The organism is Pseudomonas sp. PNPG3 (assembly GCF_023093815.1).
GTDB classification, from domain to species: domain Bacteria; phylum Pseudomonadota; class Gammaproteobacteria; order Pseudomonadales; family Pseudomonadaceae; genus Aquipseudomonas; species Aquipseudomonas asiatica.
In genome coordinates, this window is the sequence record NZ_JALLKV010000007.1 from 1 (window position 1) to 57,187 (window position 57,187).

47 protein-coding genes are annotated in these 57,187 nt (G+C 64.5%); 31 read left to right on the forward strand and 16 right to left on the reverse strand.

Translation table 11 applies throughout. The annotated features are described in order from the left end of the window. Nucleotides 1-114: 114 nt before the first annotated feature. A complete protein-coding gene (locus MJ643_RS06955) occupies nucleotides 115-1,608 on the reverse strand; it encodes a CoA-acylating methylmalonate-semialdehyde dehydrogenase (protein ID WP_023662877.1) in 1,494 nt (497 codons plus the stop codon). 73 nt (nucleotides 1,609-1,681) lie between these two features. Continuing rightward, a complete protein-coding gene (locus MJ643_RS06960; protein WP_013970744.1) occupies nucleotides 1,682-3,028 on the reverse strand; it encodes an aspartate aminotransferase family protein in 1,347 nt (448 codons plus the stop codon). A gap of 118 nt (nucleotides 3,029-3,146) precedes the next feature. Here MJ643_RS06960 and MJ643_RS06965 point away from each other — a divergent pair, with 118 nt between their 5' ends. The 5 genes from MJ643_RS06965 (at nucleotide 3,147) to MJ643_RS06985 (ending at nucleotide 7,501) form a co-directional block, all read left to right on the forward strand. Further along, nucleotides 3,147-4,064, forward strand: coding sequence for a LysR family transcriptional regulator (locus tag MJ643_RS06965; RefSeq protein WP_013970743.1), 918 nt, complete (start codon nucleotides 3,147-3,149; stop codon nucleotides 4,062-4,064). Nucleotides 4,065-4,154: 90 nt separating this feature from the next. After that, nucleotides 4,155-4,817 (forward strand): TetR/AcrR family transcriptional regulator, encoded by a 663-nt coding sequence (locus tag MJ643_RS06970; RefSeq protein WP_003257076.1) that lies wholly within the window; start codon nucleotides 4,155-4,157, stop codon nucleotides 4,815-4,817. A gap of 9 nt (nucleotides 4,818-4,826) precedes the next feature. Then, the gene (locus MJ643_RS06975) at nucleotides 4,827-5,411 is read left to right on the forward strand and encodes a YigZ family protein (protein ID WP_013970742.1); all 585 of its coding nucleotides are present in this window, start codon (nucleotides 4,827-4,829) and stop codon (nucleotides 5,409-5,411) included. 369 nt (nucleotides 5,412-5,780) lie between these two features. Next, the gene (locus MJ643_RS06980) at nucleotides 5,781-6,467 is read left to right on the forward strand and encodes an SDR family oxidoreductase (protein ID WP_013970741.1); all 687 of its coding nucleotides are present in this window, start codon (nucleotides 5,781-5,783) and stop codon (nucleotides 6,465-6,467) included. An 86-nt stretch (nucleotides 6,468-6,553) separates the two neighbouring features. Then, nucleotides 6,554-7,501, forward strand: a complete 948-nt coding sequence (locus tag MJ643_RS06985; protein WP_013970740.1) for an adenosine deaminase — start codon at nucleotides 6,554-6,556, stop codon at nucleotides 7,499-7,501. Nucleotides 7,502-7,532: 31 nt separating this feature from the next. Here the strand turns inward: MJ643_RS06985 and MJ643_RS06990 are convergent, their stop codons facing one another. Next, on the reverse strand, nucleotides 7,533-8,246 hold the full coding sequence (locus MJ643_RS06990; RefSeq protein WP_013970739.1) for a helix-turn-helix transcriptional regulator: 714 nt from the start codon (nucleotides 8,244-8,246) through the stop codon (nucleotides 7,533-7,535). 487 nt (nucleotides 8,247-8,733) lie between these two features. Between MJ643_RS06990 and MJ643_RS06995 the strand changes: the two genes are divergently transcribed. Continuing rightward, nucleotides 8,734-8,931, forward strand: coding sequence for a hypothetical protein (locus MJ643_RS06995; protein WP_075044510.1), 198 nt, complete (start codon nucleotides 8,734-8,736; stop codon nucleotides 8,929-8,931). Here MJ643_RS06995 and MJ643_RS07000 read toward each other — a convergent pair. Further along, the gene (locus MJ643_RS07000) at nucleotides 8,882-10,063 is read right to left on the reverse strand and encodes a multidrug effflux MFS transporter (protein ID WP_024086208.1); all 1,182 of its coding nucleotides are present in this window, start codon (nucleotides 10,061-10,063) and stop codon (nucleotides 8,882-8,884) included. The two genes, MJ643_RS06995 and MJ643_RS07000, sit on opposite strands and share 50 nt — an antisense overlap. Before the next feature lie 193 nt (nucleotides 10,064-10,256). Beyond that, a complete protein-coding gene (locus MJ643_RS07005) occupies nucleotides 10,257-10,454 on the reverse strand; it encodes a cation transporter (RefSeq protein ID WP_003257072.1) in 198 nt (65 codons plus the stop codon). Nucleotides 10,455-10,599: 145 nt separating this feature from the next. Here MJ643_RS07005 and MJ643_RS07010 point away from each other — a divergent pair, with 145 nt between their 5' ends. The 4 genes from MJ643_RS07010 to MJ643_RS07025 all read left to right on the forward strand — a co-directional run bounded on the left by MJ643_RS07010 (nucleotide 10,600) and on the right by MJ643_RS07025 (nucleotide 15,957). Next, the gene (locus MJ643_RS07010; protein WP_047594473.1) at nucleotides 10,600-10,986 is read left to right on the forward strand and encodes a hypothetical protein; all 387 of its coding nucleotides are present in this window, start codon (nucleotides 10,600-10,602) and stop codon (nucleotides 10,984-10,986) included. Between the two features lie 52 nt (nucleotides 10,987-11,038). Beyond that, nucleotides 11,039-13,438: a heavy metal translocating P-type ATPase gene (locus MJ643_RS07015; RefSeq protein ID WP_024086207.1), complete on the forward strand. Its 2,400-nt coding sequence runs from the start codon at nucleotides 11,039-11,041 to the stop codon at nucleotides 13,436-13,438. Continuing rightward, nucleotides 13,435-13,845 (forward strand): Cu(I)-responsive transcriptional regulator, encoded by a 411-nt coding sequence (gene cueR, locus MJ643_RS07020; RefSeq protein ID WP_023663456.1) that lies wholly within the window; start codon nucleotides 13,435-13,437, stop codon nucleotides 13,843-13,845. The genes MJ643_RS07015 and cueR overlap by 4 nt, the downstream gene beginning before the upstream one ends. 168 nt (nucleotides 13,846-14,013) lie before the next feature. Then, nucleotides 14,014-15,957 (forward strand): methyl-accepting chemotaxis protein, encoded by a 1,944-nt coding sequence (locus tag MJ643_RS07025; protein WP_208209722.1) that lies wholly within the window; start codon nucleotides 14,014-14,016, stop codon nucleotides 15,955-15,957. Nucleotides 15,958-16,084: 127 nt separating this feature from the next. Here MJ643_RS07025 and MJ643_RS07030 read toward each other — a convergent pair whose 3' ends face one another. Further along, nucleotides 16,085-16,864, reverse strand: a complete 780-nt coding sequence (locus MJ643_RS07030) for a helix-turn-helix transcriptional regulator (protein ID WP_013970732.1) — start codon at nucleotides 16,862-16,864, stop codon at nucleotides 16,085-16,087. A gap of 39 nt (nucleotides 16,865-16,903) precedes the next feature. Next, nucleotides 16,904-18,181 carry an acetyl-CoA C-acetyltransferase gene (locus tag MJ643_RS07035; RefSeq protein WP_047934131.1) on the reverse strand — a complete coding sequence of 426 codons (1,278 nt, stop codon included), beginning with the start codon at nucleotides 18,179-18,181 and terminating at the stop codon, nucleotides 16,904-16,906. Between the two features lie 118 nt (nucleotides 18,182-18,299). Here MJ643_RS07035 and MJ643_RS07040 point away from each other — a divergent pair, with 118 nt between their 5' ends. The 8 genes from MJ643_RS07040 to MJ643_RS07075 all read left to right on the forward strand — a co-directional run bounded on the left by MJ643_RS07040 (nucleotide 18,300) and on the right by MJ643_RS07075 (nucleotide 24,630). Continuing rightward, nucleotides 18,300-19,652: a 3-oxoacyl-ACP reductase gene (locus MJ643_RS07040; protein WP_024086205.1), complete on the forward strand. Its 1,353-nt coding sequence runs from the start codon at nucleotides 18,300-18,302 to the stop codon at nucleotides 19,650-19,652. Nucleotides 19,653-19,654: 2 nt separating this feature from the next. After that, on the forward strand, nucleotides 19,655-20,506 hold the full coding sequence (locus MJ643_RS07045) for a MaoC/PaaZ C-terminal domain-containing protein (protein ID WP_024086204.1): 852 nt from the start codon (nucleotides 19,655-19,657) through the stop codon (nucleotides 20,504-20,506). A gap of 177 nt (nucleotides 20,507-20,683) precedes the next feature. Then, complete coding sequence (locus tag MJ643_RS07050; protein WP_013970728.1) at nucleotides 20,684-20,989, forward strand: MazG-like family protein; 306 nt, start codon at nucleotides 20,684-20,686, stop codon at nucleotides 20,987-20,989. Next, a complete protein-coding gene (locus MJ643_RS07055; RefSeq protein WP_024086203.1) occupies nucleotides 20,986-21,735 on the forward strand; it encodes a methyltransferase domain-containing protein in 750 nt (249 codons plus the stop codon). The genes MJ643_RS07050 and MJ643_RS07055 overlap by 4 nt, the downstream gene beginning before the upstream one ends. 21 nt (nucleotides 21,736-21,756) lie before the next feature. Next, nucleotides 21,757-22,392, forward strand: a complete 636-nt coding sequence (locus MJ643_RS07060; RefSeq protein WP_208209712.1) for a DUF4136 domain-containing protein — start codon at nucleotides 21,757-21,759, stop codon at nucleotides 22,390-22,392. Nucleotides 22,393-22,411: 19 nt separating this feature from the next. Continuing rightward, nucleotides 22,412-22,981, forward strand: coding sequence for a DUF4136 domain-containing protein (locus MJ643_RS07065; RefSeq protein WP_023661913.1), 570 nt, complete (start codon nucleotides 22,412-22,414; stop codon nucleotides 22,979-22,981). 280 nt (nucleotides 22,982-23,261) lie between these two features. Continuing rightward, nucleotides 23,262-23,732, forward strand: coding sequence for an A24 family peptidase (locus MJ643_RS07070; RefSeq protein WP_013970724.1), 471 nt, complete (start codon nucleotides 23,262-23,264; stop codon nucleotides 23,730-23,732). A 124-nt stretch (nucleotides 23,733-23,856) separates the two neighbouring features. Then, nucleotides 23,857-24,630 (forward strand): response regulator transcription factor, encoded by a 774-nt coding sequence (locus MJ643_RS07075; protein WP_024086200.1) that lies wholly within the window; start codon nucleotides 23,857-23,859, stop codon nucleotides 24,628-24,630. Between the two features lie 50 nt (nucleotides 24,631-24,680). Here the strand turns inward: MJ643_RS07075 and MJ643_RS07080 are convergent, their stop codons facing one another. Both MJ643_RS07080 and pbpC read right to left on the reverse strand, forming a co-directional pair. Further along, the gene (locus MJ643_RS07080; protein ID WP_031324737.1) at nucleotides 24,681-26,345 is read right to left on the reverse strand and encodes a POTRA domain-containing protein; all 1,665 of its coding nucleotides are present in this window, start codon (nucleotides 26,343-26,345) and stop codon (nucleotides 24,681-24,683) included. 127 nt (nucleotides 26,346-26,472) lie between these two features. Beyond that, nucleotides 26,473-28,827, reverse strand: a complete 2,355-nt coding sequence (gene pbpC, locus MJ643_RS07085) for a peptidoglycan glycosyltransferase PbpC (RefSeq protein WP_047934507.1) — start codon at nucleotides 28,825-28,827, stop codon at nucleotides 26,473-26,475. Nucleotides 28,828-28,904: 77 nt separating this feature from the next. Here pbpC and MJ643_RS07090 point away from each other — a divergent pair, with 77 nt between their 5' ends. Further along, nucleotides 28,905-29,198, forward strand: coding sequence for a hypothetical protein (locus MJ643_RS07090; RefSeq protein ID WP_025337571.1), 294 nt, complete (start codon nucleotides 28,905-28,907; stop codon nucleotides 29,196-29,198). A 45-nt stretch (nucleotides 29,199-29,243) separates the two neighbouring features. Here the strand turns inward: MJ643_RS07090 and MJ643_RS07095 are convergent, their stop codons facing one another. Further along, a complete protein-coding gene (locus MJ643_RS07095) occupies nucleotides 29,244-34,145 on the reverse strand; it encodes an alpha-2-macroglobulin (protein WP_208209711.1) in 4,902 nt (1,633 codons plus the stop codon). Between the two features lie 248 nt (nucleotides 34,146-34,393). Between MJ643_RS07095 and MJ643_RS07100 the strand changes: the two genes are divergently transcribed. Next, nucleotides 34,394-35,731, forward strand: coding sequence for an MATE family efflux transporter (locus MJ643_RS07100; RefSeq protein WP_038408617.1), 1,338 nt, complete (start codon nucleotides 34,394-34,396; stop codon nucleotides 35,729-35,731). Between the two features lie 93 nt (nucleotides 35,732-35,824). Here the strand turns inward: MJ643_RS07100 and MJ643_RS07105 are convergent, their stop codons facing one another. From MJ643_RS07105 to MJ643_RS07125, 5 genes are all read right to left on the reverse strand, one after another. Further along, nucleotides 35,825-36,280, reverse strand: coding sequence for a transposase (locus MJ643_RS07105; protein ID WP_023662678.1), 456 nt, complete (start codon nucleotides 36,278-36,280; stop codon nucleotides 35,825-35,827). 150 nt (nucleotides 36,281-36,430) lie between these two features. After that, nucleotides 36,431-38,344: an arginine decarboxylase gene (speA, locus tag MJ643_RS07110; protein WP_013970716.1), complete on the reverse strand. Its 1,914-nt coding sequence runs from the start codon at nucleotides 38,342-38,344 to the stop codon at nucleotides 36,431-36,433. A gap of 151 nt (nucleotides 38,345-38,495) precedes the next feature. After that, nucleotides 38,496-38,867: a translation initiation factor Sui1 gene (locus MJ643_RS07115; protein ID WP_247726715.1), complete on the reverse strand. Its 372-nt coding sequence runs from the start codon at nucleotides 38,865-38,867 to the stop codon at nucleotides 38,496-38,498. 298 nt (nucleotides 38,868-39,165) lie between these two features. Continuing rightward, entirely contained in the window at nucleotides 39,166-39,702 is a 537-nt protein-coding gene (locus MJ643_RS07120) for an NUDIX hydrolase (RefSeq protein ID WP_024086195.1), read from the reverse strand. 2 nt (nucleotides 39,703-39,704) lie between these two features. Beyond that, complete coding sequence (locus MJ643_RS07125; RefSeq protein ID WP_013970713.1) at nucleotides 39,705-40,772, reverse strand: DUF2333 family protein; 1,068 nt, start codon at nucleotides 40,770-40,772, stop codon at nucleotides 39,705-39,707. Nucleotides 40,773-41,020: 248 nt separating this feature from the next. Between MJ643_RS07125 and MJ643_RS07130 the strand changes: the two genes are divergently transcribed. From MJ643_RS07130 to accC, 6 genes are all read left to right on the forward strand, one after another. Further along, nucleotides 41,021-42,379, forward strand: a complete 1,359-nt coding sequence (locus MJ643_RS07130) for a diguanylate cyclase (protein WP_015268816.1) — start codon at nucleotides 41,021-41,023, stop codon at nucleotides 42,377-42,379. Between the two features lie 242 nt (nucleotides 42,380-42,621). Next, nucleotides 42,622-44,583, forward strand: coding sequence for a methyl-accepting chemotaxis protein (locus MJ643_RS07135; protein ID WP_038408615.1), 1,962 nt, complete (start codon nucleotides 42,622-42,624; stop codon nucleotides 44,581-44,583). A 205-nt stretch (nucleotides 44,584-44,788) separates the two neighbouring features. After that, nucleotides 44,789-46,561 carry a protein-disulfide reductase DsbD gene (locus tag MJ643_RS07140; RefSeq protein WP_013970709.1) on the forward strand — a complete coding sequence of 591 codons (1,773 nt, stop codon included), beginning with the start codon at nucleotides 44,789-44,791 and terminating at the stop codon, nucleotides 46,559-46,561. A 179-nt stretch (nucleotides 46,562-46,740) separates the two neighbouring features. Beyond that, nucleotides 46,741-47,196 (forward strand): type II 3-dehydroquinate dehydratase, encoded by a 456-nt coding sequence (gene aroQ / locus MJ643_RS07145; protein WP_003255330.1) that lies wholly within the window; start codon nucleotides 46,741-46,743, stop codon nucleotides 47,194-47,196. Nucleotides 47,197-47,296: 100 nt separating this feature from the next. Then, nucleotides 47,297-47,761 (forward strand): acetyl-CoA carboxylase biotin carboxyl carrier protein, encoded by a 465-nt coding sequence (accB, locus tag MJ643_RS07150; protein ID WP_003257055.1) that lies wholly within the window; start codon nucleotides 47,297-47,299, stop codon nucleotides 47,759-47,761. A 17-nt stretch (nucleotides 47,762-47,778) separates the two neighbouring features. Further along, nucleotides 47,779-49,134: an acetyl-CoA carboxylase biotin carboxylase subunit gene (gene accC, locus MJ643_RS07155; protein ID WP_003257054.1), complete on the forward strand. Its 1,356-nt coding sequence runs from the start codon at nucleotides 47,779-47,781 to the stop codon at nucleotides 49,132-49,134. A gap of 175 nt (nucleotides 49,135-49,309) precedes the next feature. On the opposite strand, the gene MJ643_RS07160 is transcribed toward accC, so the two are convergent. Next, nucleotides 49,310-51,163, reverse strand: coding sequence for a sigma-54-dependent Fis family transcriptional regulator (locus MJ643_RS07160; RefSeq protein ID WP_023662885.1), 1,854 nt, complete (start codon nucleotides 51,161-51,163; stop codon nucleotides 49,310-49,312). A 282-nt stretch (nucleotides 51,164-51,445) separates the two neighbouring features. On the opposite strand from MJ643_RS07160, the gene MJ643_RS07165 reads away from it, so the two are divergent. The 5 genes from MJ643_RS07165 to MJ643_RS07185 are packed head-to-tail and all read left to right on the forward strand — an operon-like array spanning nucleotide 51,446 to nucleotide 56,777. Beyond that, the gene (locus MJ643_RS07165; RefSeq protein WP_013970707.1) at nucleotides 51,446-52,501 is read left to right on the forward strand and encodes an NAD(+)/NADH kinase; all 1,056 of its coding nucleotides are present in this window, start codon (nucleotides 51,446-51,448) and stop codon (nucleotides 52,499-52,501) included. 22 nt (nucleotides 52,502-52,523) lie between these two features. Next, a complete protein-coding gene (locus MJ643_RS07170; protein ID WP_015268810.1) occupies nucleotides 52,524-53,501 on the forward strand; it encodes a thiamine pyrophosphate-dependent dehydrogenase E1 component subunit alpha in 978 nt (325 codons plus the stop codon). 33 nt (nucleotides 53,502-53,534) lie between these two features. Beyond that, nucleotides 53,535-54,557 (forward strand): alpha-ketoacid dehydrogenase subunit beta, encoded by a 1,023-nt coding sequence (locus tag MJ643_RS07175; protein WP_013970705.1) that lies wholly within the window; start codon nucleotides 53,535-53,537, stop codon nucleotides 54,555-54,557. After that, nucleotides 54,554-55,660, forward strand: a complete 1,107-nt coding sequence (locus tag MJ643_RS07180; RefSeq protein ID WP_013970704.1) for an acetoin dehydrogenase dihydrolipoyllysine-residue acetyltransferase subunit — start codon at nucleotides 54,554-54,556, stop codon at nucleotides 55,658-55,660. The genes MJ643_RS07175 and MJ643_RS07180 overlap by 4 nt, the downstream gene beginning before the upstream one ends. 52 nt (nucleotides 55,661-55,712) lie before the next feature. Further along, on the forward strand, nucleotides 55,713-56,777 hold the full coding sequence (locus MJ643_RS07185; RefSeq protein WP_232109057.1) for a 2,3-butanediol dehydrogenase: 1,065 nt from the start codon (nucleotides 55,713-55,715) through the stop codon (nucleotides 56,775-56,777). Nucleotides 56,778-57,187: the final 410 nt, after the last annotated feature.

Consider the following 57,187-nt stretch of genomic DNA (forward strand, 5'->3'; position numbering starts at 1 on the left):
GGGCGCATTATAAGGGGATTCGAGAGGGCGTCAACCTTTAATTTCAAGAAACTTTAATATCGCTGAAAAACAAAGCGGGGAGGCCTGTCGGCCTCCCCGCTTCTGCGTCATCCCTTACAAACTAGGGAACGCAAACTGCGAAGCCTCATGGCTGGCCCGCTGCGGCCAGCGCTGGGTAATCGCCTTGCGACGGGTATAGAAGCGCACACCGTCCGGACCATAGGCATGCAGGTCACCGAACAGCGAGCGCTTCCAGCCACCAAAGCTGTGGTAGGCCACCGGCACCGGCAGCGGTACGTTCACACCGACCATGCCCACTTCGATCTCGTCGCAGAACAGGCGCGCCGCTTCACCGTCACGGGTGAAGATGCAGGTGCCGTTGCCATACTCATGATCGTTGATCAGTTGCATGGCCTGCTCCAGGCTGTTCACACGCACTACGCAAAGCACCGGGCCGAAGATCTCTTCCTTATAGATACGCATCTCCGGGGTCACCTTGTCGAACAGGGTGCCGCCGACGAAGTAGCCATCCTCATTACCAGCCACACGGAAGCCACGGCCATCCACCACCAGCTTGGCGCCAGCAGCAACACCGTCATCAATGTAGCCCACCACCTTGTCACGGGCAGCAGCCGTCACCAGCGGGCCCATGTCCAGGCCGCACGAGGTGCCGGCACCAATCTTCAGGGCCTTGATCTGCGGTTCCAGCTTGGCAATCAGGGCGTCAGCCACCTGGTCACCCACGCATACCGCCACCGAAATGGCCATGCAACGCTCGCCGCACGAACCGTAGGCCGCCCCCATCAGTGCGCTCACGGCATTGTCCAGGTCGGCATCCGGCATCAGCACCGCATGGTTCTTCGCACCACCCAGGGCCTGCACACGCTTGCCGCGCTTGGTGCCTTCAGCGTAGATGTACTCAGCGATCGGAGTCGAACCGACGAAGCTCAGGGCCTTCACTTCCGGCGCTTCGATCAGCGCATCCACCGCTTCCTTGTCGCCGTGCACCACGTTGAGGATGCCCTTCGGCAGGCCGGCTTCCAGCAGCAGCTGGGCGATGAACAGAGTCGAGCTCGGGTCGCGCTCGGAAGGCTTGAGGATGAAGGCGTTACCGCAGGCGATGGCCAGTGGGTACATCCACAGCGGCACCATGGCCGGGAAGTTGAACGGGGTGATACCGGCAACCACGCCCAGTGGCTGGAAGTCGGACCAGGCATCGATGTTCGGGCCAACGTTGCGGCTGTACTCGCCTTTGAGCACTTCCGGCGCGGCGCAGGCGAACTCGACGTTCTCGATGCCACGCTTCAGTTCGCCGGCAGCATCTTCCAGGGTCTTGCCGTGCTCTTCGCTAATCATCTGCGAGATACGCGCTTCGTTCTGCTCCAACAGTTGCTTGAAGCGGAACATCACCTGGGCGCGCTTGGCCGGTGGGGTGTTACGCCAGGCCGGGAAGGCAGCCTTGGCCGAGTCGATCGCTTCCTGCACGGTCGCGCGGCTGGCCAACTCGACTTTGCGCACGGCCTGGCCGGTGGACGGGTTGAAGACATCGGCGGTGCGCTCACCCTTGGTAACCAGTTCGCCGTGGATCAGGTGCTGAACAATGCTCATGCAAAACTCCAGATAAAGAAGGTTGAGGCAGGCGCGCGATGCGTTCACGCGCCAGGCATCAGAATCGGAAAGATCAGTCGATCAGGTTCAGGGTTTCGCCTACTGCGTCGAACAGGCGATCCAGTTCCTGCGGCGTGGTGTTGAAGGTTGGGCCGAACTGCAGGGTGTCGCCACCGAAGCGTACATAGAAGCCTTTCTTCCACAGTTTCATCGCCGCCTCGTACGGACGCACGATGGCATCACCGTCGCGGGCAGCGATCTGGATCGCGCCGGCCAGGCCGTAGTTGCGGATATCGACGATGTTCTTGGTGCCCTTCACGCCATGCAGCAGCTTCTCGAAGTGCGGCGCCAGCTCGGCGGCGGCCTGCACCAGGTTTTCCTTCTGCAGCAGGTCCAGCGCGGCGATACCGGCGGCGCAGGCTACCGGGTGGGCCGAGTAGGTGTAGCCGTGCGGGAATTCCACGGCGTACTCCGGGGTCGGCTGGTTCATGAAGGTCTGGTAGATCTCGCTGCTGGCGATGACCGCGCCCATCGGGATGGCGCCGTTGGTCACCTGCTTGGCGATGCACATAAGGTCCGGGGTCACGCCGAAGGCTTCGGAGCCAGTCATCGCGCCCATGCGGCCGAAGCCGGTAATCACTTCGTCGAAGATCAGCAGGATGTTGTGCTGGGTGCAGATTTCACGCAGGCGCTTCAGGTAACCCTTCGGCGGCGGCAGAACACCAGCCGAACCTGCCAGCGGCTCGACGATCACGGCAGCGATGTTGGAGGCGTCGTGCAGCTCGATCAGCTTGAGCATCTCGTCAGCGAGGGCGATACCACCCTCTTCCGGCATGCCTTTGGAGAAGGCGTTGACCGGCAGCACGGTGTGAGGCAGGTGGTCGACATCCAGCAGCTGACCGAACAGCTTGCGGTTACCGTTGACGCCACCGAGGCTGGTGCCGGCGATGTTCACGCCGTGGTAGCCGCGAGCACGGCCGATGATCTTGGTCTTGGTCGCCTGGCCTTTCAGACGCCAGTAGGCACGCACCATCTTCAGCGCGGTGTCGGCACACTCGGAACCGGAGTTGGTATAGAACACATGGTTCAGGTCGCCCGGGGTAAGTTCGGTGATCTTCTCGGCCAGCTGGAACGACAGCGGGTGGCCGAACTGGAAGGCCGGGGAGTAGTCCAGTGTGCCGATCTGACGAGCCACCGCTTCGGTGATTTCCTTGCGGGTGTGCCCGGCGCCGCAGGTCCACAAACCGGACAGGGCATCGAAGATCTTGCGCCCCTGGTCGTCGAACAGGTAGCTGCCTTCGGCCGCCACGATCAGGCGTGGGTCGCGCTGGAAGTTGCGGTTGGCGGTGTAGGGCATCCAGTGCGCATCCAGCTTGAGCTGGCTGGCGATACCGGCGGGGGCGGTTTCGGGCATGTTCATCGGCGGTTCCTCGGAAGACGATTAGGCAACGATGGATGTTGTTGCAGCTAAATTGGCACGGCGATAAAGTCTGGAAAAGCCAACATTTCTAATCTTCAGACAGGCCTTGACTAAACTAATGAGCCGACGCCCCGATCCACTCGCCCAAGTCAGCGATTTTGACATCCGTCTGCTGAAGATCTATCGCAGTGTCGTAGAGTGTGGCGGTTTCTCGGCCGCCGAAAACGTGCTGGGCATTGGCCGTTCGGCCATCAGCCAGCAAATGAACGACCTTGAGCAACGCCTTGGCCTGCGCCTGTGCCAGCGCGGACGCGCCGGGTTCTCGCTGACCGAGGAAGGCCGCGAGGTCTACCACTCGGCGCTGCAACTGCTCAGCGCTCTGGAAAGCTTTCGCACCGAGGTCAACGGCCTGCACCAGCATTTGCGTGGCGAGCTGAACATTGGCCTGACCGATAACCTTGTGACGCTGCCGCACATGCGCATTACCCATGCCCTGGCCGAGCTCAAGGACCGCGGCCCCGATGTGCGCATCCAGATCCGCATGATCGCACCCAGCCAGGTCGAGCACGGCGTGCTTGATGGCAGCCTGCATGTCGGCGTGGTGCCGCAGACCAGCCCGCTGTCGGGCCTCGAGTACCAGCCGCTGTACAGTGAGCGCTCGCTGCTGTACTGCGCAGTCGGCCACCCGCTGTTCTATGCAGATGACCAGCAGATCGACGACGACCGCCTCAACAGCCAGGAAGCCATCACCCCCACCTTCCGCCTGCCGGCCGAAATCCAGGCGCATTACCAGGCACTGAATTGCACGGCCAGTGCTTCGGACCGCGAAGGCATGGCGTTTCTCATCCTTACCGGGCGCTACATCGGCTACCTACCAGACCACTACGCCACGTTCTGGGTGCAGCAAGGCCGCTTGCGTGCCCTCAAGCCCCGGGAACGCTTCTATGATCTGAGTCTCAGCTGGGTAACGCGCAAGGGCCGGCGGCCGAACCTGGTACTGGAAAGCTTCCTCGAAAGCCTGGCTGCGACACGCTGATGCCAGTCTGTGCCGCAAACGCTTGTCACTTCGGCACAGGCAGGTAATCTTGTCCGACAGCCGCAGCCACTGACCCGTACGGAATCGTCCATGACCCTAGAAGTCCCTGCGCATCGCCTCTCCGCCTCGGGCAAGCCCGCGGGCCGCATCCGCCAGAAGAACGAACAGGCCATTATCCAGGCCGCCGAAGACGAGTTTGCCCGCCATGGTTTCAAGGGCACCAGCATGAACACCATCGCCCTCAAGGCGGGGTTGCCCAAGGCCAATCTGCATTACTACTTCACCAACAAGCTGGGCCTGTACATTGCAGTACTCAGCAACATCATCGAGTTGTGGGACAGCACCTTCAACGCCTTGAGCGTCGACGACGATCCGGGCGAAGCCCTGAGCCAGTACATCCGCACCAAGATGGAGTTCTCCCGGCGCAACCCGCAAGCCTCGCGGATTTTCGCCATGGAAGTGATCAGCGGCGGCACCTGCCTGAGCGAATACTTCAGTGCCGACTACCGCGAATGGTTCCGCGGCCGGGCCGCGGTGTTCCAGGCCTGGATCGAAGCCGGAAAGATGGACCCGGTCGACCCGGTGCACCTGATCTTCTTGCTGTGGGGCAGCACCCAGCACTACGCCGACTTCGCCACCCAGATCTGCCAAGTGACCGGCCGCAGCCGCCTGACCAAGCAGGACATGGAAGACGCGAGCAACAATCTTATCCACATCATTTTGAAGGGCTGCGGCATAAAGCCGGCTGCCTGATCGTCATTTATGCCTTCTACCTTGCTCGACCTCTGCGAGTATCGCGAGGAAATCCGCAAAAGCCGCTTCATCACCATGGCCGGGCCGATCAGCAGTGCCGCCGACGCGATGAGTTTCATCGAACGCCACAGCGACCTGGCCGCCACCCACAACTGCTGGGCCTGGAAGCTTGGCGCCCAGTACCGCAGCAGCGATGACGGCGAACCTGGCGGTACCGCGGGACGGCCAATCCTCGCGGCCATCGAAGCGCAGGACTGCGACCAGGTGGTAGTGCTGGTAATCCGCTGGTACGGCGGCATTCAGCTGGGAACTGGCGGCTTGGCCAGGGCCTACGGCGGCGGCGCCAACAAATGCCTGCAACAGGCACCCAAGCGGCTGCTGGTGCAGCGCAGCGAATTCACCTGCAGTTGCAGTTTCAGCGAACTGGCACTGGTGAAGCTGCGCCTGGCGGAGGTTGACGGCCTGGTCCTGGATGAGCAGTTCACCGCCAATGGCGTGGACCTGTTGATTGCACTCGGTGACGCCCACCTGGCGCCACTGCAGCAGCAGTTGGCCGACTTGAGCCGCGGGCGCATTCTGCTCGAAGCACGTTGAACATTGCCCACAACAACTGTGGGCCGGCCTGTGGATAAGCTTGGGGCATTCGCTTGCAGGCAGCATTAATCAAGGGCTACAGAGGCTTGATCATATTTTGATCACCATTTGATGACAGCCGCAAACCGTTGATGCTCCTGACGTTATCCCCAGGTCCCCAGCCTGCGTACCCCCGCACAGCCATCTGCGCTTGCACACAATAACTGTGGACCAGCTTGTGGATAACCCGTGCGCCAACAAGCCGAAGGCCACGCCGTACAAGGGCCTGACGCAACTGGTGATTTTTCGTACAGCCCACCACGAGGCGCTCGGCACCACAGTGCATTATCCTCAATATCCTTCTTCGAACCGATCACGGAGCGCATCCAAATGGCTAACGCAAAAACCGCACTCATCATCGGCGCCTCGCGCGGGCTGGGACTGGGCCTGGTGCAACGCCTGCAGGAAGACGGCTGGACCATCACCGCCACCGTGCGCAACCCGCAGCAGCCCGGCGCCCTGGCGGACGTGCCCGGCGTGCGCATCGAACAGCTGGAAATGAACGACACGGCCCAGCTCGATGGCCTCAAGCAACGCCTGCAAGACCAAGTCTTCGACCTGGTGTTCATCAACGCCGGGGTCATGGGGCCTCTGCCGCAAGACCTTGAGACGGTGCAGAACAAGGACATCGGCGACCTGTTCATGACCAACGCCGTGGCGCCAATCCGCGTGGCCCGCCGCCTGGTCGGCCAGGTACGCGAAGGCAGCGGCGTACTCGCCTTCATGAGCTCGATCCTGGGCAGCGTGACCATCCCCGACGGCGGCGAAATCTGCCTGTACAAGGCCAGCAAGGCGGCCCTGAACTCGATGATCAACAGCTTCGTCGTCGAGCAACAACGCCCCGACCTTTGCGTACTGGCCATGCACCCGGGCTGGGTGAAAACCGACATGGGCGGTGAAAACGCCGAGATCGACGTGCTGACCAGCACCCGCGGCATGCTTGAACAGATCAAGGCGCAAAGCGGCAACGGCGGCCTGCGCTTCATCAACTACAAGGGCGAACCCTTGGTCTGGTGATTCACCAGGTCGCAGCCTGGCCGTGCGCAATGCCCGGCCAGGCTCTGTAGAATGGCGGCAACCGTACCTGATCGAGATGACCCACCATGTATGACTGGTTGAACGCCCTGCCCAAGGCCGAACTGCACCTGCACCTGGAAGGCTCGCTGGAGCCCGAGCTGCTGTTCGCCCTGGCCGAGCGCAACAAGATCGCCCTGCCCTGGGCCGATGTGGAGACCTTGCGCGGTGCCTATGCCTTCAACAACCTGCAGGAGTTCCTGGACCTGTATTACCAGGGCGCCGACGTGCTGCGCACCGAGCAGGACTTCTACGACCTGACCTGGGCCTACCTGCAACGCTGCAAGGCGCAGAACGTGATCCACACCGAACCGTTCTTCGACCCACAGACCCATACCGACCGCGGCATCCCCTTCGAGGTGGTGCTCAACGGCATCAACCAGGCGTTGAAGGACGGTCGCGAACAACTGGGCATCAGCAGTGGCCTGATCCTCAGCTTCCTGCGCCACCTCAGCGAAGATGAAGCACAGAAAACCCTCGACCAGGCCCTGCCATTCCGCGATGCGTTCATCGCCGTTGGCCTGGACAGCTCGGAAATGGGGCACCCACCGAGCAAGTTCCAGCGAGTGTTCGACCGCGCCCGCAGCGAAGGCCTGGTCGCCGTTGCCCATGCCGGCGAGGAAGGCCCGCCCGAGTACATCTGGGAAGCCCTGGACCTGCTGAAGGTCAAGCGTATCGACCACGGTGTGCGCGCCATCGAGGACGAGCGCCTGATGCAGCGCATCATCGACGAGCAGATCCCGCTCACGGTGTGCCCGCTGTCGAACACCAAGCTGTGCGTGTTCGACCACATGAGCCAACATAACATCCTCGAGATGCTCGAGCGCGGCGTGAAGGTCACGGTCAACTCTGACGACCCGGCCTACTTCGGCGGCTATGTCACCGAAAACTTCCACGCCCTGTACACCCATCTGGGCATGACCGAAGACCAGGCCCGTCGACTGGCCCAGAACAGCCTGGATGCCCGGCTGGCCTGAATGACCTGACGGCGACATATCTGTGGCGCCGTCAACCTACCTGCAACGTCGGCACGCGGGCAATGCGATTGATCTGCTGGATACCCAACGCAGAAATATGCAATGCCCGCGAGTCCTCGGCCTCGCGCATCCAGCCAGATTGCAGGAACAGCCGGAACAAGGCCTGCCCCAGCACGCCGCCCAGGTGCGGCCCCTGGTCGTTCCACTCGGTGCAGCGGCAGATCACGCAGCCACGTTGCTGGTGCGGCGCCAAGGCATCGATGTAGACCCCGACCAAAGCCAACTGCGTCCGCCCCTCTTCGCTTACCATCAACTGCCGACCACTACCCTCCAGCCAGCCGGCCACCACCAGACGGTGATACAGCTCACCGGCCAGTTCCCCCCCCAAGTGATCGCCACAGCGACGCGCCCTGCGTATCGACATGGGCAGCGGTGATACCGGTGCCTTGGCCCGCTCCCCCCTGGCACTCTCCAACTGGACACTGGCCAGGGCCTCCACCGCTGCCCCGACTTGCGGGGTGGCCAGCCGGAAGTAGCGCTTGCGCCCCCGCGCTTCGTGTCGGAGCAAACCGGCCGACGACAACAACGAAAGATGAGCGCAGGCCGATGACGAGGTCAGGCCTGTCATTACCGCGAGCTCGTTGGCCAGCCGCGGCGTGCCATCGATCAATGCCCACAACATGGCACTGCGCTTGGGGTCGGCCATCAGGCTGGCAATCTGGCTGATACTGCTGGCTGCGTTCATGTCCCTGTAACTCCCTGCAAGTTCACTGTGTGGATGCGATGGCCACCCCTGGCAGGGAAGCGCCTCTCGCTGGCACTGGCCTGGTTCGCCAGTATAAGCCGCAAAAAACGCCATTCAGGCAGCGCCGCGCAGTGGTGCCACAGGCAAAATACCACTGGGTATGCCTACCCATGGCAGGCAGCGGAACAGTGCGTGAAAGCTGCCCGGACCGCGTGGGCAAGCAGCCCGGCACACATGGCAGGAGCCCGGGAACGACAGGCGGAAAAAACACCGGATGCAACTTCGGACGCGGCCGACAAGCAATTTCCACAAGTAGCGCAAGCCAAAGCGAAGGTTCCACGTGCTTGCGGGCATTGCACCCCAAGCTGGAAAAAACATGTAGAAAACGTTCTTGCCGACCGTCAGTCAGGACACTGATGCAGGTCATGGCGGGCAGAAAGTGCAGCGCTACACTTCATCCGCTCTCCCCCTTTGGAGGTATGCCGCGATGAAAATTGTCGTCAGTGCGTCGAGCCGAAACCCCGCTTGCCCCTGGCAGGTCCAGCTCGATCAACACGTGGTCAGTTTCCGCAGCGAGGCCGAGGCGCGTGCCTTCGTCGCCACGCTGGAAACCCGTCTGCAGGCACCTCACCCGCTTATGCGGGAGCCTTGGCCGGCAAGCGTCGGGTCAGCAGCGCGACACTGACCACCAGCGCCCCGCACAGGCTGATCACCAGCGCCATCGGTACCGCACTGCCATCATGCAGCAGCCCCACCAGCGCCGCTGCACCGGCGGCGACGCTGAACTGCAGGCAGCCCATCAGCGCCGAGGCACTGCCGGCCCGCGCCCCCTGCCCGCTCATGGCACAGGCAGAGGCGTTGGGGATGATGCAGCCGAGGCTGGAAATGCAGACGAACAGCGGTACCAGCAGTGGCCACAGCTGTGTTGGCCGCATTGCCGCCACGGCCAGCAACACCAGGCCCGCAGCCAGGTACAGCCATACCGCACGCGCCAACAGAAATGCCGGCCCGCGCTTGGCCAGCAAGCGTGCATTCACCTGCGCCACCAGGATGAAGCCGGCGGCATTGGTGCCGAACAACCAGCCGTAATGCTCGGCCGGCACGCCATAGAGCTTGATGAACACGAAAGGCGAACCGGCGATGTAGGCAAACATGCCGGCGATGGCGATACCACCGGTCAGGGCATGGCCGACGAACACCCGGTCAGCGAACAGGCGCAAGTACTGGCGCATGGCGCCAGACAGCGGTTGCCGCGGTATGTGCTCGGGCAGGCTTTCCGGCAGGCCCAGGCTGACCGCCAACAGGCAGCCGGCACTGAACAGGCTCAGGGCGAGGAAGATCGATTGCCAGCCGGCCACGTTCACCAGCACCCCGCCCAGCATCGGTGCCAGGATTGGCGCCAGCCCCATGACCAGCATCAGCTGCGAGAACACCTTGGCCGAGGCCACCGGGTCGCACTTGTCACTGACGATGGCCCGCGAAAGCACCATCCCGGCGCAACCGCCCAACGCCTGGACAAACCGCGCCAGCACCAGGGTATCGAGGTCGGGGGCATAGGCACATGCCAGTGACGCCAGGGTGAACAGGGTCACCCCGAACATCAGCGGCTTGCGTCGGCCAAAGCGGTCAGCCACCGGCCCGTAGGCCAGTTGCCCGATGGACAGGCCAAGGAAGTAGGCGGCCAAGGTGGCCTGGACGTGTTTTTCATCGGTGGCGAACGCCTGCGCCATGGCCGGGAAGGCGGGCAGGTAGAAGTCGATCGCCAAGGGCCCGAACGCACTGAGTGCGCCCAGGATGAGCACCATTCGCAGGTTCATCAGGAATCCATAGCAGGCTAAGCAAGTGCTCGATTCTACCTGCTGTGGCCCCTATCCATGTGAAAACATTTGCAACAATACCGAGCCTGGAGCGCCCCCTGTGGGAGCGGGCGTGCCCGCGAATCAGGCGGCGCGGTGGATGGCACCGGCTACGCCGGTGTTCGCGGGCACGCCCGCTCCCACAGGTCAGTATTCAGGCCGCCTCGACCTGATAACCTTCATCGCGAATGGCCGTGAGGATCCGCTCCTGAGCCAACTCGCTCTGCACCCGTACCTGCCTGGCCGCCAGATCGACCTCCACCTTGGCCGCGGCATCCTGCTCCTGCACTGCCCGGGTCACGGCTTTCACGCAATGGCCACAGGTCATGCCTTGTACATTGAACACTTGCATGGGGGTTACCTCCTTCAGGTTTTCCACAAGTCTCAAGCTTGCCATCGGGGCAAGGTCAAGACTTGCCGACACCAGCCGGGGTGGAAATCCGCGCGCGCGTCGGCCAAGCTGCGCCTTTGATGATCAGGCAAGCAGGAGATTCTTCATGTTCAGGGCAGCATTGGCCGTCGTCGGGCTATTGAGCACGCTGGCTGCAGTGCCACCGGCCAGCGCCGAGGGCAACTCGGACTACAGCGTGCTGATCATTTCCCGGGAGCGTCTGGAAGTGGCCACCAGTTGCGAAATCGGCATCTACCTCAACGACCAGCTCTCCGGGCGCGTGTTCCAGGAGCAGTCCACCTCGTTCAACCTGCCGCCCGGCCCGGTGGACGTGCGCCTGCGCCTGCTGCCCGGGCAAATGCCCGGCTGCGCCCCGGGTGTCGAGGACCAACACAGCACGCGACTGAACCTGCAGGCGGGCCAGATCAACAAATACCGCATCGCCATGGGGCAATATGGGCTGGAGTTGAAGCGAGCCGGCCTGGGCTATTGACCTTACCTGCGTGGCAAGGTTGATGCTGGAGGCCTGTCCAAGGAGGAGAGCCATGCCCGCATCCACCACATACGACCTGCCGATCTCCGGCATGACCTGCGCCAGTTGTGCCGGCCGGGTCGAACGCGCCCTGCGCAAGGTCACCGGCACTGAACAGGTCAGCGTCAACCTCGCCACCGAACAGGCCCGGGTCCAGGCCCCGGTCAACAGTCTGCCCGCGCTGGTCGAGGCCATACGCGAAGCCGGCTATGGCGTACCCACCCGCACCGTCGAACTGCAGATTGGCGGCATGACCTGCGCCAGTTGCGTCGGCCGCGTAGAGCGCGCTCTCGGCAAGCTGCCGGGTGTTGAACGGGTCAGCGTCAACCTGGCCAGCGAACGTGCGCACCTCGAAGTGCTCGCGGCCCTCGACGACAACCTGCTGATCGATGCCGTGCAAAAGGCCGGCTACAGCGCCAGCCTGCCGCAAACAGCCAGGGACGACCAGCACGCTGCCCAGCACCGCCTGCGTAACGAACGCCTGGCGGTCGGCGCAGCGTTGCTGCTCGCCCTGCCGTTGGTGGTACCAATGGTGGTGCAGCCGTTTGGCGTGCACTGGATGTTGCCAGCGTGGGTGCAGTTCCTGCTGGCCACACCGGTGCAGTTCATTCTCGGCGCGCGGTTCTACGTGGCCGCCTGGAAGGCCGTGCGCGCAGGTACCGGCAACATGGACCTGCTGGTGGCCCTGGGTACCAGCGCCGGCTACGGCTTGAGCCTGTACCAGTGGGCGCAAGCCCCCGGCGGCATGGCCCCTCACCTGTACTTCGAAGCTTCGGCCGTGGTGATTGCCCTGGTGCTGCTGGGCAAGTACCTGGAAAGCCGTGCCAAGCGCCAGACCGCCAGCGCCATCCGTGCCCTCGAGGCCCTGCGCCCGGAACGGGCCGTGCGCCTGGTCGATGGCCGGGAAGAAGACGTGGCCATTGCCCAACTGCGCCTCGGCGACCTGGTACTGGTCAAACCCGGCGAGCGCTTCCCGGTCGATGGCGTGGTGGAAGACGGCAGCAGCCATGCCGATGAAGCCCTGATCAGCGGCGAGAGCCTGCCGGTGCCCAAGCAGCCCGGCGACAGCGTCACCGGTGGCGCCATCAACGGCGAAGGCCGGCTGCTGGTACGCACCAAGGCACTGGGTACCGAAACCGTGCTGGCACGCATCATCCGCCTGGTGGAAGACGCCCAGGCGGCCAAGGCACCGATCCAAAAGCTGGTCGACCGGGTCAGCCAGGTATTCGTCCCGGCCGTGCTGGTACTGGCGCTGATCACCCTGGCCGGTTGGTGGCTGGCCGGCGCGCCGCTGGAAACCGCGCTGATCAATGCCGTCGCGGTACTGGTCATCGCCTGCCCCTGCGCCCTCGGCCTGGCCACACCCGCAGCGATCATGGCCGGCACCGGGGTTGCCGCCCGCCATGGCATCCTGATCAAGGACGCCGAAGCGCTGGAGCGCGCCCATGCGGTCAACCGCGTGGTGTTCGACAAGACCGGCACCCTCACCTCCGGCAGCCCGCGCGTTGTCCACAGCCAGGCGCAGGTGGGCAGCAGCGCCGACCTGCACCGCCTGGCCGGTGCCCTGCAGCGCGGCAGCGAACACCCGCTGGCCAAGGCGGTACTGGATGCCTGTGCCGAACAAGGCCTGGACGTGCCTGGCGTTACCGACAGCCAGTCGCTGACCGGGCGTGGTATTGCCGGGCGCGTGGAAGGCCGCGAGCTGGCCCTGGGCAACCGCCGCCTGCTCGATGAAAGCGCCCTGCCACCCGGCGACCTGGCCGCCAAGGCCCAGGCCTGGGAAGCCGAGGGGCGCACCCTGTCATGGCTTATCGAACGCGGCGCGCAGCCGCGTGTGCTGGGCCTGTTCGCCTTTGGTGACAGCCTCAAGCCCGGCGCCGCGCAGGCAATCGATACCCTGCATGCGCAACACATCAGCAGCCACCTGCTGACCGGCGACAACCGCGGCAGCGCCAAAGTGGTGGCCGATGCCCTGGGCATCGACGACGTGCATGCCGAAGTGCTGCCGGCCGACAAGGCCGCGACCGTGGCCGCGCTCAAGCAGGATGGCGTGGTCGCCATGGTCGGTGATGGCATCAATGATGCGCCGGCGCTGGCCGCCGCCGATATCGGCATTGCCATGGGGGGCGGTACCGACGTGGCCATGCAGGCCGCCGGCATCACCCTGATGCGCGGCGACCCACGCCTGGTACCGGCCGCCCTGGAGATCAGCCGCAAGACCTATGCGAAGATCCGCCAGAACCTGTTCTGGGCGTTCATCTATAACCTGATCGGCATCCCGCTGGCCGCGCTGGGTTACCTCAACCCGGTACTGGCCGGCGCCGCCATGGCCCTGTCCAGCGTCAGCGTGGTGAGCAACGCGCTGTGGCTCAAGGCGTGGAAACCCACCAGCAACACCCAGGAGGCCCCATGAACATAGGCCAGGCCGCCCGCCGCAGCGGGCTCAGCACCAAGATGATCCGTTACTACGAGTCCATCGGCCTGCTCAAACCCGCCACGCGCAGTGACAGCGGCTACCGCCTTTACCAGGCGGAAGACTTGCACAGCCTGGCCTTCATCAAGCGCTCCCGCGACCTGGGCTTTTCCCTCGAGGAGGTCGGCAAGCTGTTGACCTTGTGGCAGGACCGCCAGCGTGCCAGCGCCGATGTGAAAGCGCTGGCCATGCAGCACATCGATGAGCTGAACCGGCGCATCGAAGAGCTGGTGAGCCTGCGCGACACCCTTGGCGAACTGGTATCGCACTGCCAGGGAGACGAGCGCCCGGACTGCCCGATCCTCAAGGATCTGGCCAATGGCACTGCTGGTGGCTGCTGTCACTGAGCCACCCGCAACGCTTCTGGTATGCCATATACGTCCAAACACGACCGAATAGTCACCAACTGCGACTTTATCCAATAAATACGGGCGTTTCCCTACATTAAACCCGGATGCTGCCGATGCAATTGTTACCTGCCTCGTATGTCGAAAATAACAAATCCGGGAGCGTCGATGAGCATCAAACAGAAACTGACCTGGGCATTCGCGGTCATCGCCGGCTTGCCCATCGTCCTAGTGGCCACCCTTGTGGTCCTCAACCTGCGTGGCGAAGCCCGCGACGGATTCCTCGATGGCAGCAGCCGGGAAATCCGCCAGGTCAGCAACGCGATGAACATCTTCTTCCAGGGCATCAACCAGAACGTCGAGTACCTGGCTGCGCAGCCGATGGTCGCTGCCACGGGTAGCGAACTGAACAAATACATGAGCGCAACCCCGTCCTATGAACTGAGCGAGCAGGCCAGCAAGCTGCTGGAGTTCATGACCCGCCTGGCCACCACGCATCCCAGCTATGCGTACCTGTCCTACGGGGTGAATGACGGTGGCTATGTCGGCTGGCCGGCCGGGCAGAAGTTCGTCAATTACGACCCGCGCACCCGCCCCTGGTACCAATTGGCAATGGCCAACCCTGGCAAGACCTTGCGTACCGGCGCCTACTACTGGGCTGCCGACGACGCTGTGCTGGTCAGCACCGTGCGCACCGTCGCCAACCAGTTGGGCAACCCTGGTGGCGTGGTCAACGTCGACGTCTCGCTCAAAGGCCTTACCGAGATCGTCCAGCAGATCAAGCTGGGCGAAAGCGGCTACGTGCTACTGGTGGAAAACAACGGCAACGTATTGGTCGACCCTCGTGACGCCAAGCATAACTTCAAGCAACTGGCGAGCTTTGGCGACGGGTACGCCGAGCTGGCCAAGCACGGCAAGGGGCTGGCCGAAGTGGAGCTGAATGGCGTGCGCTACATGGCCAACATCTACCCGGACGAACAGCTTGGCTGGACCCTGATCGGCCTGATCGAACAAAGCGAAGTGATGCAGACCACCACCCGGCTGACCTGGCTGATCGGCGTGGTGGCCCTGGTACTGGCCGCGCTGTTCGCCGTGGTCGGTGCCACCTTCGCCAAGCTGATCGTACGCCCGATCAACAGCGTCACCAGCGGCCTGGAAGATATCGCCCAGGGCGAGGGCGACCTGACCCGCAATCTGGAGATCCGTGGCCGCGACGAAACCGCACAACTGGCCAGCTGGTTCAACCAGTTCCTCGGTGCCATTCGCAGCCTGATCCAGCACATCGGTGCTGCCGCCAGCAAGATCCTCAGCACCTCCAGCAGCTCGACCCGCGTTTCCAGCGACATGGCCGAAGCCGCAGGCCGCCAGCGCGAAGCGGTGGACATGGTCTCAACCGCCTTCCACGAAATGGTCGCCACCGCCAACGAAGTGGCACGTTCCTGCAGCCAGGCGGCGCAATCGGCCGACAGCGGCCAGCAACAGGCCCGCGAAGGCCAGCAGCAGATCGATGCCGCGGTACATAGCGTTGACCGCCTGAGCCAGGAGATCGAGCAGTCGGCGCAGTCGATCCAGCAACTGGAGCGTGACAGCAACGCCATCCAGTCGATCCTCGGCACCATCCGCTCGATTGCCGAGCAGACCAACCTGCTGGCGCTCAACGCCGCCATCGAAGCGGCCCGTGCCGGCGAGCAGGGCCGTGGCTTTGCCGTGGTTGCCGACGAGGTGCGGGCGCTGGCCAAGCGCACTGCCGACTCCACCGCCGAGATCGACGGCCTGCTGGGCAACCTGGCCAGCCGCACTGCCGAAGTGGCTGCACAGATGCACGCCAGCCTGGAGGTTTCGCAGCAGTCGGTGAGCCGCATCGGCCTGGCCCGTGACAGCTTCGGGCAGATCCGCGAGTCGGTGGATGTGATCCGCGACATGAACACCCAGATTGCGACGGCGGCCGAAGAGCAGCACCAGGTGGCCGAAGACATCAACCGGCACATCAGCCAGATTCACGGCGATGCGCAGCTGGTGGCCGAACTGGCCCAGGCGGCGCGGATGGATTCGGAGAGCCTGGCCGGGCTGTCCAATGAGCTGGATGCACTGGTGCGCAGGTTCCGTACCTGATGTGTTGCCTGCGCTGGCCTCTTCGCGGGTGAACCCGCTCCCACAGGGATCACCGCAGCTTTGCAAGCTGTGCAGTACCTGTGGGAGCGGACGTGCCCGCGAAGAGGCCGGCACAAGCGACCAATCACTAAAGCCTCAATTCTCCCGGCGTCGCGCCGAACAATTGCTTGAACGCCGCAATGTAAGCCGAGGTGGAGTCATACCCACACCCCAACGCCGCCTCGGTCACACTCTCCCCGGCCTCCAGCAGCGCCAGCGACGACAACAGCCGCATACGCTGCCGCCAGTTGCGAAAACTCAAGCCCGTCTCCCGCTGGAACAGCCGCATCAGCGTCTTCTCCGAGCAACCCAACTCTCGCGCCCACTGCTGCAAGGTCTGCGACTGGTCCGGTGCAGCGATCAGACCATTGCACAGCGCCAGCAACCCCGGATGCCGTGGCAGTGGCAACGAAAAGCCGACTTCGGGCAGCATGCGCAACTGGTCGAGCAGCACCGCCACCAGCCGCGCCTCGGCGCTGTCAACCTCCGGGTATTCTGCCGGGAACAGGCAGAACTGCTTGATCAGTTCGCGCGCCAACGGGGTCACTTCCAGTACCCGGCATTGCTCCGGGGCCCACGGGCAGGCATCCCGGCGCACGTAAAGGCTGCGCATTTCGGCCTGCATCGAGGTGACCACTTCGTGTTCGGCATCGGCTGGTATCCACACGCCCCACTGGGGCGGGGCGAAGTAGCTGCCTTCCTGGGTATACACCCCGAGGACGCCGCTGATGGCATAGGAAAACTGCACCCAGTCGTGCTGGTGGCGGGTGGTCCAGGAGCCGGCGCCAAGGCTTTCGGCTCGTGCATAGAGCGGCCTGGGCAGGTGGTCCAGCGCCGGAATGGGGCGGGGGTGTCCGATGATGGGCATGGTGGTTTCTTTTAGTTCTGACCAGACAAGCCTAACAGCTCAGCGCTCGACGATGACGGTCACCCCCTGCCCACCCGCAGCGCAGATCGATATCAACCCCCGCCCCTTCCCCGACCTCGCCAGCAGCTTGGCCAGGTTGGCCAATATCCGCCCCCCGGTCGCGGCAAACGGGTGCCCGGCCGCCAGCGAACTGCCCTTGACGTTGAGCTTGCTGCGGTCAATCGCCCCGAGCGGCGCATCCAGCCCCAGCCGTTCGCGGCAATAATCGGCATCTTCCCAGGCCCTGAGCGTGCACAGCACCTGGGCAGCAAAGGCTTCGTGAATCTCGTAATAGTCAAAGTCCTGCAGCGTCAGGCCATTGCGCGCCAACAGCCGCGGCACCGCATACACCGGCGCCATCAACAGCCCTTCGCGACCGGTAACGAAATCCACCGCAGCGGTTTCACCATCGACCAGATAGGCCAGCACCGACAGCCCCTGCTGCTCGGCCCATTCCTCACTGCCCAGCAACACCAGCGAAGCACCATCGGTCAGCGGTGTGGAGTTGCCCGCCGTCAGCGTGCCCTGCCCGCTGCGGTCGAAGGCTGGCTTGAGCTTGGCCAATTGTTCCAGCGTCAGGTCGGGGCGCAGGTTGTTATCACGGGTCAAAGACAGAAACGGCGTCAGCAGGTCATCCTGCCACCCTTCGGCGTACGCGGCAGCCAGCGCCTGGTGGCTCAGCAGCGCCAGCTCGTCCTGCTCGGCACGGCCAATGCGCCAGGCCTGGGCCATGCGTTCGCAATGCTCGCCCATAGACAAACCGGTGCGCGGCTCACCGTTGCGCGGTAATTCGGGTTTCAGGTGGTGAGGACGCAGCTTGAGAAATGGCTTGAGCCGTTCGCCCAGGCTCTTGCCACGGTTGGCCTGCAACAGGATGTGGCGCAGGCCTTCGTTGACCGCAATCGGCGCATCGGAGGTGGTGTCCACACCGCCGGCTATGCCGCAGTCGATCTGCCCCAGGGCAATCTTGTTGGCCACCAGCAGTGCCGCCTCTAGCCCCGTCCCGCAGGCTTGCTGGATGTCATAGGCTGGCGTCAGCGGCGACAGGCGCGAACCCAGCACGCACTCACGTGTCAGGTTCATGTCTCGCGAGTGCTTGAGCACAGCGCCAGCCACCACCTCCCCCATGCGCAACCCATGCAGGCGGTAGCGTTCGATCAGCCCTTCGAGGGCGACGGTTAGCATCGCCTGGTTGCTGGCCGTGGCGTAGGCGCCATTGGAACGGGCGAAGGGAATTCGGTTGCCGCCCAGGATCGCGACCCGGCGAAGTGAACGCATGCGCTTGTTCCTCCTGAAACAATTTGATCCGTACAGCCTAGGTGTTTTTACCGCATTCGAACGACCTTGCCACAAAGTTGGTCCACACTTTCAAGCTTGCCTTCCGGGAGACCCACTCATGAGCGATCGCTACCTCGGCTTTGCCAACTCCAACCTCGGCCGCCGCCTTGTGGATGCCCTTGGCCTGCCACGTCCAGCGCCGCTGGAGCGTTGGCAGGCAGGCCGCCTGCGCCCGGTCGAAGGTGCCCTGGTACTGGGTGGCGGGCCACTGGCGAGCCAGGTCGAAGCCATTGCCCCGCGCCTGACCGACACGCTTTACAGCTTCAATACCGACAACCTCCAGGCCGAAGCATGGGTGGCTGGTCTGGGGCCGAAGATCAAGGCCGTGGTATTCGATGCCAGTCACCTGTCCGACAGCGACGCGTTGAAGCAGTTGCGCGAATTTTTCCAGCCACTGCTGCGCAGCCTGGCATCGTGCGCCCATGTGGTGCTGCTGGGCCGCACGCCAGAAAGCCTCGACGACCCGTTGGCCAGCATTGCCCAACGAGCCCTGGAAGGCTTCAGCCGCTCGCTGGCGAAGGAACTGCGCAACGGTGCGACCGCGCAGTTGCTGTATGTCAGCCCCAGCGCGGAGGACCAGCTGGAAGGCGCCCTGCGCTTCTTCCTCTCGCCCAAGAGCGCCTTCATTTCCGGCCAGGTGCTGCGCCTGCATGCCTGCGCCAGCCAGGTCGAGGACTGGACACGGCCGCTGGCTGGGCGCCGCGCCCTGGTGACCGGTGCCGCGCGCGGCATCGGTGCCGCCATTGCCGAAACCCTGGCCCGGGACGGTGCCGACGTACTGCTGCTGGACGTGCCCCAAGCCAGCCAGGACCTAGACGCCCTGGCCGCGCGCCTGGGTGGCAAGGCGCTGCCCTTGGACATCTGCGCCGGCGACGCGGCAACGCAACTGCTTGCGGCCCTGCCCGACGGCGTCGACATCGTGGTGCACAATGCCGGTATCACACGCGACAAGACCCTGGCCAACATGACCCCGGAATACTGGGACGCGGTGCTGGCGGTAAACCTCAAGGCACCGCAGGTGCTGACACAGGCGCTGTACGACAACGGCGCCCTGGGTGAAAACGCGCGCATCACCCTGCTGGCCTCGGTCAGCGGTATCGCCGGCAACCGCGGGCAGGCCAACTATGCCGCGAGCAAGGCCGGGCTGATCGGCTTGGCCCAGGCGTGGGCGCCCCGGCTCGCCGAGCGCGGCGGCAGCATCAATGCCGTGGCACCCGGTTTCATCGAAACCCACATGACCGCCGCCATGCCCATGGGCCTGCGCGAGGCCGGGCGACGCTTGAGTTCGCTTGGCCAGGGCGGCCGCCCGCAGGATGTCGCCGAAGCCATCGCCTGGCTCAGCCAGCCAGGCTCCGGTGCAGTCAACGGCCAGGTGCTGCGGGTATGCGGCCAGGCCTTGATGGGGGCTTGAGCATGAGCCGACACTGGCACGACCTGCACAGCCCGGCTTCGCGCACCAGCCTGTACCTGCGCGCGGCCAGCAAGCGCAGCATCAGCGGCGACCAGCTGCCGGACGACGGCCTGCGCTGCTTCATCCGCGTCCAGCCGGGCAACCTGGCCGCCTATCGACGGTTGTGCCACTTCACCGACGATGGCCGCCTGCCGGGGACTTATCCACATGTCATGGCGTTCACGCTGCAGCTGCAGTTGATGACCGCGCCAAACTTCCCCTTCCCGCTGCTCGGCCTGGTGCACCTGCACAACCGCATCGAGGTGCTGCGCCCGCTGGGCGGTATCGAAGGGCTGCGCTTTGCGGTGCATGCAGGCAATCTGCAAGCGCATGCCAAGGGCGGCACCTTCGACCTGGTCACCGAAGCCGAAGACGGCATCGGCCTGCTGTGGCGCGAGACCAGCCGTATGCTGGTGCGCGGGCTGAAGCTGGAAAGCCAGGCAGGTGAGCCTGCCGAGGACGAACCGCAAGCGTTGCCGGAGGCAACCCGCTGGTACGCCGACAGCGATATCGGCCGGCGTTATGCCAAGGTCTGCGGGGACTACAACCCGATCCACCTCAGCGCGGCCAGTGCCCGGCTGTTCGGCTTCCCCACGGCCATTGCCCATGGCATGTGGAGCAAGGCCATGGCCCTGGCGGCATTGCGCGGGCACCTGCCGCACAGTGGCTTTGCCTTCGAGGTGGATTTCCGCAAGCCGGTGCGGTTGCCATCGGAGGTGGTGCTCGGTGCCAGTGAGGCGGGGGCTACGGGAGAGCTGCGGCTGGATGGCCATGGAGGGGTACTGCATATGGTCGGGCGCTGGGACCGGCTTTAAATCGTGAGGCTGCTTCGCAGCCTTTTCGCGACACAAGGCCGCTCCCACAGGTACCGCGTTCGGTTTGATGCCGGTGACCTCCTGTGGGAGCGGCCTTGCGTCGCGATGGGCCGCATAGCGGCCCCCTTGCTTTGCATCGGGCCTGCGCAGAAGCTATGCAGCATTAGGAGACCCCCGATGAACCTGCAAGAACTCACCCAACGCCTGCACCAGATCCGCGACAACAACGACTGGCGCGGCTTTCACAGCCCGAAGAACCTCGCCATGGCCGCCAGTGTCGAAATGGCCGAGCTGGTGGAAATCTTCCAGTGGCTGAGCGAAGACCAATCGCGCCAGCTGCCAGCCGATAAGCTGGCCCATGCCGGCCAGGAAATCGGCGATGTGGTGCTCTACCTGTTGCTGCTGTGCAGCGAACTTGGCCTGGACATGGACCAGGTGGTGCGAGCCAAGCTGGCCGACAGCGAGAGGCGCTTCGCCCGATGAACGACCGTCACTTCGATGAGCTGGCTACCCGCTTTGCCGAAAAGATCTACGGCGGCGCCAAGGGCGCGATCCGCCTGGCCGTGCTGCAGGCCGACCTGGCCGAAGCCCTGCCTGACCGCCCGCTGCGCATCCTCGACATCGGTGCCGGGTTGGGTCACATGGCTTTGTGGCTGGCCCAGCGCGGCCACCAGCTGACCCTGGCCGAACCCGCCGAGCCTATGCTCGACGGCGCACGGGCGCGCTTTGCCGAAGCCGGCCAACCGGCCACCTTCATCCAGGCCCCCTGGCAAGACCTGCTTGGCCAGCTGACCGAACCCTACGATCTGGTGCTATGCCACGCCGTACTCGAGTGGCTGGCCGAGCCCGAAAGCATCCTGCCGGTGCTGCACCAGCTCACGGCCCCTTCCGGGTGGCTATCGCTGGCCTTCTACAACCGCGACGCCCTGGTCTATCGCAACCTGCTCAAGGGCCATTTCCGCAAGTTGCGCAGCAACCGGCTGGAAGGTGAAAAGCAGAGCCTGACCCCGCAAAAACCGCTTGATCCACGGGAACTCAGGGCGCAACTTGATCCTATGTGGCAGGTTGAAAGCGAAAGTGGCGTGCGGGTGTTCCACGACTACATGCCCAAGGAATTCCAAGGCAAGGCCGAGCTGCTCGACCTGCTGGAAATGGAACTGGCCTACCGTCGCCACCCCAGCTTCGCCGGGCTCGGCCGCTACCTGCACTGGGTCTGCCGCCCCCGTTGACCTGCCCGCCGGGAGGAATACATGCCGTACCGTCTGTTGTGCCTGGCCGTGCTGCCGCTTGCCCTGGCTGGCTGCCAGGGCAGCAACCCCTACGTGGCCAGTAGCCGCCCGTTACCACCGGCACCGGCCCAGGCGGCCAGCACCTTCGATGCCAGTGCCTACCCGACACCGGCCTGTGATTACGGGCACTACCGTAGCTGGAGCTGGCTCAACGGCCAGTTGCCCAGTGGCTCGGTCGATACCGACCCGGCGCAACTGGCCGATGCCGTCAGCGGCGCACTGGACCAGCATGGCCTGCGTCCCGCCCGGGGCGGCCCCGGCGACTTGCTGGTCAGCGCCGACATACGCCTGGAAAAGCGCTTGCGCCAGGTACGTGACTACGATGCCTACGACCCTTACTACGGCCCGTATCCCTATGGCGGTGTCGGCTATGGCGGCTACCGCCATGGCTATGGGGGCTATGCCAGCGTGCCCATCGTGCGCACCTACGAAGTGCAGGTGATGGTGGTGCGTATCGACCTGTACGACGCCCGCAGCGGCCAGCCGGTATGGAGTGCCAGTGCCGAAAGCGGCAGCGACAAGGACTCGCCGCGTGAACGCGAAAGCGCCCTGCGCGATTCTGTGCACAAGGCGCTCAACGGCTATCCTCCCAGTTGATATCCAACGGAGAACCATCATGTTGCGCCGTCTCGTTCTACTGTCATTCGCGTTGTTGCTCGCCGCCTGCTCCAGCAATAACGTCCAGCAGGATTTCGATGCCAGCCGTGACTTTGCCGCCTACCGCAGCTGGGCATGGCAGGAACCGGGCCTGCAGTACCGCCCGGATGACCCACGAATCAAGAGCGACCTCACCGAGCAACGCATTCGCCAGGCAGTTGCAAGCCAACTCGACCAGCGTGGCCTGCGCCCGGTACAAGGCGGCGCCCGGCCGGACGTGACAGTGCGCGCGTACCTGATCGTCGAGCAGCGCCAGCAACAGATCACCACCAACTACGGCGGTGGCTGGGGAGGCTACTGGGGCGGCTACTGGGGTGGCCCGATGTACAACGAAACGCGCAGCGTCGACTACAAGGTCGCCACCATCCAGATCGACCTGTTCGATGGGCGTGACGGCAAGCTGGTGTGGCGCGGCAGTGCCGAGCAGATCATGAACAACTACCCGCCAAGCCCTGAAGAACGTAACAGCGCTATCCAGAACACCGTGACCAAGGTGTTGGCCAACTACCCGCCGGGGAGCAGGAAGTAACACCGAACGCGGTTATGCAGGCGCCGCAGCCCCTGTGGGAGCGGGTTTACCCGCGAAGAAAACAACGCGGTGCATGGCACCGGCTTTGCCGGTATTCGCGGGTGAACCCGCTCCCACAAGGGTCGCCTGCGAGGCCTGTTTCAACAGCGACAAAATCCATCCCGACCACGCCTTTTTGCCTTTCCCGCCCCACTCGCCCGCAGGTTCCCGTCTATCTTCACTTAAGGAAACCTGACTGACCGGGTAGATGTGTTCAACATTTGGGAAGGGCTACCTGCCAATGCAAAGCATTGTTCTCCTGCTGTGGCTTGCCTTGTGCTCCGAACAGGACGTGCGTCAACGCCAGATATCCAACATGCTCACCCTGGGTGTGGCTGCCTGCGCCCTGGCCTGGCTTTTCGCCACTGGCCGCAGCTGGATCGGCGCCGATGCCAGCGATGCCGGATGGGCGCTGGCCATCGTCATGTTGCTGACCCTGCCCGGTTACATGCTCGGCCGTTTCGGTGCCGATGACGTCAAGCTGATGGGCGCCCTGGCCCTGGCCACCAGCCCGCAATACGTGCTTGGCACCTTCATCGGCGCCGGTGTCAGCGTGCTGCTGTGGCTGCTTACCCGCCGGCGCCTGTGGACGTTGCTCAACCCCAAGGTAAAAAAGCGCTTGCAGGCCTTGACCGAGGAAATGGGTGACAAGCAGGCGTTCGTCCCCTATGTGCTCACCGGTTTTCTTTTGACTGCTGTATGGATCCAGTGAGCAATCTCGTGGTCCGATGGCTGTACAGAATTTGTAACTTGTACAAATCCACTACCCCCGACTATTTTTAGTTTGCAACGCGCTTGGCCCGGGAGCAGGACCGCGTAACGACAGGGAGTTGATCGTGTCCAGAGCATTCAGTGATGTGAAGATATTGGTGGTCGATGACCAACCAGTGATAGTCGAACAATTGTGTGAGTTTCTCGAAACCAAGGGTTACCGCTGCCTGCCGGCCCACTCCACTGACGAAGCCCTGGAACGTTACCTGGCAGACGAGGCCATTGGCGTGGTCATCTGTGACCTGCACATGCCTGGTCGTGATGGTATTGAACTGGTCCGCGAACTGAAGATACAAGGCGGGCAGCGCGCGTTCGAGGCCATCATGGTGACCGGTCGCGCGGAGAAGCAGGATGTGATCCGAGCGTTGCGCGAGGGCTTTGCCGATTACTACCAGAAACCCATGGACCTCGATGAACTGCTGGAGGGCGTACGCCGCCAGGAACAGGCCGTGCAGGAGCGCCAGCGCAGCTTCCGCGAGCTGGGCGGGTTGAGCCAGCGTCTGCAAGAGCTGGCAGAGTCGATGGACGAGCTTTACCAGGACCTGCAAAAAGCCCGGGGCCAGGGCATGCACCGGCGTGCCAGCGATGTGGACGAGAGTGAAAGCGAACTGCCAGCGGCGTTCGAGAAGCTGTCGCCACGCCAGCTGGAAGTAGCCCGCCTGGTGGGCAAGGGCCAGACCAACTACCAGATCGCCTGTGAGCTGGGCATTACCGAGAATACCGTGAAGCTGTATGTGTCGCAGGTGCTGCGCCTGACCCACATGCACAACCGCACCCAGCTGGCACTGGCACTGACACCCAGTTCGTCGCCGGTGCATCAGCGGTTTACTACCCACTAAACAGGTAGCTTCAAGATTTTGGCGGCTGCGTTGCAGCCCACAGCGACCCCTTACATCTGAACGCCAAGCGTCAAAGTCAGCCGAGGCGCGCGGTCCAGGCTGTCCAATGCCACATCCGCCAAAGGCTTGGCCAGCTCCAGCGCCACATTGAACAAGCGCCCATCGCCCAACCGCACACCAAGCGCCGCCGAAGCCAGGTGGGCATCCTGCACAGGCCCCCGGTTATGCCAGGCCTGCGCCGTATCAACCACCACATAGGGCTGCACCAACGCCAGCCAGTTGGCGTGCATGCTGTAATTCACCTCGTAAGCCACACCCCAGCCCTTGTCCCCGTCCGCCTGGTCGCGCGGGTAGCCACGGCCGAAACTCTGCCCGCCAAACCCCGCACGCTCGCTGTCGGGCAAGCGGTCATCACTCCAGTACAGCGCCCCGGACACCACCCCCTGCCAGTTACCGAGCAACCTGTCGCTCTGCAAGCCGGAAAGCCGCAACCGCAGAAAATCCAGATTGTAGTCGGCATCGCTGCGTGCCCCCAGATAATCCAGGCCCTGATAGACCCCGGCGCTGACGATGCGCAAATGGCCCTCTTCCACCTTGCGCCAGTCGCCCTCGAATGACAGCGCACGCACGTAGGTGTCGTAGTCCCGTGCCGATGGCAACCCATCTACCCGGTCTTCGAAGTGCTCACTGACCGAATATACCTGCCCCTGCACCACCATCCATTCATCCGGCCTGACGATCACCGGCTGGCGCAGGCCGATCGCATAGCGATCGCTGTCGCGCTTGCGAGTGATATCACGGCCATCATCCAGCCGAATCCGCGTGCCCGGTTCGCTGCGATAACGCGAGGCCGACAGCAGCAGCTGGCTGCCGCCCGCATCCAGGTATTGGCTGTAAGCCAGGCGCTGATAATGCACCTGGTCATTCCCTGGTGGCAGCAACACGCTGGCCTGGATCTGTTCGGCAAAGCGGGTCTGGGCGTGGCTGGTTGCCGTCAGCAGCGCCTGCGCATCGTCGCGGTTGCCATCAACCACGGTAACGGCAGCGCTGAACGGCTTGCGCCGGGCATGCACGGTCAACAACGTGGCACCATCAGCGGTTCGCGCCATGGCCAGCTGTGAGTCTATCTTCACCCCTGGCAGGCGCTCGGCCAGGCCCAGGTAGCGCTCCAGCGTTTCCCGGGTCAGCGGGCGCTCGGTTGCAAGCCGCTCCAGCAGCTGGTGCAGATAGGCGCTTGCCGGGCCGATATCGCCGACCACGCGGTAATCCCGAATATAGCCTTCGACCAGCACCACATTGACCTGGCCATCAGCCACCTCCTGCGGCGGCAGGTAGGCGTAAGACAACAGGTAGCCTTCCTGCCGATAGCGCTGGGTCAGGCGCGCGGTGTACTGCTGCAGCTCGCCCAAGGTAGTCTGGCGCCCGATCAGCGGTTGGTAGTGTTCGCGCAGGTCGCTCAGGGGGAACACCGTGCCGCCTTCGAAGCGCACTTTATGCAGCACCAGCCGGGTATTCGCAGGCGCCCACGCGGGGCTGTCGCCATCCTCCTCGGCCAGCTGCAGGTGAGCACTGACCGGGCGGTAGGCGTCTATCGGCAGGTTGGCGCCGGGCAGGCGACGTTCGTACTCATGGCTGTCGAGAAAACCTGGCAAAGGCTCGGCATGGGCCGCAAGCGCCCAAGGCAGCAACAACAGGGGCACGGCCAGAGGACGCATAGCGCGCTCCATGTTCCCTGGGGCTGCAAAGCGGCCCCAAATTGCTTGACTGACAGGCATCAGGGGCGCCAGCCGGTCACACCCGTTACCTGCAAGCGTAGGTGCTGCCTCGGCCCTCGTCGAACGGCTACTCGCTGACCTGGAACGCCACGCGCGCCGTCTCGCCGCTTTCATCCAGCGCGCTGATTTCGGCCTGGCCTACCTGTTGGAAGCGCACCAGCAGGCTGTCCTGGCCCTGGGTTTCGCCCAATGGCTGGCCGTTGAGGAACCACCAGCGCCGACCGCCGCCGCCCAGCGCCGACACATGCAGTTGCAACGGCTCGCTGCTGGTGGCCGGACGGCGCAGGTTGTCGCCCGGGCGCACGCCCACGATCGAAAGCGGTGGCGCGCTGACCGGCACATGCGGCGGGCAGGCCGGATCGATGGCCGGCAGGCGCGCCGCACGCCGCTCCACACGTGGCAGCCAAGGCTCCAGCGGGGCGGGCCATAGGGCGATATCGCGGGCCTTGGCGCCCGGGCAACTGCCATCGACGCGCAGCCCCTGGTCGTTGACCCATACGCTTTCACGCAGGCCCAGGCCGAGTGGCTGGTCGGCGGCCTGCAGGGTTGGCGGCGTAGTGCCGTCCAAAGTCCAGGCGAAACGCTGACGCCGGCAGTTGGGGTCCTTTTTGCTCATCGGCTGGCCCAGTGGCCAACAGATCGCAGCCACGCTGACGTTCGCCGGCACCCGCTCCACCGGCACGCTGATGCCACGCTGGCTGTCACGGTTGCTCAGCAGGTCGTGCACCTGCAGCATCAGCGGCGCTGCCGAAGCCAGCCCGAATTGGCCGGGGACCGGTGTGCCATCGGGGCGGCCAATCCATACGCCGATCAGGTAGCGCGGGCCCACGCCGATCGACCAGGCATCGCGAAAGCCGTAGCTTGTGCCCGTCTTCCACGCCAGTTGCGGGCGTTGCACCAGCTCGGCATGCGGGTCGCGGTCGGGGCGCGCCTGGCCGCTGAGGATGCGCCGGATGATCCACGCAGCCCCTGGTGACAGCAGGCGCCGTTCCAGCAACGGATCCTGCGGTTGCAGGCGCACCCTCGCACTATTGCCACCCCGCGCCAGCGCAGCGTAGCCACCCACCAGATCCTCCAGGCGGCTGCCCGCGCCACCCAGGATCAACGACAGGTTGGGCTCTGCCAGAGGCGGCAATATCAGCGGCATGCCCGCCATGCGCAGTTGCGCGGCAAAGCGTTTCGGACCATAGGCCTCCAACAGCTGCACCGCCGGCAGGTTGAGCGACAGCGCAAGCGCCGAACTGGCCGACACCGGCCCGCTGAAGCCCATGGAGAAGTTGCCGGGGCGGTAGTCACCGTAGCGTCGCGGCACATCCTGCAACAACGACTCGGAATGGATCAGGCCGTCATCCAGCGCCATGCCGTAGAGGAACGGCTTGAGGGTGGAGCCCGGCGAGCGCAACGAACGCACCATGTCGACATGCCCGAAGCGGCGCTCGTCGGCCAGGTCGATAGAACCCAGGTAGGCACGCACCGCCATGGTTTGCGCATCGACCACCAGAATGGCAGCGGAGGTGCGCTCTGGAAGCCGCGCGCGCCAGCCCAGCAGCAGGTCTTCGAGGCGCCGCTGCAGTGCGGCGTCGAGTGTGGTACGGATCAGCGGCGGGCTGTCGGCGCTGTTCAGGCGCCGGGCCAGCAGCGGCGCCAGGGCCGGTTCCTGACGTGGCGCCAGCACCAGCGGTTCTTCGGCAGCCTCACGGATTTGCTGAGCCGGCCACACCTGGTATTCGGCCAGGCGTTGCAGCACCTTGTCCCGGGCGCGCTGGGCACGCTCGGGGTGGCGGTCCGGGCGCAGGCGGCTGGGCGCCTGGGGCAGCACGGCCAGCAGTGCCGCTTCGGCCGGGGTCAGGTGCATGGGCGACTTGCCAAGGTAGGCCCAGCTGGCCGCCGCCACGCCCTGCAGGGTGCCGCCGAAGGGCGCGCGGTCCAGGTAGATCTGCAGGATTTCGCGCTTGGACAAGTGCCATTCCAGCTGCGCCGTGCGCCATAGTTGGCGCAGCTTGCCGGCCAGGGTGCGCTCATGCGGGTCGAGCAGGCGTGCGACCTGCATCGACAGCGTGCTGCCGCCCGACACCACACGCCCGCCACGCAGGTTCAGCCAGGCAGCACGGGCCAGGGCCAACGGGTTGACCCCGGGGTGGCTGTAGAACCAGCGGTCCTCATAGGTCAGCAACGCCTGCAGATACAGCGGCGAAACCTCGTCGGGGCTAACCGGGTAGCGCCACACGCCATCGGCATCGGCAAAGCGCCACAACGGCGTGCCGTCCTCGGCCAGCACCACGCGGGCCAAGTCGTCTCCGGGCATGGGCAGCGGCCATAGGCGGTCGGCCAGCCACAACAGGCCGAACAGTACCAGCATGCCGATCGCCGTGGCGCGCAACAGCCTGCCCGCACGGGTATTCGGCCGCGTTAAGCTTGGCATCGGGAACCGACCTGGCCAGGTGATGGCCAAAGGCTTGGGAACGGCAACATCGCCGATTCGTTCATCAGGAAGCAACTATGCATGTAGAAGGTTTTTTCGAGTGGCTGGGCCAGGCGCTGGGGTCGTTGATCCGCTTCATCGTCGACGCATTGAGCGGGCTGTTCAACCTGCTGGCCAGTGCCGGAGGCAATTTCATCGATGGCCTGGCGCGCACCTTGGGCATGGAGACCTCGCTGCTCAGCATCCTCGCCCTGATCATCGGGCTGGTGCTGCTGTACTCGGCAATCCGCGCGTTCATGCGCGCCTCGATCATCCTCGGGATCATCTGGCTGCTGTTGGGGTTGTGGGTGATGAGCTGGGTGATTCACTGACATTGAACTGCCCGGCGCAGACCTGTGGGAGCGCAAGGCAGGTGCTTAGCGGGCTTTTACGGTCATCTCCCCTTGCCCATCCCCCACAGCCTGCAGGTTTGGCCGGTACATCGATTCAACCTGCGGCGGCGGCACGCGGTAGGTGCCCGGGGTCACCGCCCGAGCCAGGTACAGCAGGTGGGTGGTGCCATAGCTGTCCAGTTTGAGCGCGGCGACGTAACGATCATCGCGATACTCCTGGTGCACCACGCTGGCGTTCTGCATCGATTCGCGCCATTCCTTCACCGCACTGCTGGCGTTTTCCAGGCTGGCGGCACTTTGCGCCAGGTTCTGGTTTTCCAGCTCCAGGCCCGCCGGTAACAAGTCCACCACCAGCGCATCCGGCACCCGGTCTTCAGCCTTGAGCGCCAGGTGCACCAGCACCAGGTCTCCGCTGCGCAGGTTATGCAGATCCAACGGCTGACCATTCATGCCCAGGTACTCACGGCGGATCTGCATGCCGTTGCCAACGGCCGCAGGCGCCTGGCGTGGGTAACCCGACAAGGTCAGTTGCTGGTACAGCGTCTCGCTGCCTTGGTTCTGCACACTAAGCGGCGAAGCCAGCAACGGGCCTTCGAGCTTCATGCCAGACTCGGCATTGTTGAACTCGCGCACTTCGCCCGCGCTGTCCAGGCGCGCCTGCCACTGGCCTTCCGGTTTGCCCAGCAGGCCACGGCCGGCCAGGAACAGCGCATTGCGCTCCTGGGTCGACAGCCAGCGGTTGGCCGCCAGCTCATCCGACAGGGCGAACAGGCGCTGGTCGACCTGGCGGCTGGCCAGGTTGTTTTCCTGCAGCAGCGCCAGGATCAGTGCCTGGTCGCGCAGGGCGCTACCATAGTCGGCCATCCAGCCTTTACCGCGGCTGATGCCCAGGCCTGCCTGCAGGGCCTGCTCGGCACGCGGCTTGTCGCCCATCTTGTCCAGCGCCACCGCCAGTTGCACCAGTGGCAGGCCAGAGCGGGCGTCGGCGCGGCGTTCGAACAAGCCGCGCAGTGCCCCCAGAGGCGCCTGCTGGCTGCGCGACAGCACCAATGCCGCATAGGCCTGCACGGCGAAGCGGGTGTGTTCGGCGTTCTCGCTGTAGTCGACTTCGATCAGGTTGCGCTCCTGCAGGTAGCGCAGCAGGCGCTCGCTGGCCTTCTTCAGCGCTTCGGCCGGCACACCATAGCCTTGGTCACGGGCGCGCAGCAGGAAGTCGGTGACATAGGCGGTCAGCCAGTATTCTTCTTCGCTGTCCGAGCTCCACAGGCCGAAGCTGCCGTTGTAGCGCTGCATGCCCAGCAGGTGCTCGATACCCATCTCGATCTTGCGCTTGCGCACATCGGCTGGCTCGCCCTTGATGCCCAGGCGCTTGAGGCTGTCGGCATCGGCGTACAGCGACGGGTAGAGGCCGCTGGTGGTCTGCTCCAGGCAACCGTAGGGGTAGGCTTCGAGGGCACGGATCTGCTCGGCCAGGTTCAGCGGTGGCCGGCTCGACAAGGCCAGGCTGGCTTCAAGCCCGGCGGGTTCGAAGGCGGCCAGGTCTGCTTCAGGCAGGGTCCATGGCTGGTCCTTCAAGGCCACGCGGTAGTGCTTGAGCATCGCCGGGTAAGCCGGGCGCACGCCCAGCGTCCACTCGCGCTCGAACGCGCCGGTCGGCTCGTTCGGCAGCTGCAGGCCAGTGACCCGCACATGCACCTTGCCCTGCCCCAGGCCACCTTGGGCCTGGACCGGGATCAACAGCGTCGAGCGCTGGCCTTCAGCCAGGGCAACGTTCTGCACGGCGTTGGCCGCCAGGCTCAGCTGCCCTTCGGTGCTGATTTCAACGTTCAGTTGCTGGGCACGACCCGACAGGTTGGCCAGGTCCAGCGCCAGGCTGGTACGGTCGCCACCGGCCAGGAAACGCGGCGCCGAGAGTTCGGCGATCAAGGGCGCGGCGACCACGGTCTTGCCTTCGGCCATGCCGAAGTGTTCGTCGGTCCAGGCCTGGGCCATCAGCCGCAGTTCGCCATTGAAGTCGGGGATATCGACCGTGGCCAGGCCCTCGCCCTTGTCGTCCAGGGTCACCGGCAGGCTCTGCTGGGCGACGATGGTCACCGTGGTGTTGGGGCGCTTGCCACCCTTGGCCATCGCCGCGTCACCACCAAATGCCAGGCTGGCCAGGCGGCCTTGGCCGGCTTCGATCAACTGGCCGTAGATATCCAGCTGGTCAGCACCATAGGCCTTGCGCCCGAACAGGCTGGCGAACGGGTCGGGGGTCTTGAAGTCGGTGATGTTGAGGATGCCCACGTCCACCGCCGACAACAGCACATGCACCTGTTCAGGCACACTGCCATCGGCATTTGCAGCCTTGACCTTCACGGTCAGCGGCTGTTTCGGGCGCATTTTCTCCGGCGCCTGCAGGCTCACCGCCAGCTTGCGTTCGGCGCGGTTCAGCGGCAGGTGCAGCACGCCCACCGCGCGTTTCGGCGTGGCGTTGGCCTTGCGCTCACCCGGGCGGATCACCAGCGCGCTGATGTACAGGTCATGGCGGGCCCACTGCTTGTCCAGCTGCACGTCGAACGTCTTGCCCTCGGCGGGCACGTCGATCTCCTGCCACCACAGCGGGCCATCGCTGGACTCGATCATCAGGTAGCCACTGCCGGCTGCGGGCGGGGTGACGGTGACCTTGGCGGTAGCGCCGTCGGCGTAGGCCGGTTTGTCCAGCGCCAGCTTGACCTGGTCCGGCCGCACCGCTCCGCCCTCGGCGTTGTCCTGGGCGCGGTAGCCAGCCCAGAAGCGCGCGCTGGACACAAGGCCCGTCTCCGGGTCCTCCACCTCGACACGGTACGGGCCCCATTCCACCTGGAAGCTCAGCTTGGCCGTGGAGCCGGCCTTGACGCTGACGGTCTCTTCGCTCTGGGTGAGGAACTTCTCGTTGTAGGCGTAGCTCCAGCCATCGCTCTGCGAGTAGTTCCAGTAGTAGTCGCGGCGCTCGCGTACCAGCCGCACCTTGAGGTCGTTGGCCGCCAGCTTCTTGCCGTTGCGGTCGGCCACCAGGAACTCGAACTCCACCGGCCCGTCACTGTCGGTTTCCTCGCCGTCGAACAGGCCACGCAGGCCCGGCAGGCGCTCGGCCGGCCAGATGGGTTGTTCCAGGCGCCGGGTGATCGGCCGGCCACCGGACTCCTGCAGGCTGGCCTGCACGGTCAGTTGCAGCGGCGAGCGGGCTTCGGCCCAGCGGCTTTCGATATCGACCACGGCCTTGCCGGCCTGGTCGAGGGTGACTTCGTCCAGCTCCAGGTCCTGGTTCAGCTCGGTTTCGGTGACCGAGCCGAACTGGTAGCCAGGCAGCGCCGGTACCGCCTCGCGCAGTGGGCGAACATAGGCCTGGCCGCTCAGGCGGTTGCCGGCAGCCGGGGCGCCGTAAAGGTAACGGCCATTGACCTGGATGCGCGCATCCTGATCCGGAGACAACGGTTTGCTGCTGCCCTTGAGTTCCAGCGCCAGGCGCTCGGGCAGGAAGTCTTCGACGAGAAATTCATACACCTGCTTGCGCCCGCCGCCCAGGTCGAGCAGCAGTTGCCAGCGGCCGGTCGGGGCCTCGCTGGCCAGCTGCAACTGGTACTGGTACAAGCCATTGCTGTCGGCTTCCCAGACGAACTTGCGGCTGACCTGCTCATCCGGGCGACGCACTTCCACGCTCACTGGCTGCGCCTTGACCGGCTTGCCGTCCTGGTCGCGCAGCAGGCCGTTGAGCAACACCGTTTCCCCGGGGCGATACAGGTCACGCGGGCCGAAGATGAAGAACTGCAGCGGGTTGGCCTGCGGGCCGGTGATGTCGAACTCGGCCAGGTCCAGCGCCGCGCTGCTCAGGCGCAGCAGGGTGGTGTGCACGCCCTGGGTGGCGATCAGGGTGTCGGCCTTGGGCGTGATCGGCAGCTGGGCGTGGCCATCGCTATCGGTGCTGGTCTGGGCCAGCAGCTTGCCCTTGTCGTCATGGATTTCCAGGTTGACGCCGTTCATCGCCTTGCCACCTTCCAGGGCCTGGGCGAACACATCGAGGCGGTCGCGGTAGCGGTGCGCGGACACACCGATGTCGCTGAGGGTGAACAGCGTCGCTGGTTGCGAGTAGTCGTAGGTGCCCGAGGCACGCATCACCGCCAGGTACACGCCTGGCTCCTGCAGCGGCTTGATGCCGGCGATCGGCAGCAGCACGGTCTCGCGGGTGTTGCGTGCGGGGTTGAGGTCGAAGCGGCCGCTGTAGACCAGCTCGGCCATGTCCAGGGTTTCCTTGGACTGGTAGTAGTACAGGCTGCTGTTGCGCCCCCAGTTGACCAGAAAGGTCGAGAGCATGTCCGGCTTCACGCGGAAGAACTCGACATCGACCTTGTCGACGTTGAGGGCGATCACCGGCAGACCCTCGGCCAGGCGCGTGGGCAGCAGCGAACCGCGGCTGGCGAAGCCGATGGTCGGCTGCATGTCGCGGGTTTCCAGGCGGCTGATCGACTCGCTGTCCAGTTGCTTGCCATTGACCGCCAGCAGGCCCTTGTCGACGGTCAGCACCAGCTTGCGCTGCGGCTCCAGATGGCGCAGACGCAGCTCCATCTGGTTGTCAGAGAGCTCCCAGGCGCCGTCGAGCTTGCCTTTGACGGTGTCGACCAGGTGCACTTTGCTGGCGAAGTCCTGCTTGGCATCCAGCGGCGCGGAGAAGCTGATCGACAGCGTCGCGGCGCCATCGAGCTGCACTTCGGAAACATCCAGCACCGTCAGCTCGCGGCCCTCGTAGCGTTTTCCGAGTTCGGCCTGGTCTTCGCGTTGGGGTGCCGGGGTGGCGACGGGCGCTGTGGCCGCCGGCTTTTCGGATGGCGCCGGCTTGTCCGGCGTCGAAGAGTCACAGGCACTGAGCAAAGCCAGCGCGCAGGCCAGCAACAATCCTTTGTTGAACATGGAGTAGAACTCTTTGGCAGCGTGTACGTGAGGGCAGCAACTATAGCGCAACTATGGTCGCGCGAATTGGCTGCATGGCCGGTACACTGCTGGCAATTTAGAAAAGCGGGGGCGCTTTGCGCCCCTTTCGCGACGCAAGGCCGCTCCCACAGGTACTGCACAGGCTTCGGTTTACACGATTCTTGTGGGAGCGGCCTTGTGTCGCGAAAGGGCTGCGCAGCAGCCCCAAGATTCCCCAAGGACACCCGATGACCTCACTGACCACCGACTGGCAGCACCGCCCCACCCACCACAAGGTCTGGGCCCTGGCCGCGCCGATGATCCTGTCCAACATCTCCGTGCCGCTGGTAGCCCTGGTCGACAGCACGGTCATCGGCCACCTCCCCCACGCCCACCAGTTGGGTGCCGTAGCCGTGGGCGCCACGCTGTTCACCTTCATGGTTGGCCTGATGGGCTTCCTGCGCATGGGCTCCACCGGCTTCGCCGCCCAGGCCGCCGGCCGTGGCGACGGTGCAGCGTTGCGCCAGGTACTGGTACAAGGGCTATTGCTGGCGGTCGGCTTCGCCCTGCTGATCGGCCTGCTGGCCCTGCCCTTCAGCCAGCTGGCGCTGCACGCGATGCAGCCCAGCGCGGCCCTGCAGCAAGCCACCGAAGACTTCTTCCATACCCGCCTGCTCGGCCTGCCCGCGGCACTGGCCAGCTACGCCCTGGTCGGCTGGTTCCTCGGCACCCAGAACGCCAGGGCGCCACTGGCCATCCTGCTGACCACCAACCTGCTGAACATCGCCTTGAACCTGTGGTTCGTGCTTGGCCTGGACTGGGGCGTGCTGGGTTCGGCGCGGGCGTCGGTGATCGCCGAATGGAGCGCCGCCCTGCTCGGCCTGGCCCTGACCCAACCGGCCCTGCGCGCCTACCCGGGGCAGATCGTGTGGGCGGCGCTCAAGTGCTGGCAGGCCTGGCGGCCGCTGCTGGCGGTGAACCGCGACATCTTCCTGCGCAGCCTGGCGCTGCAACTGGTGTTCCTGCTGATCACCGTGCAAGGCGCTCGTCTGGGCGAAGCCACCGTGGCGGCCAATGCCCTGCTGCTCAACGGCCTGCTGCTGACTGCCTATGCGCTTGACGGGTTGGCGCACGCGGTAGAGGCCCTGTGCGGCCATGCCATTGGCGCCCGCGACCGCGACACATTGCGCCGCTCGCTGGTGGTGGCCTGTGGCTGGTCGCTGATCACCAGCCTGGGGTTTGCCGGGTTGTTCCTGCTGGGCGGGCACCTGTTCATCGATTTGCAGACCGACATCGAGAGTGTGCGGGCAGCGGCTTATCCGTACCTGCCGTACCTGGCATTGCTGCCATTGATTGCGGTGTGGAGCTATTTGCTGGATGGCTTGTTCATAGGCGCGACACGGGCGCGGGAGATGCGTAATGCGATGTTGGTGTCGGTGGTGATTGCGCTGCCCTTGGGGGTGCTCATGAGTGCGTTTGGCAACCATGGGTTGTGGTTGGCGTTTCTCGGGTTCATGGGGTTGCGGGCGGTGACATTGGGGTGGGTGGGGTGGAGGTTGCAGGAAAAAGGGCTTTGGGTTCAGTAATGCCGGGGCCGCTCCCACATTGATCGGCGTACGCAGGACTTTGTGGGAGCGGCCTTGTGTCGCGAAATGAGGGCGAAGCCCTCACCTGCGGATTCACAGCCACACACAATCCCAATGTGGATAATCACCAGCCCGCCGCACCAGGCCAGCCCGAATGGGATTGGCGATGATGTAGCGCGCCACTGCCCTCACATCCTCCTCGCGGCGCAAAGCCCGATCATGAAAGCTGGTCTGCCAGATATGCCGCCTTTCAGCCCCCACCTTGTACAGCGCACAACTGCTTCTGGACTTGAACTCGCACATCAGCCTACCCAGGCTCGACGGCCCAAGCTCGAGAAGCCAGTGAAGATGATCCGGCATCAAGACCCACGCCAGAGATCGACACGCCTTGCGCTCTTCGCTGAGCCGCAATTGCTGGATAACTGTTCTGGCGAACAAGAAGTCTTTGAACAACGGTGTTCGGTTGCGAGTGGTCGTGGTGAGCAGGTAGAGACGCCCTGGTTCGGACACTCGGCCACTACGTAAACGATGGGAGCCGGGACTTTCCATGTCGTCCTCCTTTGAACATTGCATTCAAAGGTAGCGGCGCTGATGCGATAGGCGAGGACTGGACCATTACCAGGTATGACGCGGTGAGGGCTTCGCCCTCATATCGCGACGCAAGGCCGCTCCCACAAAAAAGCGGGAGCGGCCTGGCAATCACGAGGACAGGTACGAAGACCGGGTCAACCCAAGGCGCAACGCATCCAGGTACTGAGTCCGCTCCCGCGCAGTGATCTTGGCGCTGGCCACCTTGTCACGGTAATGCGTCATCAACTCCTCCGGCGACAGGTGCACATAGCGCAGCATGTCTTCGATGGTGTCGTGGGTCTCGATACCGGCGTGGTACACGCTACCGTCGGCGTTCTGGTAGATGTTCACCGAGTCGGTGTCACCGAACAGGTTGTGCATGTCACCGAGGATTTCCTGGTAGGCACCAACCAGGAACACACCCAGCAAGTAGTCCTCGCCCTCCTTCACCGCATGCACCGGCATGCTGGTCTCGATGCTCTGCTCGTCGACGTACTGGTTGATCTTGCCGTCGGAGTCGCAGGTCAGGTCCTGCAGCACGGCACGACGCATCGGCTCTTCGTCCAGGCGGTGCAGCGGGATGATCGGCAGTACCTGGCCGATGGCCCAGGTGTCCGGCAGGCTCTGGAACACCGAGAAGTTGCAGATGTACTTGTCGGCCAGCTTGTCGTTCAGCTCGTCCAGCACTTGGCGGTGCGAGCGCTGGCGGGCTTTCAGCGAGTTGTGCAGGCGGCGGCACACGGCAAAGTAGCACTGCTCGGCCAGGGCCTTCTCGGCCAGGCTGATCTTGCCATCGGCATACTGCGCGGCCACGTCACCCATGTAGTGGGTGGCGCGCCAGTAGGTCTCGGTCACCATCTCGATATCGGTCGGGCCGAGCAGGTCGACCAGCCACTGCACTGTCTCGGGCAGGGCTTCCTTGTTCTCGATGGTCGGCACGTCGTCGTTGTGCTTCTCGACGTCGGTCACCTGGATCACCAGCATGGCGTGGTGGGCGGTCAGCGAACGGCCGCTCTCGGAGAAGATGTGCGGGTGCGGCAGGCCCTGCGCGTCGCAGAATTCCTTGAGCATGCCCACAACAACGCCGGCGTAGTCGTCCATGTCGTAGTTGATCGAGCTGGCATTGCGCGAGTGGGTACCGTCGTAGTCCACGCCCAGACCACCGCCAACGTCGATATGGTCGACCGGCAGGCCCAGCGCACGCAGCTCACCGTAGTAACGGATGGCTTCCTTGAAGCCGTGTTGGTAGTCCGCCAGGTTGGCGATCTGCGAGCCCATGTGGAAGTGAAGCAGGCGGATACCTTGGTCCAGGCCGGCATCGCGGAAGCGCTGTACCACCGAAATCAGCTGGGCGGCGGACAAGCCGAACTTGGACTTCTCGCCACCGGTGTCGGCCCACTTGCTCGAGGCCAGCGACGACAGGCGCACGCGCAGGCCGACTTGCGGCTTGACCTTGAGCTCGGCGGCCTCGTCGATCACCAGGGCCACTTCCGACTCTTTCTCGATGACGATGAACACGTTGTGGCCGAGCTTCTGGCCCATCAGCGCCAGGCGGATGAACTCGCGGTCCTTGTAGCCGTTGCAGACGATGGTGCCACCCTTCGGCGCCAGCGCCAGCACTGCCAGCAGCTCAGGCTTGGAGCCGGCTTCCAGGCCAATGGAGACGTTCTGCGTAGCGATGATGTTTTCCACCACCGCTTCCTGCTGGTTGACCTTGATCGGGTACAGCGCGGTGTACTTGCTCTGGTATTCCAGGCGCGCGATGTTGGCATCGAAGGCGCCGGTCAGCTGGCGCACGCGGTCTTGCAGAATGTCGGGGAAGCGCACCAGCAATGGCAGCGACAGGCCGCTCTGGCGCAATTCGTCGACCTGTTCGAACAGGTCGATCGGTGCGCTTTTTGGGCCGTTGGGGCGTACTTCGACGCGCCCGGCTTCATTGATGGCGAAATAACCAGCGCCCCAATGGCGGATGCCATAAACACTGCGGCTGTCGGCCACGGTCCATTGGCTACCATCGTCTTTGCGTGTGCGTCGTACGGACATTCAAGTCCCCTATAGATAAGTCGAAGACACTGCCCCGCAAGGAGGCGGGCGCAGTGTAAAAGCCGAAAATGACGATTCGTCCGTGCCCTGGATAGACCCTGGTCACGGCAACGAGTTTAGAAAGCACTGGGCAAAAAATCGCGTGGCCGCATCAGCCGCCGGATTTTTTCGCCTTGAAGCCCTGCTTGGTCAGCTCACCGATCAGCAGTTCGACATAGTCGCCCTGGATTTCGATGACCCCATCCTTCAGGGCGCCACCGGTACCGCAGCGGCGCTTGAGGGTAGAGGCCAGCTCCTTGAGCTGATCGAGCGGCAGCGGCACGCCGGTGACGGTGGTCACGGTCTTGCCGCCGCGGCCCTTGCTTTCGCGGCGCACACGGGCAATGCCATCGCCTTCGGGGATGACCTGCTGCTTGCAGGTACAGGCATCCACCGGCTGGCTACAGTCGGGGCAGTGCCGACCGGTGTCGGTGGAGTAAACGAGACCGCCAAGGGCGGCGAAGGAAGAAGCTTTCTTGGCCACTTTTGTTCCTCTGTGCTGAGGACAAAAACTGGTCGGCCCCAGGGGGTTGAGCCCGACCGCGAAGCCCCACTCTGGCAGGGGCGGCGCTACTGCCACAAGACCTGCGGCAGCCCGAAAAGGGCGCGCAGTGTAACGATAAATCCCGCTGTTGCTAAGTACCGGAATGCGGCATTTTGCGAATGTTTTGCGACCCCCTCGCGGGTAAACCCGCTCCCACAGGTACTGCGCAGGTTTCACGACCTGTGAAATCCCTGTGGGAGCGGGTTTACCCGCGAAGGGGCCGGCATGGGCCACGCATCTATTTGAGGCTGGCTTTATAGCGCTGCAACGCCGCCAACGAGTCCGGGCAATACGGCTTCGTCAGGCTTTCTTGCTCAGCCTGCTCCAGGCCAATGAACCGCGCCTCGATCACCTCTTCCGGCTGTAACCGCAATGGCGCATCCGACACCGCCGAATACACCGCACACCACAAGTGGTTATCCGGCTGGTCAAAGTAGAACCGCTCATGAAAACGCAGCTCCACACCGTCGATCCCCAGCTCCTCGGCCAGCTCCCGCGCCGCCGAATCGGCATACGCCTCCCCGGCCGTCACCATGCCGCCTGCCGCCACATCCCAGTAACCCGGGTACAGCGCCTTGCTCAGGGTACGCCGGTGCACGCACAGCTCACCGGCACTGTTGAATAGCAGAATGAACGTGCAACGCCCTATCAGGCCGCGCTCACGCAGTTCGGCCCGGGGCAAGGCACCCAGCACCCGGTCGGCTTCGTCCACCCAGGTGACCAGTTCTCGGTCGGAAGCCGCCCGGTGGGCGGCCTCGTTCGGGCTGATCGCCATCATCAACCCTGCGACAGCAGCTGACGCAGGTCGATGACCGCCGCGTTGGCCCGGGAAATGTAGTTGGCCATGACCAGTGAGTGGTTGGCCCACATGCCGAAGCCGCTGCCGTTGAGCACCATCGGGCTCCACAGGGCTTCCTGCGAGGCCTCCAGCTCACGGATGATCTGGCGCACGCTGACCGTGGCGTTCTTCTTCGCCAGCACGTCGGCAAAGTCCACCTCGATGGCGCGCAGCAGGTGCGACAGCGCCCAGGCCTGGCCACGGGCTTCGTAGAACACGTTGTCGATCTGCAGCCATGGGGTTTCCACCAGCTCCTCGTCCACCTGCGGCGCCTGGCCGGCGACCAGCGACTCGGTCTTCAGCGTGGTGTTGAGCTTGACCCGGCCAACGCTGGCCGACAGGCGCTGCGACAGCGAGCCCAGGCGGGTGGCCACGTCACCCAGCCAGTTGTTCAGGTTGTCGGCACGGGTATAGAAGATTGCGCCCTTGTCGCCGGCAGCCAGACGGGTCTGGTAGCGGGTCAGCGACTTGATGCCCTCTTCGAACTCCGACTCGCTCGACGGCAGGATCCAACTCTTGTTGTCGAAGTTGAAACGCGGCTCGGCCTTGGCCAGGTCGGCGTCTTCGGTCGACTGCGACTGCGAACGGGCGAAGTCCTTGCGCAAGGCACGGGACAGGTCGCGCACCTGGACCAGCACGCCATATTCCCAGCTCGGCATGTTGTCCATCCACAGCCCTGGCGGGAAGCGGTCGTTGGAAATGTAGCCACCCGGCTTGTTCAGCAAGGTGCCGGCCACGGTCTTGAGGGTTTCGATAGTGGTGTAGCCCACCACCATCTGCTGGCCGGTACGCTCGGCTGCGGCCTGGGCGTTCTGCTGCACCGGGAACAGCTCCGGCTCCTGGCTCCAGTACCAGCCCAGGCCGATGCACACCAGCAGGTACAACCCGATCAGGGTCCCCAGGGCACGGCTCCAGAGGCCGCCAAGATAGCTACGGGCGGCGGCGCCACGGCCGTCGACACGCTCGCGGGGCTCGGCTTTGGCCTCGCGGTTTTTCCAGTCCAGCATGGCTTTGTCCTTAATCAGTCACGACGGTTCAGGGGCTTGGACCACAGGCCTACGCCAGGGTGCCACGGCAAGCCCGCGTGGCAGCACTATAAAGCAGACACCGCCTTACGCATAAGCGACCAATCGGTCAGCAACTGAATATTCGTTCTGGCCGCTTTGTTGACGCAGGGCACTCACGCACCTGTAAAGAACTGCTAGCATAGAGCCATCATTGCCCCTGCACACCCCAACCTACAAGTAGCCAGGACATGAGCCAAGCAGCCGAGCCGAGCCCGCTGTGCCCCGCCCAACAGCTGACGCGTAGCGGCCTGCGCAAGGACGACCCGCTCGATCAGGTGCTGCTGCCGCCCCTGCGCAAGCCGGTGTACATCCTGCTGCAGGACCACGAGCGCGCCCAGCGCCTGGCCCAGCAACTGGAATTCTTTGGCCTGGTGGTGCAGGCGCTTGCCAGCGCCGCGGCGTTTCAGGCCTCGATCAGCGAATACCCGCCCTCGGCCATCATCATGGATGTCGACTTCAACGGTGCCGGCCAAGGCCTGCTGTTGGCTGCCCAGATGCAGCAGGGGCTGGCCCGACATATACCACTGCTGTTCTTCAGCCATCACGAAACCGACACCCCGACCCGCCTGGCCGCCGTGCGCGCCGGTGGCCAGGACTTCCTCACCGGCACCCTGGAAGCCTCCAGCCTGTTGGAAAAGGTCGAACTGCTGACCAATGCAACCCAGCACGACCCGTTGCGCGTACTGGTCATCGACGACTCACGCACCCAGGCGCTGTACACCGAGCGCGTGCTGGCCAGCGCCGGCATGATCACCCGCAGCCTGACCGACCCGATCCGCACCATGGCCGAGCTGGCTGACTTCCAGCCCGACCTGATCATCCTCGACCTCTACATGCCGGCCTGCACCGGCCCCGAACTTGCCAAGGTAATCCGCCACAGCGACCGTTATGTGAGTGTGCCGATCATCTATCTGTCTGCAGAAGACGACCTGGACAAGCAGCTGGATGCCATGAGCGAAGGCGGTGATGACTTCCTGACCAAACCGTTTCGTTCTCGCCACCTGATCACCACCGTGCGCAACCGCGCCGCTCGCGCCCGGCACCTGAAGGCGCGCATGGTGCGCGACAGCCTGACCGGGTTGTACAACCACACCCACATCCTGCAATTGCTGGAAGACTGCAGCTTCCGCGCCCGTCGCGAGCAGCTGCCGTTGTGCTTTGCCATGCTCGACATCGACCACTTCAAGAAGATCAACGACCGCCACGGCCACCCGATGGGCGACCGGGTGATCAAGAGCCTGGCGCTGTTTCTCAAGCAGCGCTTGCGCAAGACCGATTTCATTGGCCGTTACGGCGGTGAAGAGTTCGCCATTGTGATGCCCAATACCGCGCTGGACGCGGCGCACAAGGTTCTCGACGAAATCCGCAGGCGCTTTGCCGAGATCCTCTACCCGGCGCAGCCACGGGACTTGCAGTGCACCTTCAGTGCAGGGGTGGTGCAGTTGGATGAGGGGCTGGATGCGCTGACCATGGCCAGTGCGGCGGACGAGGCGCTGTATCGGGCCAAGCATGCCGGGCGAAATTGTGTGGTGCGTGTAGAGCCCTGAATCAGGCTTTGCCTGTGCCAGCCTCTTCGCGGCTAAAGCCGCTCCCACAGGTACTCCACCGGACTGAAGGATTGCGCAGTCCCTGTGGGAGCGGCTTTAGCCGCGAAGAGGCCGGCACAGATTAAAATAGAGGCACTGTGCCACTTTTTTATGGCGCCAACCCCCTGCCGTCATCACCCCGTCACAAAATCGCAATAACTTCAGCCACCGACCTCTCCCTCCCCCGCAGGAAGCTCGCGGCTATGCGCCTGAAGTGGCTGACCAATTTCAACACCCTGTTGCTGGTAACCGTGTGTATCGCCTTGGGCGCCACCCTTTGGTGGTCGCAGCGGGCCCTTGAGCGCCCCTACCAGTTGATGGAGCGCTACCTGGGCCTGTCCCAGCAGTTCCAGAACCAGGCGGCCCGCAACATCCAGGCGTACCTGGGCAGCGGCGATGCCCTGCGCCATGCCGCGGCGATGGAGGCCAACCAGCAGTTGCAGGCCGCGCTGGCCGAGTGGCCCAGCGAACTGGCCGACAAACTGCGCCCCAGCCTGGACAGCCTGCAGGCCTTTACCGCCGAGGAGCTGCTGGCCGCCGGCAAGCTGGCTGGTGACCCGCAAGCCCTGCTGCTGCAAGCCGAGCGGGAACTGGGCGCCAACTTCGAACAACTGGCCGGCTACGCCCGCGACAGCGGCAGCGCCGACGCCAACCGCTACCTGGTGCCACTGCTCGACGCCACCGTGCACCTCGGTCGCCTGTCGCTGGCCCGGGACAAGCTGGTCAGCAGCGGTCGCCCCGAGCTGGCTGACGAAGTGGAGCGCGAGCTGCAACTGATCCGTGCCCAGGCCCAGGCGATCGATGCCTTGCCCTTGCTCGGCGTAACCCGTAGCGCCGAGTCCGGTGCCGACGACTTCGCCGCGATGATGGGTCTGGAAACCCAGGCCAGCGCCCAGCAGGAAGACATTGCCGTCGGCCTCAAGCGCGAACTGCAGAGCCTGCTCGGCCGCTACCCGGCCGAACTGCAGCGCACCCGCGAACAGATCGAGCGGCGCGTCGCCCTGGCTGCCAGCACTGGCCAACGCCTGGAGGCCGTGCAACAGGCCATTGCGGCACTGGAGCCCGAGGTACGCGGCCAGCATGCGAAAATTGCCGGCGAAGTGCGCATCATCCAGGGTCTGATGATCGGCCTGATCCTACTTATCGCCCTGCTGATCGACACCTTGCAACGTCGCCTGGCGCGCACCCTGACCGGCCTGGCCCCGGCCCTGTCGCGCTGGGCCGAGGGTGACTTCGCCGAGGCCATCGCCCTGGGCAGGACCAACCGCGAACTGCGCGACATCCAGGAATCGCTCAACCGCCTGCGCCAGTATCTGGTAGAGCTGGTCGGCACCATCCGCCACAACGCCGAGCAGGTGGCTGGCAGCAGCCACGCCCTGGCCGGCATGAGCGCCGCCCTGCATGACGGCGCCGAACGCCAGGCCGGCGACACCGGGCAGATCCGCGATGCTTTGGGTGAACTGGAAGCGACCATCCAGCAAGTAGCCGGCGACGCCAGCGCCGCAGCCGACGCCAGCCGCGATGCCGGGCGTGCAGTGGAGCAGGGCCAGGCGGTGATCGGCCAGAGCCTGTCGGGCTTGCGTGAGTTGGTCGACGAGGTGCAGGGCAACGCCCGCATGATCGAGCAACTGGCGGAGGAGTCGGCCACCATCGGCGGCGTCCTGACAGTGATCCGCTCGATTGCCGAGCAGACCAACCTGCTGGCGCTGAATGCCGCGATCGAAGCGGCCCGCGCCGGTGAGATGGGCCGTGGTTTTGCAGTGGTGGCCGATGAGGTGCGTTCGCTGGCACAGCGCACCACCGGGGCGACCGGCGAGATTCAGGCACTGATCGACCGCTTGCAGCAGGCAGCCAGAAGCTCGGTGGCCGGGATGCGTGCGCAGCTTGAGCATGCCGAGGCCACGGCCAACCAGGCCCAGGCGGCGGACGGGGCGCTGGACGAGATCGTCTGTGCCATTCGCACCATTTCGGACACTGCGGTGCGGATTGCCGATGTCACGGCGCAGCAGAGTGGTGCCGTGAGTGAGATTCGCGACCACAGCGAGCGAATTCATGAGCTGGGTGAGGACAACCTGCAGCGCATTGGCGAGGGGCGCGAGCAAGGCGAGCAGTTGCTGAGTTTGGGGGGTGAACTGAACCGGGCGGTGCGGGCCTTCAGAGTCTAGGTTGGCCTGTGCTGGCCTCTTCGCGGGTAAACCCGCTCCCACAGGGATAGCCTATGCGGACGAGGGGGGAGCGGGTTTACCCGCGAAGAGGCCGGCACAGGCAGCACATGAGCCAGCGGCCATGTGTCGCCCCCGCAACCAGCATGGCCCCAACCCGCACCAACTCCGCTATCATGCCCAGCACGTTCCACCTCGCGAGTCCGCCATGCGCCGCCTGTTTTTCCTGCTGTTCCTGCTGCTGGCCAGCCCTGCCTTCGCCACGGGCCTGCTCGACAACCGCCCCAGCGCCACCCTCGGCGCAGCTTCGCTGGCCAACAACGCCGACTTCCTGCCGGTACACGAAGCGTTCAAGCTCAGCCTGGTCCAGGCCGATGCGCAAACCATCAAGCTGCGCTTCGTCGCAACCGACGGCTACTACCTCTATCGCCACCGTTTCCAGTTCCGCACCGAACCGGCCGACATTGCCCTGGGCACACCAAGCATCCCCAAGGGCGAGGCCAAGCACGATGAGTTCTTCGGCGATGTCGAGGTGTACCACGGCGTGCTCGATATCGAGCTGCCGCGCAATGACCCGCGCGCCTTCACCCTGCTGGTGGGCTACCAGGGCTGCGCCGACAAAGGCCTGTGCTACCCGCCAGAAACCGCACGCCTGAACATCGATGGCGAAGGCGGCAAAAGCACCCCGGCCGGCGGTGAACACGCCTGGACCTGGAAGTCGCTGCTGCTGTTCTTCCTCGCTGGGGTCGGCCTGACGTTCACCCCCTGCGTGCTGCCGATGCTGCCGATCCTTTCCGGCGTGGTGCTGCGCGGCCAGGCCGGCGGCCTGCGCGGGCTGGCGCTGTCGCTTGCCTATGTGCTGCCGATGGCGGCCAGCTTTGCGGTACTCGGTGCGTTGATGGGGTTGTTCGGCGCCGGCCTGAACCTGCAGGCGCGCCTGCAGTCGGCCTGGGTACTGGTGCCCTTCGCTCTGTTTTTCGTGGTGTTCGCCCTGGCCATGTTCGGCCTGTTCGAACTTAAACTGCCGCAAGCCCTGAGCAACCGCCTGAACAATGTCGCCAGCCACACCCGGGGCGGCTCGCTGCTGGGCGCGGCAATATTGGGCGTCCTCTCCAGCCTGCTGGTTTCGCCCTGTGTGTCGGCGCCGCTGGCCGGTGCGCTGCTGTACATCAGCGCCAGCGGCGATGCCCTGGGCGGCGCACTCAAGCTGTTCGCCCTGGGCCTGGGCATGGGCGCACCATTGCTGCTGGTGGCCACCGGTGGCGCGGCCTGGCTGCCGAAAAGCGGCCCCTGGCTGAACACGGTGAAGAATGCCATCGGCGTCCTGCTGCTGGGCTTGGCCATCGGCTTGCTCAGCCGAGTGCTGCCAGGCCCGCTGACCTTGCTGCTGGTCGGTTTCCTCGCCGCTGGCGTGGCGCTGTTCCTCGGTGCCCTCGAGTTCGTCGTCAAGACCGCACGCCAGCGCCTGGCCCAACTGCTCGGCCTGGCCCTGCTGGTGTACGCCCTGGCCTGCTGGTACGGCGCCCTCAGCGGCCAGGGCGACCCACTGCGCCCGTTGCCGCCGGCAACCCTTGTGGCCACCGGCAACGGGCCGGCGGTGCAGGCGGATAGCTGGCAGACCATCACTACCCCCGCCGCACTGGACGCTGCCCTGGCCCAGGCCAAGGCAGCCGGCCAGCCGGTGCTCTTGGACTGGTACGCCGATTGGTGCATCAGCTGCAAAGTGATCGAACGCGAGGTGCTCACCGCTCCGCAGGTGCAAGCGCAACTGGCCGGCTTCAAGCTGCTGCGTTTTGACATCACCGAAAGCAATGCCGAACAACGCAGCCTGCTCGATCGCTACCAGCTGTTCGGCCCGCCCGCTCTGCTGTTCTTTGCCGCGAACGGTAGCGAAATAACCGCTGATCGGGTCATTGGCGAGATAAATGCCGGTGAATTTGCGCAAATTCTCACACGCGTGCGCGGTAAAGTCGGTCTATAACTTCCCGCGAGCTGTGAAAAATCCAGAAATCAGTGACCAAATTTAATTATTTGGTCACATACTTCGCGCGAACCTCGGACATCGTGCTGGCTATTGCCGGGAACTGGACACTTGCCGTCGCTTTACGGCACACTCGCCGCGCTGTGTCGAATTGCCCTACAAATCCAAGGAATCCGCAGATGGCAACGCTACTGGTGCTCCACGGCCCCAACCTCAACCTGCTCGGTACCCGCGAGCCTGGCCACTACGGCGCCGTGACCCTGGCCCAGATCAACCAGGACCTGGAGCAACGTGCCCGCGCCGCAGGCCACCATCTGCAGTACCTGCAGAGCAACGCCGAATACGAACTGATCGACCGCATTCACGCCGCACGCAATGAGGGTGTGGACTTCATCCTGATCAATCCGGCTGCTTTCACCCACACAAGTGTCGCATTACGTGACGCATTGCTTGCGGTGAGCATCCCATTCATCGAAGTGCACCTGTCCAACGTGCACAAACGCGAACCGTTCCGCCACCACTCCTACTTTTCCGATGTTGCCGTAGGGGTGATCTGCGGCCTGGGCGCCAGCGGTTATCGCCTGGCCCTGGAGTCCGCGCTGGAACAACTGGCTGCCAACGCACAGCCCAAATGATGAAAACCCTGGCCTCAGTGGGCCAGGGTTCGAGAGAAACGTTTCAGATACGTTTTTTTGTATTTCGCCCCCTGACCGAACCTTTGGGAGTTGATGATTAATGGATATCCGTAAAGTCAAGAAACTGATCGAGCTGCTGGAAGAGTCTGGCATCGACGAACTGGAGATCAAGGAAGGCGAAGAGTCGGTCCGTATCAGCCGTCACAGCAAGACCCCGGCTGCCCAGCAGTACTTCGCACCGGCTCCGGTAGCCGCTGCCCCTGCTGCTGCCCCGGTTGCCGCCGCTGCCGCTCCGGCCGCTGAAGCCGCTGCCGCCGCCCCGGCCCTGAAAGGCACCGTGATCCGCTCGCCGATGGTAGGTACCTTCTACCGCAAGCCTTCGCCGACCTCGCCGAACTTCGCTGAAGTTGGCCAGACCGTGAAGAAGGGCGACACCCTGTGCATCGTCGAAGCCATGAAGATGATGAACCACATCGAAGCCGATGTCGGCGGTGTCATCGACGCCATCCTGGTAGAAGACGGCCAGCCGGTTGAGTTCGACCAGCCGCTGTTCACCATCGTTTGAATCGCGGAGAGCCAACGATGTCTGGGAAGCTCGAAAAAGTCCTGATCGCCAACCGCGGGGAAATTGCCCTGCGGATCCTGCGTGCCTGCAAAGAGCTGGGTATCAAGACAGTCGCCGTGCACTCCACCGCCGACCGTGAACTGATGCACCTGGGCCTGGCAGACGAGTCGGTCTGCATCGGCCCTGCATCGTCCAAGGATTCCTACCTGCATATCCCGGCAATCATCGCTGCCGCCGAAGTGACCGGCGCCACCGCGATTCACCCGGGCTACGGCTTCCTGGCGGAAAACGCCGACTTCGCCGAGCAGGTGGAAAAGTCCGGTTTCGCCTTCATCGGCCCGAAAGCCGACACCATTCGCCTGATGGGCGACAAGGTTTCGGCCAAGGACGCGATGATCAAGTCGGGCGTACCGACCGTACCGGGCTCCGATGGCCCGCTGCCGGAAGATGAAGAAGTCGCCCTGGCGATTGCTCGTGACGTCGGCTACCCGGTAATCATCAAGGCCGCCGGTGGCGGTGGTGGTCGCGGCATGCGTGTGGTGCACAAGGAAGAGGACCTGATTTCCTCGGCCAAGCTCACCCGTACCGAAGCCGGTGCAGCCTTCGGCAACCCGATGGTCTACCTGGAGAAGTTCCTGACCAACCCACGCCACGTGGAAGTACAGGTACTGTCCGACGGCCAGGGCAACGCCATTCACCTGGGTGACCGTGACTGCTCGCTGCAGCGCCGTCACCAGAAGGTACTGGAAGAAGCGCCAGCCCCGGGCATCGACGAGAAAGCCCGTCAGGAAGTGTTCAAGCGCTGCGTCGATGCGTGCATCGAGATCGGCTACCGTGGTGCGGGTACTTTCGAGTTCCTGTACGAGAACGGCCGCTTCTACTTCATCGAGATGAACACCCGCGTGCAGGTTGAGCACCCGGTGTCGGAGATGGTGACCGGTATCGACATCGTCAAGGAGATGCTGAGCATCGCCGCTGGCAACAAGCTGTCGTTCCGCCAGGAAGACGTGGTCATCCGTGGCCATGCGCTGGAATGCCGTATCAACGCCGAAGACCCGAAGAAGTTCATCCCGAGCCCAGGCAAGGTGAAGCACTTCCACGCCCCGGGCGGCAACGGCGTGCGTGTTGATTCGCACCTGTACAGCGGTTACTCGGTTCCGCCGAACTACGACTCGCTGATCGGCAAGCTGATCACCTACGGCAAGGACCGCGACGAAGCCATGGCGCGCATGCGCAATGCCCTGGACGAGATCGTCGTCGACGGCATCAAGACTAACATCCCGCTGCACCGCGACCTGGTGCGTGATGAAGGTTTCTGCAAAGGCGGCGTCAACATTCACTACCTCGAGCACAAACTGGCTAGCCAGGAGTGATCGCGTAGTGTGATGTACTGAAAACCCCGGACTTGTTCCGGGGTTTTTTATTGCCTGTCAGGGCCTCATCGCCGGCAAGCCAGCTCCCACAGGGATTGCACACGGCTTGAGGTCTATGCGGTCGAGGTAGGAGCTGGCTTGCCGGCGATTGGGCTGCAAAGCAGCCCCCCGGGTCCTACCCCTTCATCCGCGGCATCTCGATGTGGTGCTCATGCACCCGCCGGTACAAGGTTGCCCGCGATATTCCCAGAGCCCGCGCCGCATCGGCCGGCTTCCAGCGATGGCGGATCAGCGCATCCAGCAGCAACTGCCGGGCCGGACAAGACATGCTGCTTTCTGCCGAAGCGACCACCTCGCCGCGCACCTCCTGCGGCAGGTCCTGCACCTGCACCCGCCCGTCCTCGCTCACCGCACAGGCATAGCGCAACACCTGCCGCAGCTGGCGCAAATTCCCCGGCCAGCGGTAAACCAGCAGCGCCTGCAGCGCATCATCCGCCAACACCACCTCGACTCCGCAGGCCTCGGCTTCCTCGGCCAGCAACTGGTGAATCAACCCCAAGCGGTCCTCACGCTCGCGCAGCGGCGGCAACTCGAAGCGGGCATTGGCCAGGCGGAAGTACAGGTCCTCACGAAAACGCCCATCCTCCACCATCGCCGCCAAATCGCGGTGGGTCGCGCAAATCACCTGAATATCCACCCGCTCCCGCCGCGCCGCGCCCAGCGGCGCCACTTCACCCTCCGCCAGCACGCGCAGCAACCGGGTTTGCAGGTTCAGCGGCATGTCACCGATTTCGTCGAGGAACAGCGTGCCGCCATCGGCCTGCTGCAACAGCCCCTGCATACCTTTGCTGGAAGCCCCGGTGAAGGCCCCGGCCACATAGCCGAACAGCTCGCTCTCGATCAGGCTTTCCGGGATGGCCGCGCAGTTCAAGGTGACGAACGGGCCATCGCGACGCAGGCTTTGCTGATGCAGCTGGCGGGCGAACACCTCTTTGCCAGCCCCCGTCTCGCCTTGCACAAGCACCGCCAGGTTGCAGTCCTTGACCCGCGTGGCCAGGCGCAGATGCTGCTCGATACGGGCGTCCTGGGCCTGGCGCAACGGCTGCGCACGCTGGCGCTGTCGGGGTGCGCTGACCCGGCCGTACAGACCACCCAGGCCCGGCAGGCGTTGAGCGGACGATGCGTTCACGCGGCGCAACTGATCCATGTCGAACAGCTCGCCAATGTGCTCGGGCAAACGCCCCAGATGCTCCACCAGGCGCTGGCGCGCCAGGCTGTTGATCGCCTGCAGGCGGCCATCGCCATCCCAGGCCAGCAGGTAGTCGGGCTGGCTTTCCACATAGCCCGGCGTGCCATGGGCACGCATTACCCAATGGCCCTGGGCACTGTGCATGAAGAAGGCATTTTCGATCTCGCGCGCAGTCTGCTCGACCAATTGGCGGATCAGGTGCTGGCTGCGGCGGTCGTCCGGCGACTGCAAGGCCGAGACATCCACCACGCCCAGCAACTCGCCCAGCGGGTCGAACACCGGTGCCGCCGTACAGGTCAGGCCAATGAACGCGGCGCGGAAGTGGTCGCGCTTGTGCACCGTGACCGGCGCCTTGCTGGTCAACACCGCCGCCACGCCGCAGGTGCCCTCCTCGCCCTCCGACCAGCAGGTGCCCAGGTACAGCCCGGCCTTTCGGCAATCGTTGCGGATGGCCGACTCGACCCGGTAATCGATGGTGCGCCCCAAGGCGTCGGTGAGCAGCACGCAGTAGTCGGCACCGCGCACCCGCTCATGCAGGCGGGCCACGGCATCGCTGGCGATGCGCAGGAACAGTTCAGCGCGCTCGCGGCATTCGTTGAGCAGGCTTTGGGACAGGATGCGCGGCCCCTGCTGGGACCCGGGGTCGAGGCGGTACAGCTCCATGGAACGGCGCCATGAATCGAGGATCAGCGGTGGCACCGGCGCCTGCGGCAGGCGGTCGGCATTCTTCAGCACCCTGCTGACGCAGTCGACATGGGCTCGGGAGTTCGCGGCAAGCATGCAGGCCCTCCGGTTCTCGTTGCTGTTTTTATCGTTGTCCGGCCATTAAGCGCTTCCGGGCATGCCCCGACAAGCACTGCGTGATTACCGGCTGGCTTGAGACGCAGCGTCTCAGCGTCTCGGCCATGCCATACCTCGGCTGGCACCCGGCGTCTCGCCAGCCCGGCCATACGTTCCGGCCAGAGCGCAACGAAACCGCTCTGCCCCGGTGATTTCAGCCTACCCAAGGAAAACTGGCACCCCGCTTGCTCCAGCACTGGCAAACAAGAAACGAGGTGCGCCATGCCGCTACCCGCCCCAACTGTCGGCATCATTGCCAACCCTGCCTCTGGCCGCGACCTGCGCCGCCTGACTGCCAATGCCGGGCTCTATTCGAGTACCGACAAGGCATCGGCGATCCAGCGCCTGCTCGCTGCCTTCGGTGCTACCGGCATCGGTCAGGTGCTGCTGCCCAGCGACATGACCGGCATCGCCGCTGCCGTGCTCAAGGCCAGCCAGGGCCCGGTCGCCCAGGACCAGCACTGGCCGGCCATCGAGATCCTCGACCTGCCGCTGACCCAGACCGTTGCCGATACCCGCCTGGCCACCCGGCGCATGGTCGAACGCGGCGTGGCGATGATTGCAGTGCTCGGCGGCGACGGCACCCACAAGGCAGTTGCTGCCGAGGCCGGTGACGTACCGCTGCTGACCTTGTCCACCGGCACCAACAATGCCTTCCCCGAACTGCGCGAGGCCACCAGCGCCGGCCTGGCCGGCGGCCTGCTTGCCAGCGGCCGGGTACCGCCGAGCATCGGCCTGCGCCGCAACAAGCGCCTGCTGGTGAAGGTGCCCGAACAACAGCTTGCCGAATGGGCACTGGTGGAGGTGGCGGTATCGCCCCAGCGCTTCATCGGCGCTCGGGCACTGAGCCGCAGCGAAGACCTTTGCGAAGTATTCGCCTGTTTCGCCGAACCCCATGCCATCGGCCTCTCGGCCCTGTGCGGCCTGTGGTGCCCGGTCTCGCGCCAGGACCCGCACGGTGCCTGGGTACGCCTGAACCCCGGTGCTGAACAAGCGCTGCTCGCACCACTGGCACCCGGCCTGCTGCAAGGCTGCGGCATCACCGCTAGCGGCGCCCTGACGCCCGGCGTAGCCCATCGCCTGAGCCTGGCCAGCGGCACCCTGGCGCTGGACGGCGAGCGCGAAATCGAATTCGCCGAGCATGACAGCCCCACCATCACCCTCGACCACCAAGGCCCATTGAGCGTGGACGTCGAGGCCGTACTGGCGCACGCCGCCCGCCATCACTTGCTGGCCGTGCCCCGTGGCCATCGGCTGCACCCTGCAAACCCGTGTTGAGACAACCCCGGAGAACAACAAGATGTCCAATCAACTCAGTACCGAACAACTGCTGCATGCCTATGAAGTGATGCGCACCATCCGTGCCTTCGAAGAACGCCTGCACGTCGAGTTCGCCACCGGCGAGATCCCTGGCTTCGTGCACCTGTATGCCGGCGAAGAGGCTTCCGCCGCTGGAGTCATGGCCCACCTGCGCGATAGCGACTGTATCGCCTCGACCCACCGCGGCCACGGCCACTGCATCGCCAAGGGTGTGGACGTATACGGCATGATGGCCGAGATCTACGGCAAGAAGACCGGCGTGTGCGGCGGCAAAGGCGGTTCGATGCACATCGCCGACCTGGAAAAAGGCATGCTCGGCGCCAACGGCATCGTCGGTGCCGGCGCTCCGCTGGTGGCCGGGGCGGCGCTGGCGGCCAAGATCAAAGGCCGCGACGATGTATCGGTGGCCTTCTTCGGCGATGGCGCTTCCAACGAAGGCGCCGTGTTCGAAGCAATGAACATGGCCTCGATCATGAACCTGCCGTGCATCTTCGTGGCCGAGAACAACGGCTACGCCGAAGCCACCGCCTCGACCTGGTCGGTTGCCTGCGACCATATCGCCGACCGCGCGGCCGGGTTCGGCATGCCCGGTGTCACCATCGACGGTTTCGACTTCTTTGCCGTGTACGAGGCCGCCGGCGCTGCCATCGAACGTGCGCGTTCCGGGCAAGGCCCGTCGCTGATCGAGGTCAAGCTCAGCCGCTACTACGGCCATTTCGAAGGCGATGCACAAACCTACCGCGCCCCGGACGAAGTGAAGAACCTGCGCGAATCCCGCGACTGCCTCATGCAGTTCCGCAACAAGACCACCCGCGCCGGCCTGCTCACGGCTGCGCAACTGGACGCCATCGACGCCCGCGTCGAGGACCTGATCGAAGACGCCGTGCGCCGCGCCAAGTCCGATCCCAAGCCACAGCCCGCCGACCTGCTCACCGACGTCTACGTCGCCTACCCCTGAGCCGCGGATTACAAGAACAACAGGAGAATCACCATGGCAAGAAAGATCAGCTACCAGCAGGCCATCAACGAAGCCCTGGCCCAGGAAATGCGCCGCGACAACACTGTATTCATCATTGGCGAAGACGTTGCCGGCGGCGCCGGTGCCCCCGGCGAGGATGACGCCTGGGGGGGCGTGCTGGGCGTGACCAAGGGCCTTTACCATCAGTTCCCGGGGCGCGTGCTCGACGCACCGCTGTCGGAAATCGGCTACGTCGGCGCTGCCGTCGGTGCTGCCACCCAGGGCCTGCGCCCGGTGTGCGAGCTGATGTTCGTCGACTTCGCCGGCTGCTGCCTGGACCAGATCCTCAACCAGGCCGCCAAGTTCCGCTACATGTTCGGCGGCAAGGCGGTCACCCCGCTGGTGATGCGCACCATGTACGGCGCCGGCCTGCGCGCGGCGGCCCAGCACTCGCAGATGCTCACCTCGCTGTGGACGCACATTCCCGGCCTGAAGGTGGTCTGCCCGTCCTCGCCGTACGATGCCAAGGGCCTGTTGATACAGGCGATCCGCGACAACGACCCGGTGATCTTCTGCGAGCACAAGCTGCTCTACAGCATGCAGGGAGAGGTGCCGGAAGAGGTGTACACCGTACCGTTCGGTGAGGCCAACTTCCTGCGTGATGGCGACGACGTGACCCTGGTCACCTATGGCCGCATGGTGCATGTGGCGCTGGAGGCCGCCAACAACCTGGCCCGCCAGGGTATCGACTGCGAGGTGCTGGACCTGCGCACCACCAGCCCGCTGGATGAGGACAGCATCCTGGAAAGCGTGGAAAAGACCGGTCGCCTGGTGGTGATCGACGAAGCCAACCCGCGTTGCTCCATGGCCACCGACATCAGCGCGCTGGTGGCACAGAAGGCCTTCGGCGCGCTCAAGGGCCCGATCGAAATGGTCACCGCCCCGCATACTCCTGTGCCGTTCTCCGATGCCTTGGAAGACCTGTACATCCCTGACGCGGCGAAGATCGAGGCTGCGGTACGCAAAGTGATCGAAGCCGCAAGGAGTGCCGCATGAGCCAGATCCATACCCTGACCATGCCCAAGTGGGGCTTGTCGATGACCGAGGGCCGGGTGGATACCTGGCTGAAGCAGGAAGGTGACGAAATCAGCAAGGGCGACGAGGTGCTGGACGTCGAGACCGACAAGATCAGCAGCAGCGTCGAAGCCCCGTTCAGCGGTGTGTTGCGCCGTCAGGTGGCCAGGCCTGATGAAACCCTGCCGGTCGGAGCCCTGCTGGCGGTGGTGGTGGAAGGCGAAGCCGAAGAAGCCGAAATCGATGCCGTGGTGCAGCGCTTCCAGGCCGAGTTCGTCGCCGAGGGTGGCGCCGACCAGGCCCAAGGGCCGGCGCCACAGAAGGCTGAAGTGGCTGGCCGGCAGTTGCGCTGGTTCGAGCTGGGTGAAGGCGGCACGCCGCTGGTGCTGGTGCACGGTTTTGGTGGCGACCTCAACAACTGGCTGTTCAACCACCCGGCGCTGGCTGCCGAGCGACGGGTAATCGCCCTCGACCTGCCGGGCCATGGCGAGTCGGCCAAGGCCCTGCAACGGGGCGATCTGGATGAGTTGAGCGAAACCGTACTGGCCCTGCTCGACCACCTGGACATCGCCAAGGCCCACCTGGCCGGCCACTCCATGGGCGGCGCGGTCAGCCTGAATGTGGCGCGCCTGGCGCCGCAACGGGTGGCCAGCCTGAGCCTGGTGGCCAGTGCCGGGCTGGGCGAGGAGATCAACGGACAGTACCTGCAAGGCTTCGTCGCTGCCGCTAACCGCAATGCCCTCAAACCGCAGATGGTACAGCTGTTTGCCGACCCCGCACTGGTAACGCGGCAGATGCTGGAGGACATGCTCAAGTTCAAGCGACTGGAAGGCGTGGACGACGCGTTGCGCCTGTTGGCATCGGCCATCGCCGACGGCGACCGGCAGCGCCACGACCTGCGCGGGGTGCTGGGACAACACCCGGCCCTGGTGGTGTGGGGCGGCAAGGACGCGATCATCCCGGCCAGCCATGCCGAAGGGCTGGAGGCTGAAGTGCTGGTGCTGCCCGAGGCTGGCCATATGGTGCAAATGGAGGCGGCCGAACAGGTCAACCAGCAACTGCTCGCGTTCCTGCGCAAGCACTAAGCCCTTTCCGTGAGCCTGGAGAACAACAATGAACGACCTGAGCCACACCCACATGCGCGCCGCCGTCTGGCATGGCCGCAATGATATTCGCGTCGAACAGGTGCCCCTGCCGGCCGACCCTGCGCCCGGCTGGGTGCAGATCAAGGTGGACTGGTGCGGCATCTGCGGCTCCGACCTGCACGAATACGTCGCTGGCCCGGTGTTCATCCCGGTGGATGCACCGCACCCACTGACCGGCATCCAGGGCCAGTGCATCCTCGGCCACGAGTTCTGCGGCCAGATCGCCAAGCTGGGTGAAGGCGTGGAAGGTTTTGCCGTCGGTGACCCGGTGGCTGCGGACGCCTGCCAGCATTGCGGCACCTGCTACTACTGCACCCATGGCCTGTACAACATCTGCGAACGCCTGGCCTTCACCGGCCTGATGAACAACGGCGCCTTTGCCGAACTGGTCAACGTGCCCGCCAACCTGCTGTATCGGCTACCGCAGGGTTTCCCGGCAGAGGCCGGGGCGCTGATCGAACCGCTGGCGGTGGGCATGCACGCGGTGAAAAAAGCCGGCAGCCTGCTTGGCCAGACGGTGGTGGTGGTCGGCGCCGGCACCATCGGCCTGTGCACCATCATGTGTGCCAAGGCGGCTGGCGCGGCGCAGGTGATCGCCCTGGAAATGTCCTCGGCACGCAAGGCCAAGGCCAAGGAGGTTGGCGCCAGCGTGGTGCTGGACCCCAGCCAGTGCGACGCCCTGGTGGAAATCCGCAAGCTCACTGCCGGGCTGGGCGCGGATGTGAGTTTTGAATGCATCGGCAACAAGCACACGGCCAAGCTGGCCATCGACACCATCCGCAAGGCGGGCAAGTGCGTGTTGGTGGGGATATTCGAGGAGCCTAGCGAGTTCAACTTCTTCGAACTGGTTTCCACCGAAAAGCAGGTGCTGGGAGCGTTGGCGTACAACGGCGAGTTTGCAGATGTGATTGCCTTCATCGCTGACGGCAGGCTGGACATTGGCCCGCTGGTGACCGGGCGGATCGGGCTGGAGCAGATTGTCGAGCTGGGCTTCGAGGAGTTGGTCAACAACAAGGAGGAGAACGTGAAGATCATCGTTTCGCCGGGCGTGCGCTGATTGCACCTCAAAGGCAACACGGAACCTGTGGGAGCGGGCGTGCCCGCGAAGCAGGCGACGCGGTGCCTGGCACCGGCTTCGCCGGTGTTCGCGGCTAAAGCCGCTCCCACAGGGATTGCGCAAAGCTGAAGGTCACCGCAATACCTGTGGGAGCGGGTTCACCCGCGAAGAAAGCCACACGGTACATGGCACCGGCTTCGCCGGTGTTCGCGGCTAAAGCCGCTCCCACAGGTATTGCGCAAAGCTGAAGGTCACCGCAATACCTGTGGGAGCGGGTTCACCCGCGAAGAAAGCCACACGGTACATGGCACCGGCTTCGCCGGTGTTCGCGGCTAAAGCCGCTCCCACAGGTATTGCGCAAAGCTGAAGGTCACCGCAATACCTGTGGGAGCGGGTTCACCCGCGAAGAA

Excerpts from the sequence above, each read along its gene's own strand:
- MJ643_RS06955 (WP_023662877.1), bottom strand. The coding sequence starts at position 1,608 with ATGAGCATTGTTCAGCACCTGATCCACGGCGAACTGGTTACCAAGGGT.
- MJ643_RS06960 (WP_013970744.1), bottom strand. The coding sequence starts at position 3,028 with ATGAACATGCCCGAAACCGCCCCCGCCGGTATCGCCAGCCAGCTCAAG.
- MJ643_RS06965 (WP_013970743.1), top strand. The coding sequence starts at position 3,147 with ATGAGCCGACGCCCCGATCCACTCGCCCAAGTCAGCGATTTTGACATC.
- MJ643_RS06970 (WP_003257076.1), top strand. The coding sequence starts at position 4,155 with ATGACCCTAGAAGTCCCTGCGCATCGCCTCTCCGCCTCGGGCAAGCCC.
- MJ643_RS06975 (WP_013970742.1), top strand. The coding sequence starts at position 4,827 with ATGCCTTCTACCTTGCTCGACCTCTGCGAGTATCGCGAGGAAATCCGC.
- MJ643_RS06980 (WP_013970741.1), top strand. The coding sequence starts at position 5,781 with ATGGCTAACGCAAAAACCGCACTCATCATCGGCGCCTCGCGCGGGCTG.
- MJ643_RS06985 (WP_013970740.1), top strand. The coding sequence starts at position 6,554 with ATGTATGACTGGTTGAACGCCCTGCCCAAGGCCGAACTGCACCTGCAC.
- MJ643_RS06990 (WP_013970739.1), bottom strand. The coding sequence starts at position 8,246 with ATGAACGCAGCCAGCAGTATCAGCCAGATTGCCAGCCTGATGGCCGAC.
- MJ643_RS06995 (WP_075044510.1), top strand. The coding sequence starts at position 8,734 with ATGAAAATTGTCGTCAGTGCGTCGAGCCGAAACCCCGCTTGCCCCTGG.
- MJ643_RS07000 (WP_024086208.1), bottom strand. The coding sequence starts at position 10,063 with ATGAACCTGCGAATGGTGCTCATCCTGGGCGCACTCAGTGCGTTCGGG.
- MJ643_RS07005 (WP_003257072.1), bottom strand. The coding sequence starts at position 10,454 with ATGCAAGTGTTCAATGTACAAGGCATGACCTGTGGCCATTGCGTGAAA.
- MJ643_RS07010 (WP_047594473.1), top strand. The coding sequence starts at position 10,600 with ATGTTCAGGGCAGCATTGGCCGTCGTCGGGCTATTGAGCACGCTGGCT.
- MJ643_RS07015 (WP_024086207.1), top strand. The coding sequence starts at position 11,039 with ATGCCCGCATCCACCACATACGACCTGCCGATCTCCGGCATGACCTGC.
- cueR (WP_023663456.1), top strand. The coding sequence starts at position 13,435 with ATGAACATAGGCCAGGCCGCCCGCCGCAGCGGGCTCAGCACCAAGATG.
- MJ643_RS07025 (WP_208209722.1), top strand. The coding sequence starts at position 14,014 with ATGAGCATCAAACAGAAACTGACCTGGGCATTCGCGGTCATCGCCGGC.
- MJ643_RS07030 (WP_013970732.1), bottom strand. The coding sequence starts at position 16,864 with ATGCCCATCATCGGACACCCCCGCCCCATTCCGGCGCTGGACCACCTG.
- MJ643_RS07035 (WP_047934131.1), bottom strand. The coding sequence starts at position 18,181 with ATGCGTTCACTTCGCCGGGTCGCGATCCTGGGCGGCAACCGAATTCCC.
- MJ643_RS07040 (WP_024086205.1), top strand. The coding sequence starts at position 18,300 with ATGAGCGATCGCTACCTCGGCTTTGCCAACTCCAACCTCGGCCGCCGC.
- MJ643_RS07045 (WP_024086204.1), top strand. The coding sequence starts at position 19,655 with ATGAGCCGACACTGGCACGACCTGCACAGCCCGGCTTCGCGCACCAGC.
- MJ643_RS07050 (WP_013970728.1), top strand. The coding sequence starts at position 20,684 with ATGAACCTGCAAGAACTCACCCAACGCCTGCACCAGATCCGCGACAAC.
- MJ643_RS07055 (WP_024086203.1), top strand. The coding sequence starts at position 20,986 with ATGAACGACCGTCACTTCGATGAGCTGGCTACCCGCTTTGCCGAAAAG.
- MJ643_RS07060 (WP_208209712.1), top strand. The coding sequence starts at position 21,757 with ATGCCGTACCGTCTGTTGTGCCTGGCCGTGCTGCCGCTTGCCCTGGCT.
- MJ643_RS07065 (WP_023661913.1), top strand. The coding sequence starts at position 22,412 with ATGTTGCGCCGTCTCGTTCTACTGTCATTCGCGTTGTTGCTCGCCGCC.
- MJ643_RS07070 (WP_013970724.1), top strand. The coding sequence starts at position 23,262 with ATGCAAAGCATTGTTCTCCTGCTGTGGCTTGCCTTGTGCTCCGAACAG.
- MJ643_RS07080 (WP_031324737.1), bottom strand. The coding sequence starts at position 26,345 with ATGCGTCCTCTGGCCGTGCCCCTGTTGTTGCTGCCTTGGGCGCTTGCG.
- pbpC (WP_047934507.1), bottom strand. The coding sequence starts at position 28,827 with ATGCCAAGCTTAACGCGGCCGAATACCCGTGCGGGCAGGCTGTTGCGC.
- MJ643_RS07090 (WP_025337571.1), top strand. The coding sequence starts at position 28,905 with ATGCATGTAGAAGGTTTTTTCGAGTGGCTGGGCCAGGCGCTGGGGTCG.
- MJ643_RS07095 (WP_208209711.1), bottom strand. The coding sequence starts at position 34,145 with ATGTTCAACAAAGGATTGTTGCTGGCCTGCGCGCTGGCTTTGCTCAGT.
- MJ643_RS07100 (WP_038408617.1), top strand. The coding sequence starts at position 34,394 with ATGACCTCACTGACCACCGACTGGCAGCACCGCCCCACCCACCACAAG.
- MJ643_RS07105 (WP_023662678.1), bottom strand. The coding sequence starts at position 36,280 with ATGGAAAGTCCCGGCTCCCATCGTTTACGTAGTGGCCGAGTGTCCGAA.
- speA (WP_013970716.1), bottom strand. The coding sequence starts at position 38,344 with ATGTCCGTACGACGCACACGCAAAGACGATGGTAGCCAATGGACCGTG.
- MJ643_RS07120 (WP_024086195.1), bottom strand. The coding sequence starts at position 39,702 with ATGGCGATCAGCCCGAACGAGGCCGCCCACCGGGCGGCTTCCGACCGA.
- MJ643_RS07125 (WP_013970713.1), bottom strand. The coding sequence starts at position 40,772 with ATGCTGGACTGGAAAAACCGCGAGGCCAAAGCCGAGCCCCGCGAGCGT.
- MJ643_RS07130 (WP_015268816.1), top strand. The coding sequence starts at position 41,021 with ATGAGCCAAGCAGCCGAGCCGAGCCCGCTGTGCCCCGCCCAACAGCTG.
- MJ643_RS07135 (WP_038408615.1), top strand. The coding sequence starts at position 42,622 with ATGCGCCTGAAGTGGCTGACCAATTTCAACACCCTGTTGCTGGTAACC.
- MJ643_RS07140 (WP_013970709.1), top strand. The coding sequence starts at position 44,789 with ATGCGCCGCCTGTTTTTCCTGCTGTTCCTGCTGCTGGCCAGCCCTGCC.
- aroQ (WP_003255330.1), top strand. The coding sequence starts at position 46,741 with ATGGCAACGCTACTGGTGCTCCACGGCCCCAACCTCAACCTGCTCGGT.
- accB (WP_003257055.1), top strand. The coding sequence starts at position 47,297 with ATGGATATCCGTAAAGTCAAGAAACTGATCGAGCTGCTGGAAGAGTCT.
- accC (WP_003257054.1), top strand. The coding sequence starts at position 47,779 with ATGTCTGGGAAGCTCGAAAAAGTCCTGATCGCCAACCGCGGGGAAATT.
- MJ643_RS07160 (WP_023662885.1), bottom strand. The coding sequence starts at position 51,163 with ATGCTTGCCGCGAACTCCCGAGCCCATGTCGACTGCGTCAGCAGGGTG.
- MJ643_RS07165 (WP_013970707.1), top strand. The coding sequence starts at position 51,446 with ATGCCGCTACCCGCCCCAACTGTCGGCATCATTGCCAACCCTGCCTCT.
- MJ643_RS07170 (WP_015268810.1), top strand. The coding sequence starts at position 52,524 with ATGTCCAATCAACTCAGTACCGAACAACTGCTGCATGCCTATGAAGTG.
- MJ643_RS07175 (WP_013970705.1), top strand. The coding sequence starts at position 53,535 with ATGGCAAGAAAGATCAGCTACCAGCAGGCCATCAACGAAGCCCTGGCC.
- MJ643_RS07180 (WP_013970704.1), top strand. The coding sequence starts at position 54,554 with ATGAGCCAGATCCATACCCTGACCATGCCCAAGTGGGGCTTGTCGATG.
- MJ643_RS07185 (WP_232109057.1), top strand. The coding sequence starts at position 55,713 with ATGCGCGCCGCCGTCTGGCATGGCCGCAATGATATTCGCGTCGAACAG.